This is a genomic window from Formosa undariae (assembly GCF_042427615.1).
In the GTDB taxonomy this organism is placed as follows: domain Bacteria; phylum Bacteroidota; class Bacteroidia; order Flavobacteriales; family Flavobacteriaceae; genus Formosa; species Formosa undariae.
Window position 1 is genome coordinate 980,417 of sequence record NZ_JBHMEZ010000003.1, and the last position, 57,671, is coordinate 1,038,087.

51 protein-coding genes (1 of these 51 cut by a window edge) are annotated in these 57,671 nt (G+C 34.0%); 23 read left to right on the plus strand and 28 right to left on the minus strand.

Annotation, left to right across the window (positions count from 1 at the left end; genetic code table 11):
- Window positions 1-296: the 5' portion of an alpha/beta hydrolase family protein gene (locus tag ACFFVB_RS07405; RefSeq protein WP_382382078.1), read on the minus strand. Its footprint begins 379 nt before the window's first position; only the first 296 of its 675 coding nucleotides appear in the window; its start codon is at window positions 294-296; its stop codon lies off the left edge, out of view.
- Between the two features lie 129 nt (window positions 297-425).
- Here ACFFVB_RS07405 and ACFFVB_RS07410 point away from each other — a divergent pair, with 129 nt between their 5' ends.
- Window positions 426-722: a GNAT family N-acetyltransferase gene (locus tag ACFFVB_RS07410; protein ID WP_382382079.1), complete on the plus strand. Its 297-nt coding sequence runs from the start codon at window positions 426-428 to the stop codon at window positions 720-722.
- 41 nt (window positions 723-763) lie between these two features.
- Here the strand turns inward: ACFFVB_RS07410 and mtaB are convergent, their stop codons facing one another.
- On the minus strand, window positions 764-2,095 hold the full coding sequence (gene mtaB, locus ACFFVB_RS07415; protein ID WP_382382080.1) for a tRNA (N(6)-L-threonylcarbamoyladenosine(37)-C(2))-methylthiotransferase MtaB: 1,332 nt from the start codon (window positions 2,093-2,095) through the stop codon (window positions 764-766).
- 215 nt (window positions 2,096-2,310) lie between these two features.
- Between mtaB and ACFFVB_RS07420 the strand changes: the two genes are divergently transcribed.
- Entirely contained in the window at window positions 2,311-3,942 is a 1,632-nt protein-coding gene (locus ACFFVB_RS07420; RefSeq protein WP_382382081.1) for an ABC transporter substrate-binding protein, read from the plus strand.
- Here the strand turns inward: ACFFVB_RS07420 and ACFFVB_RS07425 are convergent.
- Window positions 3,939-5,114 carry a GlmU family protein gene (locus tag ACFFVB_RS07425; protein WP_382382082.1) on the minus strand — a complete coding sequence of 392 codons (1,176 nt, stop codon included), beginning with the start codon at window positions 5,112-5,114 and terminating at the stop codon, window positions 3,939-3,941. The genes ACFFVB_RS07420 and ACFFVB_RS07425 overlap by 4 nt on opposite strands.
- A gap of 77 nt (window positions 5,115-5,191) precedes the next feature.
- Window positions 5,192-5,443: a type B 50S ribosomal protein L31 gene (locus tag ACFFVB_RS07430; RefSeq protein WP_057778427.1), complete on the minus strand. Its 252-nt coding sequence runs from the start codon at window positions 5,441-5,443 to the stop codon at window positions 5,192-5,194.
- A 161-nt stretch (window positions 5,444-5,604) separates the two neighbouring features.
- On the opposite strand from ACFFVB_RS07430, the gene ACFFVB_RS07435 reads away from it, so the two are divergent.
- The 10 genes from ACFFVB_RS07435 to ACFFVB_RS07480 all read left to right on the plus strand — a co-directional run bounded on the left by ACFFVB_RS07435 (window position 5,605) and on the right by ACFFVB_RS07480 (window position 15,693).
- Window positions 5,605-6,135 (plus strand): DUF4199 domain-containing protein, encoded by a 531-nt coding sequence (locus ACFFVB_RS07435; RefSeq protein ID WP_382382083.1) that lies wholly within the window; start codon window positions 5,605-5,607, stop codon window positions 6,133-6,135.
- 41 nt (window positions 6,136-6,176) lie between these two features.
- On the plus strand, window positions 6,177-7,136 hold the full coding sequence (locus ACFFVB_RS07440) for a glycosyltransferase family 2 protein (RefSeq protein WP_382382084.1): 960 nt from the start codon (window positions 6,177-6,179) through the stop codon (window positions 7,134-7,136).
- A gap of 72 nt (window positions 7,137-7,208) precedes the next feature.
- The gene (locus ACFFVB_RS07445) at window positions 7,209-8,936 is read left to right on the plus strand and encodes a phospho-sugar mutase (RefSeq protein ID WP_382382085.1); all 1,728 of its coding nucleotides are present in this window, start codon (window positions 7,209-7,211) and stop codon (window positions 8,934-8,936) included.
- Window positions 8,936-10,759 (plus strand): ABC transporter ATP-binding protein, encoded by a 1,824-nt coding sequence (locus ACFFVB_RS07450; protein WP_382382086.1) that lies wholly within the window; start codon window positions 8,936-8,938, stop codon window positions 10,757-10,759. The genes ACFFVB_RS07445 and ACFFVB_RS07450 overlap by 1 nt, the downstream gene beginning before the upstream one ends.
- 11 nt (window positions 10,760-10,770) lie before the next feature.
- Window positions 10,771-11,598: a sialate O-acetylesterase gene (locus tag ACFFVB_RS07455; protein WP_382382087.1), complete on the plus strand. Its 828-nt coding sequence runs from the start codon at window positions 10,771-10,773 to the stop codon at window positions 11,596-11,598.
- A 189-nt stretch (window positions 11,599-11,787) separates the two neighbouring features.
- Entirely contained in the window at window positions 11,788-12,330 is a 543-nt protein-coding gene (locus ACFFVB_RS07460; protein WP_382382088.1) for an RNA polymerase sigma factor, read from the plus strand.
- Between the two features lie 33 nt (window positions 12,331-12,363).
- Complete coding sequence (locus tag ACFFVB_RS07465) at window positions 12,364-12,861, plus strand: hypothetical protein (RefSeq protein WP_382382089.1); 498 nt, start codon at window positions 12,364-12,366, stop codon at window positions 12,859-12,861.
- A 10-nt stretch (window positions 12,862-12,871) separates the two neighbouring features.
- On the plus strand, window positions 12,872-13,306 hold the full coding sequence (locus ACFFVB_RS07470; RefSeq protein WP_382382090.1) for a sensor of ECF-type sigma factor: 435 nt from the start codon (window positions 12,872-12,874) through the stop codon (window positions 13,304-13,306).
- Window positions 13,307-13,555: 249 nt separating this feature from the next.
- Complete coding sequence (locus ACFFVB_RS07475; RefSeq protein WP_382382091.1) at window positions 13,556-14,323, plus strand: XRE family transcriptional regulator; 768 nt, start codon at window positions 13,556-13,558, stop codon at window positions 14,321-14,323.
- The gene (locus tag ACFFVB_RS07480) at window positions 14,323-15,693 is read left to right on the plus strand and encodes an exonuclease domain-containing protein (RefSeq protein ID WP_382382092.1); all 1,371 of its coding nucleotides are present in this window, start codon (window positions 14,323-14,325) and stop codon (window positions 15,691-15,693) included. The genes ACFFVB_RS07475 and ACFFVB_RS07480 overlap by 1 nt, the downstream gene beginning before the upstream one ends.
- A gap of 12 nt (window positions 15,694-15,705) precedes the next feature.
- Here the strand turns inward: ACFFVB_RS07480 and ACFFVB_RS07485 are convergent, their stop codons facing one another.
- The 4 genes from ACFFVB_RS07485 to ACFFVB_RS07500 form a co-directional block, all read right to left on the minus strand.
- A complete protein-coding gene (locus tag ACFFVB_RS07485; RefSeq protein ID WP_382382093.1) occupies window positions 15,706-16,683 on the minus strand; it encodes an SDR family oxidoreductase in 978 nt (325 codons plus the stop codon).
- A 16-nt stretch (window positions 16,684-16,699) separates the two neighbouring features.
- On the minus strand, window positions 16,700-17,992 hold the full coding sequence (locus ACFFVB_RS07490) for a nucleotide sugar dehydrogenase (RefSeq protein WP_382382094.1): 1,293 nt from the start codon (window positions 17,990-17,992) through the stop codon (window positions 16,700-16,702).
- A gap of 97 nt (window positions 17,993-18,089) precedes the next feature.
- The gene (locus ACFFVB_RS07495; protein ID WP_382382095.1) at window positions 18,090-20,579 is read right to left on the minus strand and encodes a polysaccharide biosynthesis tyrosine autokinase; all 2,490 of its coding nucleotides are present in this window, start codon (window positions 20,577-20,579) and stop codon (window positions 18,090-18,092) included.
- A 3-nt stretch (window positions 20,580-20,582) separates the two neighbouring features.
- Window positions 20,583-21,305, minus strand: coding sequence for a polysaccharide biosynthesis/export family protein (locus ACFFVB_RS07500; protein ID WP_382382096.1), 723 nt, complete (start codon window positions 21,303-21,305; stop codon window positions 20,583-20,585).
- 181 nt (window positions 21,306-21,486) lie between these two features.
- Between ACFFVB_RS07500 and ACFFVB_RS07505 the strand changes: the two genes are divergently transcribed.
- From ACFFVB_RS07505 to secA, 7 genes are all read left to right on the plus strand, one after another.
- On the plus strand, window positions 21,487-23,340 hold the full coding sequence (locus ACFFVB_RS07505) for an ABC-F family ATP-binding cassette domain-containing protein (protein ID WP_382382097.1): 1,854 nt from the start codon (window positions 21,487-21,489) through the stop codon (window positions 23,338-23,340).
- Window positions 23,341-23,367: 27 nt separating this feature from the next.
- Window positions 23,368-24,141, plus strand: a complete 774-nt coding sequence (locus ACFFVB_RS07510) for an O-methyltransferase (RefSeq protein ID WP_382382098.1) — start codon at window positions 23,368-23,370, stop codon at window positions 24,139-24,141.
- An 84-nt stretch (window positions 24,142-24,225) separates the two neighbouring features.
- Complete coding sequence (locus ACFFVB_RS07515) at window positions 24,226-24,909, plus strand: CatB-related O-acetyltransferase (RefSeq protein WP_382382099.1); 684 nt, start codon at window positions 24,226-24,228, stop codon at window positions 24,907-24,909.
- 86 nt (window positions 24,910-24,995) lie between these two features.
- Window positions 24,996-25,706, plus strand: coding sequence for an ABC transporter ATP-binding protein (locus ACFFVB_RS07520; protein WP_382382100.1), 711 nt, complete (start codon window positions 24,996-24,998; stop codon window positions 25,704-25,706).
- Between the two features lie 103 nt (window positions 25,707-25,809).
- Entirely contained in the window at window positions 25,810-26,382 is a 573-nt protein-coding gene (locus tag ACFFVB_RS07525; RefSeq protein ID WP_382382101.1) for a cob(I)yrinic acid a,c-diamide adenosyltransferase, read from the plus strand.
- Between the two features lie 151 nt (window positions 26,383-26,533).
- Window positions 26,534-26,755 carry a DUF2795 domain-containing protein gene (locus ACFFVB_RS07530; RefSeq protein ID WP_019387375.1) on the plus strand — a complete coding sequence of 74 codons (222 nt, stop codon included), beginning with the start codon at window positions 26,534-26,536 and terminating at the stop codon, window positions 26,753-26,755.
- 171 nt (window positions 26,756-26,926) lie between these two features.
- Window positions 26,927-30,280: a preprotein translocase subunit SecA gene (secA, locus tag ACFFVB_RS07535; protein ID WP_382382102.1), complete on the plus strand. Its 3,354-nt coding sequence runs from the start codon at window positions 26,927-26,929 to the stop codon at window positions 30,278-30,280.
- Window positions 30,281-30,473: 193 nt separating this feature from the next.
- On the opposite strand, the gene ACFFVB_RS07540 is transcribed toward secA, so the two are convergent.
- The 4 genes from ACFFVB_RS07540 to ACFFVB_RS07555 all read right to left on the minus strand — a co-directional run bounded on the left by ACFFVB_RS07540 (window position 30,474) and on the right by ACFFVB_RS07555 (window position 34,348).
- Window positions 30,474-31,529 (minus strand): hypothetical protein, encoded by a 1,056-nt coding sequence (locus tag ACFFVB_RS07540; RefSeq protein ID WP_382382103.1) that lies wholly within the window; start codon window positions 31,527-31,529, stop codon window positions 30,474-30,476.
- A 156-nt stretch (window positions 31,530-31,685) separates the two neighbouring features.
- Window positions 31,686-33,179 (minus strand): hypothetical protein, encoded by a 1,494-nt coding sequence (locus ACFFVB_RS07545; protein ID WP_382382104.1) that lies wholly within the window; start codon window positions 33,177-33,179, stop codon window positions 31,686-31,688.
- Between the two features lie 28 nt (window positions 33,180-33,207).
- Entirely contained in the window at window positions 33,208-33,807 is a 600-nt protein-coding gene (locus ACFFVB_RS07550; protein ID WP_382382105.1) for a hypothetical protein, read from the minus strand.
- Window positions 33,791-34,348 carry an RNA polymerase sigma factor gene (locus ACFFVB_RS07555; protein ID WP_382382106.1) on the minus strand — a complete coding sequence of 186 codons (558 nt, stop codon included), beginning with the start codon at window positions 34,346-34,348 and terminating at the stop codon, window positions 33,791-33,793. Before ACFFVB_RS07555 ends, ACFFVB_RS07550 begins: the two co-directional genes overlap by 17 nt.
- Window positions 34,349-34,520: 172 nt before the next feature.
- On the opposite strand from ACFFVB_RS07555, the gene ACFFVB_RS07560 reads away from it, so the two are divergent.
- The 4 genes from ACFFVB_RS07560 to ACFFVB_RS07575 all read left to right on the plus strand — a co-directional run bounded on the left by ACFFVB_RS07560 (window position 34,521) and on the right by ACFFVB_RS07575 (window position 38,131).
- Window positions 34,521-35,075 (plus strand): DUF2911 domain-containing protein, encoded by a 555-nt coding sequence (locus ACFFVB_RS07560; protein WP_382382107.1) that lies wholly within the window; start codon window positions 34,521-34,523, stop codon window positions 35,073-35,075.
- A gap of 95 nt (window positions 35,076-35,170) precedes the next feature.
- The gene (locus ACFFVB_RS07565) at window positions 35,171-35,884 is read left to right on the plus strand and encodes a glycosyltransferase family 2 protein (protein WP_382382108.1); all 714 of its coding nucleotides are present in this window, start codon (window positions 35,171-35,173) and stop codon (window positions 35,882-35,884) included.
- A complete protein-coding gene (locus tag ACFFVB_RS07570) occupies window positions 35,884-36,507 on the plus strand; it encodes a lipid-A-disaccharide synthase N-terminal domain-containing protein (RefSeq protein ID WP_382382109.1) in 624 nt (207 codons plus the stop codon). Before ACFFVB_RS07565 ends, ACFFVB_RS07570 begins: the two co-directional genes overlap by 1 nt.
- A complete protein-coding gene (locus ACFFVB_RS07575; RefSeq protein WP_382382110.1) occupies window positions 36,500-38,131 on the plus strand; it encodes an ArnT family glycosyltransferase in 1,632 nt (543 codons plus the stop codon). Before ACFFVB_RS07570 ends, ACFFVB_RS07575 begins: the two co-directional genes overlap by 8 nt.
- Here ACFFVB_RS07575 and ACFFVB_RS07580 read toward each other — a convergent pair.
- The 16 genes from ACFFVB_RS07580 to rimO all read right to left on the minus strand — a co-directional run bounded on the left by ACFFVB_RS07580 (window position 38,121) and on the right by rimO (window position 57,657).
- Window positions 38,121-38,696: a phosphatase PAP2 family protein gene (locus ACFFVB_RS07580; RefSeq protein ID WP_382382111.1), complete on the minus strand. Its 576-nt coding sequence runs from the start codon at window positions 38,694-38,696 to the stop codon at window positions 38,121-38,123. The two genes, ACFFVB_RS07575 and ACFFVB_RS07580, sit on opposite strands and share 11 nt — an antisense overlap.
- A 5-nt stretch (window positions 38,697-38,701) precedes the next feature.
- Window positions 38,702-38,929 carry a DUF8828 family protein gene (locus ACFFVB_RS07585; protein WP_382382112.1) on the minus strand — a complete coding sequence of 76 codons (228 nt, stop codon included), beginning with the start codon at window positions 38,927-38,929 and terminating at the stop codon, window positions 38,702-38,704.
- Window positions 38,930-38,933: 4 nt separating this feature from the next.
- A complete protein-coding gene (locus tag ACFFVB_RS07590; protein ID WP_382382235.1) occupies window positions 38,934-40,313 on the minus strand; it encodes an MATE family efflux transporter in 1,380 nt (459 codons plus the stop codon).
- Between the two features lie 65 nt (window positions 40,314-40,378).
- Window positions 40,379-41,317, minus strand: a complete 939-nt coding sequence (locus ACFFVB_RS07595) for an NAD(P)H-dependent flavin oxidoreductase (RefSeq protein WP_382382113.1) — start codon at window positions 41,315-41,317, stop codon at window positions 40,379-40,381.
- Window positions 41,317-42,936, minus strand: a complete 1,620-nt coding sequence (locus ACFFVB_RS07600; RefSeq protein WP_382382114.1) for a S8 family serine peptidase — start codon at window positions 42,934-42,936, stop codon at window positions 41,317-41,319. Before ACFFVB_RS07600 ends, ACFFVB_RS07595 begins: the two co-directional genes overlap by 1 nt.
- Window positions 42,937-42,951: 15 nt before the next feature.
- Complete coding sequence (gene mnmA / locus ACFFVB_RS07605) at window positions 42,952-44,139, minus strand: tRNA 2-thiouridine(34) synthase MnmA (RefSeq protein WP_382382115.1); 1,188 nt, start codon at window positions 44,137-44,139, stop codon at window positions 42,952-42,954.
- 89 nt (window positions 44,140-44,228) lie between these two features.
- Window positions 44,229-44,927, minus strand: coding sequence for a toxin-antitoxin system YwqK family antitoxin (locus ACFFVB_RS07610; RefSeq protein ID WP_382382116.1), 699 nt, complete (start codon window positions 44,925-44,927; stop codon window positions 44,229-44,231).
- A 70-nt stretch (window positions 44,928-44,997) separates the two neighbouring features.
- Complete coding sequence (yidC, locus tag ACFFVB_RS07615; RefSeq protein ID WP_382382117.1) at window positions 44,998-46,899, minus strand: membrane protein insertase YidC; 1,902 nt, start codon at window positions 46,897-46,899, stop codon at window positions 44,998-45,000.
- Window positions 46,900-47,010: 111 nt separating this feature from the next.
- Window positions 47,011-48,624 carry a CTP synthase gene (pyrG, locus tag ACFFVB_RS07620; protein WP_382382118.1) on the minus strand — a complete coding sequence of 538 codons (1,614 nt, stop codon included), beginning with the start codon at window positions 48,622-48,624 and terminating at the stop codon, window positions 47,011-47,013.
- A 336-nt stretch (window positions 48,625-48,960) separates the two neighbouring features.
- Entirely contained in the window at window positions 48,961-49,203 is a 243-nt protein-coding gene (locus ACFFVB_RS07625) for a DUF3820 family protein (protein ID WP_382382119.1), read from the minus strand.
- Window positions 49,204-49,243: 40 nt separating this feature from the next.
- Complete coding sequence (locus tag ACFFVB_RS07630) at window positions 49,244-49,651, minus strand: OsmC family protein (RefSeq protein ID WP_382382120.1); 408 nt, start codon at window positions 49,649-49,651, stop codon at window positions 49,244-49,246.
- A gap of 4 nt (window positions 49,652-49,655) precedes the next feature.
- Window positions 49,656-51,581 carry an amino acid ABC transporter substrate-binding protein gene (locus ACFFVB_RS07635; RefSeq protein WP_382382121.1) on the minus strand — a complete coding sequence of 642 codons (1,926 nt, stop codon included), beginning with the start codon at window positions 51,579-51,581 and terminating at the stop codon, window positions 49,656-49,658.
- Window positions 51,582-51,623: 42 nt separating this feature from the next.
- Complete coding sequence (gene guaA / locus ACFFVB_RS07640; protein WP_382382122.1) at window positions 51,624-53,159, minus strand: glutamine-hydrolyzing GMP synthase; 1,536 nt, start codon at window positions 53,157-53,159, stop codon at window positions 51,624-51,626.
- Between the two features lie 47 nt (window positions 53,160-53,206).
- The gene (locus tag ACFFVB_RS07645) at window positions 53,207-54,580 is read right to left on the minus strand and encodes a pyridoxal phosphate-dependent decarboxylase family protein (protein ID WP_382382123.1); all 1,374 of its coding nucleotides are present in this window, start codon (window positions 54,578-54,580) and stop codon (window positions 53,207-53,209) included.
- Between the two features lie 8 nt (window positions 54,581-54,588).
- Window positions 54,589-56,199: a bacillithiol biosynthesis cysteine-adding enzyme BshC gene (bshC, locus tag ACFFVB_RS07650; RefSeq protein WP_382382124.1), complete on the minus strand. Its 1,611-nt coding sequence runs from the start codon at window positions 56,197-56,199 to the stop codon at window positions 54,589-54,591.
- A gap of 153 nt (window positions 56,200-56,352) precedes the next feature.
- Window positions 56,353-57,657: a 30S ribosomal protein S12 methylthiotransferase RimO gene (rimO, locus tag ACFFVB_RS07655; protein WP_382382125.1), complete on the minus strand. Its 1,305-nt coding sequence runs from the start codon at window positions 57,655-57,657 to the stop codon at window positions 56,353-56,355.
- Window positions 57,658-57,671 lie beyond the last annotated feature (14 nt).

The following is a 57,671-nucleotide window of genomic DNA, read 5'->3' on the forward strand; positions in this document are numbered from 1 at the left end:
AATTCATACTTTGTTAACACACTCGAAATCACAATAATTTTACGTGTTTTTATATGTTTGCTCATTTCTTGTACTAGAATTCCGCCAAAAGACACGCCCACTAAAACAGGGTTTTCTTCCTTTATCTCTTTACATATACGTTTTGCATATGCCGACAAACTTTCTTTCGGTTCTGGAATAATCCATTCTAACAAATGTATTTTAAATCGATCTTCTGCCAATTCTATATATTCAAAAATTGAGGAATTTGCTGCCATTCCCGGCATAAAATACACATGTATTATATCTTGACTCATAAGGTATTAAACTAGTAAATACTATAATAGTATAATAAAATTCCGTAAATTTGCAACAGGTTTTTTATTAAATCCAAAAATAGTGAATTCTATTTTCCTTCCACTACTACGTTCGTTAAAAATATGATTATGATAGAAACAGCAGAAGTAACAGACAACGATTTTTTACGTCAGTTTGAATACAAAATTGACAACGATTTAGCAATCATAGAATACTCGCTCCAAGAACGAAAGATTTTTTTAACCAAATTTATTATCTCTGAAGAACATGACAATGAAGAATTTAGAGACAGATTTATAACCTTAGTATTAGAAAATATTCAGGAAAGAAATTTAAGCATGATGCCTACCTGTCCTACTATAGTCAAATTTATTAGAAAACACAGACAATATAGAAGTATGCTACCTATAGGAGTAAGAATTTAAATATTATAAAAAGAGCCACTTTAAAGTGGCTCTTTTTAATTTTATGCTGATGCATTCGCTTTGACAAATTCAAATCGAACTAAACCATCTTCGTCTATTTTCGTTAAAGTAATGTCCTGCAATGTATTTACTAATTCAGGATTCCAAGGTGCTTTAACTTTTACATAATTTTCTGTAAAACCATGAATGTAACCTGCTTTATTTTCCCCCTCGAATAATACCGTTCGTGAACTTCCCAATTGACTTTCGTAAAAAGCTCTACGTTTTTTAACCGATAAGCCACGAAGCATTTTACTTCGCTTACTACGTACGTTTTTAGGAACAATTCCTTTCATGTTCGCTGCTTCTGTATTATCACGTTCAGAATACGTAAATACGTGTAAGTAAGAAATGTTTAATTCATTTAAAAAATGAAAGGTTTCTAAAAACAATTCATCTGTCTCTCCTGGAAACCCAACAATAACATCTACTCCAATACAGGCATCTGGCATGACTGTTTTAATTTTATTTACGCGGTCTACATACAATTCTTTCATATAACGACGCTTCATTAATTTAAGAATCTCGTTACTTCCACTTTGTAATGGAATATGAAAATGAGGCACAAAGGTTCTGCTTTTCGAAACAAAATCTATAGTCTCATTTTTAAGCAAATTAGGTTCTATTGATGAAATACGAAGACGTTCAATACCTTCAACAGTATCCAACCCCTTTACTAATTCTAAAAAGGTATGTTCGTGTTTTTTATTACCAAACTCTCCTTTTCCGTAATCCCCGATATTTACTCCGGTTAACACAATTTCTTTTATATCTTTTTCTGAAATTTCTTTGGCATTCTTAAGCACATTCTCCAATTCATCACTTCTAGAAATCCCTCTAGCCAACGGAATTGTACAATACGTACACTTATAATCACAACCATCTTGAACCTTTAAAAAAGCCCGTGTTCTGTCTCCAATAGAATAACTTCCAACGTAAAAATCGGCCTCTTCAATTTCGCAAGAATGTACTTCTCCAAAATCGTTTTTAGACAAATCGTTTAAATAATCTGTGATTTTAAATTTTTCTGTCGCTCCAAGAACCAAATCTACGCCATCTACATCTGCTAATTCTTGTGGTTTCAATTGTGCATAACACCCAACGGCAGCAACAAATGCTTTCGGGTTTACTTTTTGCGCTTGCTTAACAATCGTTTTAAAACGCTTGTCTGCATTATCGGTAACAGAACAGGTATTAATCACATAGATATCCGCAGGATCCGAAAAGTCTACACGGTCAAATCCTTCATTTTCAAAATCTCTTGCAATAGTAGAGGTCTCAGAAAAATTTAGTTTACAGCCTAAAGTATAAAAAGCAACTTTTTGTCGAGTCATAATTTTGTTTCTAAAAAGAATGCAAATTTACAAAAAAACTACGGTGTTATGGCTAAATCCCTCTTAATACCAAATCACCCTATAAATAGCGCATTAAAAGAAATTTTTATAATCTCAGAAAAACTAAATAAATTTATACAGCCTGCTCCTTTTGTCTGATAATACACTTACTTTTGAAATTCTAACCATTTTAGTACAATCCTCGTTTATAGTTTATGGCGTCAGTTTTAAAAACATTCTCTACATATTTTAGAAACTTCTTACTTATATGCTTTGGTAGTTTATTACTAACAAACTGTGCTACAGATACAAAAAACACTAAAGATAATCTTGTGTTTAGATATAATGAACATAAGAATATCGGCTCACTAGATCCAGCATTTTCTAAAGACATTGCAGATATTTGGGCGACAAATCAATTATTCAACGGATTGGTACAAATGAACGACAGTATGCAGGTTGAACCTGAAATTGCTAAATCGTGGACTATTTCTGAAGATGGATTAACCTATACATTTACACTAAGAAATGATGTGTATTTTCACAAACATAGCATATTCGGAAGCGACTCTACACGTACTGTAACTGCTAGAGATTTTTCATACAGCCTAAACCGTTTACTAGATCCGCAAATAGGATCGCCAGGGCGATGGGTTTTAAACAAAGTAGAGGGCTTTAAAGCGATTAATGATAGTGTGCTTAAAATTCAGCTAAAACAACCTTTTCCTGCATTTTTAGGATTATTAACTATGAAATACTGTTCGGTCGTTCCTAAAGAAATTGTAGAGCATTATGGTCCAGAATTTAGATCTCACCCAATTGGTACAGGACCTTTTTATTTTAAACGTTGGGAAGAAAATGTAAAACTTGTGTTTAGAAAAAACACATCGTATTTTGAAACAGATGCAAAAGGACAGCGTCTACCCTATTTAGAAGCCGTGGCCATTACTTTTTTACCAGATAAACAAAGTGAGTTTTTACAATTCGCACAAGGTAATATAGATTTTGTTTCGGGATTAGACGCCTCTTATAAAGATGAAATTTTAACAGCTAGCGGCAGTTTAAGAGCACGTTACACGACTAAAGTTAATATGATTCGTGCCCCCTATTTAAATACCGAATATTTGTCTTTTTATATGGATTCTGAGCTAACTGAAATTCAGTCGGCATGGCTTCGGAAAAGTGTAAACTACGGATTCGATCGTAAAAAAATGATGACCTATTTACGAAATGGTATCGGAATTCCAGCACACGGCGGATTTATCCCAAAAGGATTAGCAGGCTATAATGCTACTATCGGATTTGATTACAATCCAGAAAAAGCCAAAGCATATCTAGAGAAATTTAAAACAGAAACAGGCATACAGCATCCAGAAATCACGATTACGACAACAAGTAATTACTTAAGTTTTTGTGAATACATTCAACGTGAAATCCAAAAAACGGGATTAATGGTACATATTAATGTGGTACCACCTTCGGCTTTAAAAGATGCAAAAGCGAATGGAAAATTAGATGTATTTAGAGCCAGTTGGGTAGCCGATTATCCTGATGCAGAAAATTACCTTTCTTTATTTTATAGTAAAAATTTCGCTCCCAATGGACCAAATTACTCCCACTTTAAGAATGAGTTATTTGATACTTTGTATGAGCAATCTTTTACAGAAACGAATACGACCAAACGAGAAAAGCTATACACTAAAATGGATTCTTTAGTCATGGAACATGCACCTGTTGTCCCACTATTCTATGATGAAGTTGTTCGTTTTACAAGAAAAAACGTTTACGGATTAGGTATAAATCCAACAAACTTATTAGAGCTAAAGCGCGTACAAAAGCACGACTAGTCTCTTCTATATTTTTTAGTTTCCTCAAACACGTATTCCATAATAGCTTTATCAATTTCAGAAAATTCTAGATCTCGTCTTTTCATTACCATTTCGGCAACTTCAAAAGCTTTTTTGGTTGTGTATGTTGTGAATCCACTACTTCCTCCCCAACTAAAACTAGGCACAAAATTACGCGGATATCCAGCTCCAAAAATATTAGCATTTACACCAACAACAGTTCCCGTATTAAACATAGTATTAATACCACACTTACTATGATCTCCCATCATTAACCCACAGAACTGAAGTCCTGTATTTGCAAAATTTTCTGTTTCGTAGCTCCACAATCTCACTTCGGCATAATTATTTTTTAGGTTGGAATTATTCGTATCTGCTCCTAAATTACACCATTCTCCTAATACAGAATTTCCTAAATACCCTTCGTGACCTTTATTAGAATTTGCAAATAATACTGAATTATTTACCTCTCCACCAACTTTACTAAAAGGTCCAATAGTTGTAGGTCCGTAAATTTTAGCACCCATTTTAACGGCTGCACCTTCGCATAACGCAAAAGGCCCACGGATTAAACTTCCTTCTAAAACCACAGCGTCTTTACCTATATAAATCGGTCCTTTAGATGCATTTAAAGTTACAAAATTAAGCTCTGCACCTTCTTCTATAAAAATATTTTCAGGAGCAATGGTATTCACATTAGAAGGTATAGGTTGCGAAGTGCGTCCTTCTGTCAGTAAATCGTAATCCTCTTGAATGGCTTGTCCATTTTTAGAAAATATATCCCAAGTATGTTCTACTTTTAAACAGTCTCCATCGTACTCGATAGCCTCATAAGACTCGAAATCGATATCCTCCTGAGTATCTGTCGTAAAAAATGCGATCACATCTTCACCTTCAAAAATAGCCTGATTAGGTTTTAAATAACTAATCAATTCTACCAATTTATAATTAGGAAGGTAGGATGCGTTAATCATGACATTCTCATCCATCTCAACCATCGGATATTTATCGGCAAGATAATCTTCGGTGATTGTCGTTGTGGTTCCTCCCAGATACATTTCCCATTTTTCGCGAATGGTTAAAATACCTATTCTAATATCGGCTACAGGCCTTGTATATGTAAACGGCAATAGACTATTGCGTGAAGGACCATCAAAGAGAATATAATTCATGATTCTGTTTTTTTGAAGTAAAAATAAAAAAGCCTTTCAGATTCTGAAAGGCTTTAGTAAAATATATTTGTGCTAAATTACTTTTTGAATTTAGCGTATTTGTTTTTGAATTTATCAATACGACCAGCCGTATCAATTAATTTAGATTTACCTGTGTAGAACGGGTGTGATGTTCTTGAAATCTCCATTTTAATTAAAGGATACTCAACACCATCTACTTCTAATGTTTCACTTGTATTAGCAGTCGATTTAGTTAAAAATACATCCTCATTCGACATATCTTTAAATGCTACTACTCTATAATTTCCTGGATGTATATCTTTTTTCATCACTAAATGTTTTAATCTTATTCAATTTTTGAGATTGCAAATTTATATAAAATTTATTATCTCGCAATCTTTTTTTGAATTATTTATATAAGTTTCTTTTTGTAACGTTTTACTATATTTGTTAACTAACTAGTTTAAACCAGTAATTCAACTTCAAATTTATGGAAAATTCTTTAAAATCTATGGCTGCCACTAACGGTATTTATTTAGCCATTTTATTATCTGCCATTACAATAATAGCATATGTTGTAGATCTAGAAATATTAACCAGTATGTGGGTTAGCGCGGGTATATTTATAATTATTATTGTTTTCGGAATTATTTCTACAGCCAAAGCTAAAAGTTTACAAAGCGGATTTATAAGTTTTAAAGAAGCATTTACAGCCTACTTCACTACGGTAGTGATAGGTGTTATTATTAGCACAATAGTAAGTATTATTATTTTTAATTTTATAGATCCAGATGCTGCTGATTTTTTAAAACAACAGATTATTGAAAAATCGACTGGAATGATGGAAAGCTTTGGAGCACCTCAAGAACAAATAGACCTTGCCATTGCAGAAATGCAAAAACAAAATCAGTTTGAAATAGGAAATCAATTAAAATCTTTAGCCTTTTCAATTATATTTTATTGCATCGTTGGATTAATAATTGCATTTGCAATGAAAAAAACTGACCCAGAAGCCGTTTAATTATAGTATTTTTGATGCTTTTAAACGTATAAAACGCATAGATGAATATATCAGTAGTCATACCACTACTTAACGAACACGAATCTTTACATGAATTATACGATTGGATTGCACGCGTTATGCAATCCAATCATTTTTCATATGAAGTCATTTTTATAGACGACGGAAGTACGGATGATTCTTGGAATATTATTTCGAAACTCTCCAATACGCACCCCGAAGTTAAAGGCATTCGCTTTTTACGGAATTACGGAAAATCGCAAGCCTTACATGCGGGATTCTCCAAGGCTATCGGCGAAGTGATTATTACCATGGATGCCGATTTACAGGACAATCCAGAAGAAATTCCCGACCTTTATAATATGATTATTAATGACCATTACGACATGGTATCGGGATGGAAAAAGAAACGTTACGACTCCATAATTTCAAAAAATCTTCCTTCAAAATTATTTAATTGGGCTGCTCGAAAAACATCGGGAGTTAAACTTCACGATTTTAATTGCGGACTAAAATCATATAAAAATGATGTTGTAAAGAATATTGACGTTAATGGAGAAATGCATCGTTATATTCCGCTTTTAGCTAAAAATGCTGGATTTTCTAATATTGGAGAAAAAATTGTGCAGCATCAAGCCAGAAAATATGGCGAAACAAAATTTGGAATAGAACGCTTTATTCATGGCTTTCTAGATTTAATAACTATTTGGTTTATATCTCATTTCGCAAAACGCCCGATGCATCTTTTTGGCGCATTAGGTGGCATAATGTTAGCTATCGGTTTCGGATTTTCTGTATATTTAGGAATTGATAAAATTTTTCTAAATCCGTATGGCAGACTTATTACCCAACGTCCACAATTTTTTATAGCCTTAACCACGATGATTCTTGGTACTCAATTTTTTGTTGCTGGATTTTTAGGCGAGCTTGTTTTAAGATCAAAACCAAACCGAATTAGATATAAAATTAAGAGTGAATTAAATTTAGAAGATAAAATATAACAATTTAACGCGCTTTTAATTATTAACATTTAACGAATTACTTATTTTTACTGACTATATATTTAAAAACTTATGATTTACATTGAACCAGAATTATTAGAACGCGTAAACACATGGTTAACTCCTGCCTTTGATGAAGATACTCAAGCTAACATTAAAGACTTAATTGCAAACAATCCTACAGATTTAAAAGAGAGTTTTTATAAAGACTTAGAGTTTGGAACTGGTGGTATGCGAGGTATAATGGGAGTTGGAACAAACCGAATTAATAAATATACGCTAGGAAAAAACACTCAAGGTTTAAGTAATTACCTACATACAAGTTTCCCTAACGAAACTGTAAAAGTAGCTATTGCTTACGATTGTAGACATAACAGTAAATCATTAGCAAAAGTAGTTGCCGATGTATTTTCAGCAAATAATATAGAAGTTTATCTTTTCGAAGATTTACGTCCTACACCAGAATTATCTTTCGCAGTAAGACATTTAAACTGCCATTGTGGTATCGTTTTAACGGCATCTCACAATCCGCCAGAATATAACGGATACAAAGTATACTGGCAAGATGGCGGACAATTAGTTCCTCCACACGACGATTTAATTGTGAAGTTAATTGATAGTTTAGACTATTCTGAAATTAAATTTGAAGAAAACGCAGATCTTATTCATTATATCGGAGAAGATGTAGACAATGCATTTATCGAAGCATCTATAGAAAATGGAAGTTATACAACTCCTGAAGCTAGAGAAGGATTAAACGTAGTCTTTACTCCGCTTCACGGAACGTCTGTAACATCTGTACCTCAAACATTGAAACGTGCAGGTTATAACCACGTTCATATTGTAAAAGAACAAGAAGTACCAGATGGAGATTTCCCAACCGTAAAATCTCCAAATCCAGAAGAACCTGAAGCTTTAAAAATGGCTTTAGATTTAGCTGATAAAACGGGATCTGATATCGTAATTGGAACAGACCCTGATTGTGACCGTTTAGGTGTCGCTGTTCGTGATTTAGATGGTAAAATGATTTTATTAAACGGAAATCAGACCATGTTATTAATGACAGATTTCTTACTTAAACAATGGAAAGCAAAAGGAAAACTTAAAGGCAACGAGTTTATCGCATCAACCATAGTATCGACTCCAATGATGCACCAATTAGCGAAAGCTTACGATGTAGATTATAAAATTGGTCTTACAGGATTTAAATGGATTGCAAAAATGATTCACGATTTCCCTGAGCAAACCTATGTTGGTGGTGGTGAAGAAAGTTTTGGTTATTTAGTTGGCGATTTTGTTCGCGATAAAGATGCTGTGACTTCTACCCTATTGGCTTGCGAAATTGCAGCACATGCAAAAGCAAATGGAAGCTCTATATATAAAGATTTATTAAATCTTTATGTAGAACACGATTTATATAAAGAACGTTTAATTTCTTTAACTAAAAAAGGTATTGAAGGGGCTCAAGAAATCACTCAAATGATGATTGATGCTCGCGAAAATCCAGTTTCAGAAATCAATGGTTCTAAAGTTGTAAGTGTAGAAGATTATCAAACATCTACAGTTAAATATTTAGCTACTGGAAAAGAAGAAACAATCGATATTCCAAAATCTAATGTTATTATTTACTACACAGAAGACGGTAGTAAAGTAGCCTTAAGACCAAGTGGAACAGAGCCTAAAATTAAATTTTATATTAGCGCAAACACCACACTAGACAGCACCGATAATTTTAAAGCGACAGAAGCAAAACTTGAAGCTAAAATTGATGCTATTATTAAAGATATGAAACTTAGTTAATGAGTTATTTTAAACAGATATTTAGATTCGCTAAACCTTATAAAGTTTATGCGATTCTAAATATCATTTGTAATATTTTTTACGCCCTTTTTGGCACTTTAGCCATGGTTTCGTTATTCCCAATGCTTAATGTATTGTTCGATAAAACGAAACAAATAAATACTAAACCCGTTTGGGAAGGCTTTGCTGGTATAAAAGATTATGCCGAGAACTATCTAAATTTCTTTGTTACACAAAAAGCAAACGAAGGTAGCGATCAGGTATTATTTTTTATGGTTGCTCTGGTTGTAAGCATGTTTTTACTAAAAAACTTCTTCAACTATTTAGCCATGTATTTTATCACCTATTTACGAAACGGTGTATTAAAAGACCTTAGAGATACACTCTACGATAAATATTTAAATTTACCTTTATCCTTCTTTTCTGAAAAGCGTAAAGGTGATAGTATCGCTAGAATTTCTAGTGATGTTCAAGAAATTCAAACCTCATTTCTATCTATTTTAGAACTCATAGTTAGAGAGCCTTTAATGATTATTTTTACCATCATAGCAATGTTTATGATTAGCGTAGAACTAACCTTTTTTGTCTTTGTTTTTATTCCTGTAAGTGGATTTCTTATCTCGCTAATCGGAAAATCTTTAAAGCGGAAGTCTGATAGTGTACAAAAAGAACAAGGAATATTTTTATCTGTTGTTGAAGAAACTCTAGGCGGATTAAAAGTGATAAAAGGGTTTACTTCTGAAGACGTTTTTAATAAGCGATTTAGAGATTCAACCTTAAGATATTACAACTTTTCTAACACTTTATTGAATCGTCAAAACCTAGCATCACCTACCAGTGAAGTTTTAGGAATTACAGTGATCTCTGTTTTACTTTGGTATGGCGGACGAATGGTTTTAAATGATAACAGTTTAGATGCAGGTCTATTTATCGTATACATTGGTCTTGCATATAATATATTAACTCCGGCAAAAGCGATTAGTAAAGCGAGTTACGGTGTTAAAAAAGGTAATGCAGCTGCAGAACGTGTTCTCGAAATTTTAAACACAGAATCACCTTTAGAAGACAAACCTAATGCTAAAGTAAAAACTGAATTTAATAACGACATTTCATTAAATAACATCTCCTTTAAATATGAAGACGATTTGGTTTTAAATCAATTTTCTTTAAAAGTACCTAAAGGAAAAAGTGTCGCGCTTGTTGGACAATCTGGAAGTGGAAAGAGTACGATTGCAAATCTAGTGACACGTTTTTACGATGTTAATGAAGGAAGCATTACTATTGACGGTGAAGACATTCGAGATTTAACAAAACACTCGCTTCGTAGCTTAATGGGCTTAGTTACTCAAGATTCAATCTTATTTAACGACACGATTAAAGAGAATATTCTTTTAGGGAAAGAAAATGCTACAGACCAAGAAATTATTGAAGCTCTAAAAATCGCAAATGCTTGGGAATTTGTAAAAGAATTACCACTTGGTATTGAAACTAATATTGGAGATTCAGGTAATAAATTATCTGGCGGACAAAAACAACGCTTAAGTATTGCACGTGCCGTTTTAAAGAATCCTCCAATTATGATTTTAGATGAGGCAACGTCTGCCCTAGATACAGAAAGCGAACGCTTGGTACAAGATGCCCTAGAGAATATGATGAAAAACAGAACTTCTATTGTTATTGCGCACCGTTTATCAACCATTCAAAGTGCAGATACTATCGTGGTTATGCAAAAAGGAAGAATTGTAGAACAAGGTACACACGACGAGCTTATTCAGAAAAATAATGTATACAAGAAACTTGTTAATATGCAGAGTTTCGAATAAAAAAGCTTGAAATGAAACTTTTATATAGCCTATTTATCATTACTTTCTTATTTCCATCTCTAAGCAACCAAAATAAAAATAGAACTAAAAATTTTCCAAAAGAAGAACTTCAAGTTAAGCATTTTCCTAAAAAAGAAAATGTTTGGGTATTTTTAATGGCCGGACAATCTAATATGGCTGGAAGAGGTTTTGTAGAACCCAAAGACACCATTCCGAATACCAGAGTTATAACAATAAATGTTAAGGACGACGTTATTTACGCCAAAGAACCTTTGCATTTTTACGAACCTACTATGGCAGGTTTAGATATAGGCAAGTCTTTCGGAGAGGAACTCATTAAACATATTCCAGATTCAATTACTGTTTTACTAATTCCAACAGCCGTTGGCGGAAGTAAAATTGAAAAATGGATTAATGATGAGAATTTTAGGAAAGTTAGATTATTTTCCAACTTTGAAGAAAAACTGAAGCTAGCAGAAAATTATGGTGAAGTTAAAGGCATATTATGGCATCAAGGAGAAAGCAACACAAGCAACAAAAATTCTATTAATGCATACGAAAACAACCTCTCTTTACTAATATCTAAATTCAGAAAAATAGCTAAAAATAATCAGTTACCGGTTATAATTGGAGAATTGGGCTCTTACTCAGAAAATAAAGACCAATGGAATGCGATAAATTCTAAAATAATAAGTGTTTCAAAAACGGACAGTTTAATAGGTCTTGTACGAACTCAAGATTTAACAGACAGAGGAGACAACGTACACTTCAACTCTAAAAGCATCCGATTATTAGGAAAAAGATATGCCAAAAAGTTTATGGAAGTATCACCTAATTAAAATCACAGCAAGCAAGCAACTAAATAGAATATCTTCAATTTGTTTTAAAAGACTTAACATTCAATTTATAAGCAGATTATAAAGAATTTTGACATGTATTAAGTTATATTTTAAAAAACTTATTCTATAAATCGACAACTTCAAATTAAACTTTTCATATCTTATACTGTCTAAGTAGAAAACCAATGAATGATTAGTGAGTCTCAATTATTAGAGCAACTAAAATCTGATGCCAGCAGAGATTCTGCTTTTAAAGAATTAATTCGCCTATATAAAGAGCGACTGTATTGGCATATCCGAAATATCGTTAAGTCACACGACGACACAGACGATGTTTTACAGAATACATTCATAAAAATATTTAGAAATATAAATTCGTTTAAAGGAGACAGTAAATTATATTCTTGGATGTACAGAATTGCAACTAACGAAGCTATTTCTTTCATTAATAAAAGAGCGAAATTATTACAAATCACAAGTGAAGAGACGCAGCAATTAGCATTAGATAATTTACAATCGGATGTATATTTTGAAGGCGATGACATTCAACTAAAATTACAACAAGCCATTGCTAAATTACCTCAAAAACAGCAATTGGTTTTTAATATGAGGTATTTTGAAGATATAAAATATAAAGATATGTCCGAGATTTTAGACACAAGTGAAGGTGCTTTAAAAGCATCCTATCACTTAGCTACAAAAAAAATAGAAGACTATTTAACTAAAAATTAAACCTTTATAATAAAACGCAGTCTAAAGACTAAGATGAAACTAAAAGACTTACATAACAATAACAATTCAGGATTTAAAATTCCCAAAGATTACTTTAGTAATCTTGAGGAATCCATTTTAAATGAGGCAAAATTAGACGCCAAGGTTCCTAGTCATGGTTTTGTAGTTCCTGACCATTATTTCGATAATTTAGAAGATACGATTTATAAAAAAGCAACATCCAAATCCACATCAAAAGTTAGAACGTTACATGTTCAACCTTGGGTTTATGTCGCAAGTATTGCAGCTTGTGTAATGCTTATGTTTACACTTACGTTTTCTGAGAAACAATCTAATTCTATAAGTTCTATTAACAATGAATCTCTTGAATCTTTTATTTTGGACGAAGATTTAAACACTTCAGAAATGGCAACATTAATTACAGATTCGGTTTTATTTGGAAGAGAAATTTTAAATAATGCCATAAGCGATGCCACAATAGACAATTATATTGAAAGAGAAATTGACCTTGAAGATCTTTTAGATAATTAAAATTTAATATATGAAAATACGATATATCCTTTTACTATTCACCTTGTTCACTGTAAATATATTTGCACAAACTAAGGATGAAAAAATAGAGACTTTAAAAATTGCTTACATCACAGAAAAGTTAAACCTTTCTAAAACTGAAGCTCAGAATTTTTGGCAAATTTACAATACGTTTGAAGAAAAAAACGATGCCATCCGTGATGAGATGAAAGAACGTAGAAAAAACACAGACTTAGAAGCCTTATCTGAAACTGAAGCAAAAAAACTGTTAGGCGACATGATGAAGTCTAATGATGAAAGACATCAGTTATTCAATAAATATATGGCTGATTTAAAAGCCGCCTTGCCTGCTAAAAAAATAATCATTCTTAAGAAAACAGAAGAGGAATTCAGGCGAAAAATATTAGAAGAATACAAAAAGAGACATCAAAACAATCAAAAATAACACTTTAAAAAGAGCCAAATGGCTCTTTTTTTATGCAATAAATTCATCCTACTATATTCTAATTACAACTATAAATCACTACTATTAAACAAATTAACAACAATAGCAAACAAAGACATTAGATTTAACTGCTAGAAAAAGATTAGCCCCTTTTAAATAATTCTTTATTATAAAATATTTTGCTACATTTACAATCAATAATTACTATTATACAAATCAATCGTTTCCTGTACGTAATTTCAATTGTTTATGATTGCTTCAAATATCCGCCACTTAAGAACTTTAAAAAAACTGTCGCAAGAATCTCTTGCCAACGCCCTTGGAATAACACGTTCTAGAATTGGCTCTTACGAGGAAGGCCGCTCAGAACCGGCTATAGATATGCTTATTGTGTTCTCGGAATTCTTTAAACTCCCTTTAGACGTTTTACTACGAACAGATTTAACGAAAACAAAAGATGGTTCTTTCTTAAAAGTAGGAGAAAACCGTATTCTATTCCCAATGGTTGTAGATTTAAATGACGACGATTTAATTGAAGTTGTCCCTATAAAGGCTTCTGCTGGTTATTTAGACGGTTACGACGATCCTGAATATATAGATCAGCTACAAAAAATTAAATTACCGTTTTTACCGACAGGAAAACACAGAGCATTTCCTATTAAGGGAGATTCCATGTTGCCGTTAAAAGCAGGTTCCTTTGTTGTCGGTAAGTTTATTGAAGATGTTAGAGATATACAAAATGGGCGCACTTATGTGGTATTAACAAGCACTCAAGGGATGGTTTACAAGCGCGTTTACAATCAGATTGAAGAAAACAAAGGACTACTACTAGTCTCCGATAATAAAACCTACGATCCCTATTTTATTTCTATCCATGATGTTTTAGAATTATGGGAATTTACGTGTTGCATAAACACACAAGAATACGACGAACACGAACTACAAATAAGTAGTATAATCAGAATGTTTACGGAGCTTGGAATAGAGTTAAAAGCTTTAGAAAAAATGATACAATAATGATGTACACCATAATAGATATTGAAACGACAGGAAGTAGTAATAAAATTACAGAAATTGCTATTTTAAAACATGATGGGACTCAAATTATTGAAGAATTCACCTCTTTAGTAAATCCAGAAGCACACATACCTCCATATATTACAACGCTAACTGGAATAGATAACAGAATGGTTGCAGATGCTCCTACATTCTCTGAAATCGCTCAAGACATATTAGATATTACTGAAGACACTATTTTTGTGGCTCACAATGTAAATTTTGATTACAACATCATTCGCAATTCTTTTAAGGACATAAATATTGATTTTAAACGCAAGAAACTATGTACAATTCGACTATCGAGAAAATTACTTCCTGGACACCAATCTTATAGTCTAGGAAAATTATGTACATCTCTAAATATTGATGTTTTTGACAGACACCGTGCTAAAGGAGATGCTGAGGCTACTGTTATTTTGTTTGAATTATTATTAGCTCATGAACAAGCTGAAACCGTTTTTAGCAACTTTTTAAAACCATCGTCTAAAGAAGCTACGCTGCCTCCAAACTTACCTAATTCTGTATTTAATGCCATTCCGAATAAAACGGGAATTTATTATTTCAAAAATAAAAAAGGAGCCATTATTTATGTCGGAAAAGCGAAAGATTTAAAGAAACGCGTATTAAGTCATTTCTATAATAAATCTGATAAAGAAATGAATTTATGTCGCGAAACAGCAGACATTACTTTCGATTTATCAGGAAGTGAATTAATTGCTTTACTTATGGAAGACGCTGCAATTAAAACCCATTACCCAGAATTTAACCAGGCGGCTAAACGTAACCCAAAAGCGTTTGCAATATTTAGCTACGAAGATAGAGACGGCATAAAACATTTGGCCTATAACACCTTGAAATCGGCACCAAATCCGCTTCAAATATATTATTCAATTACAGATTGCAGACAACAACTTGAGCACTATTGCAAAACTTTTAATTTATGTCCGAAATACTGTCATTTACAAGAAGGCAACTCAGAATGTTCTCATTACCTCATCAACAACTGTAAAGGCATCTGTAAACAACAAGAAGTGGTAGAAGATTACAATCTAAGAGTATCTGAAGCTATAGAAACCATTAAGAACAGTCGTCAGGAAATCGTTTTAAAACAAACAGGTAGACATCAAGAAGAGTCTGCTTTTATTTTAATTAAAGATGGATTTTATAAAGGTTACGGATTTATAGATCGTACAGAACAAATCATGAATACAGATGACCTTGAGCCTTTTTTAATTCCGCAACACGATACCATGCACACTCAAAAAATTCTACAAAGTGTTATTTTGAGCACAAATATTGAAGTTAAAACAGATTCTATTGCAGTGTAATTAGTTCATGAATTATCTAAACCAATCCCAAGTAATCTTTAAGCCTTGGGCAACCGTATATTTTGGTTTATAACCGAGTAAGCGCTGTGCTTTAGAAATATCGGCTAAAGAATCACGAACATCACCTTGTCTAGACGGACCATAAAGTGGTTCTAAATCGGAATCTGCAGCTGTTTTAATATCTTCCCACAATTGATTTATACTAATGCGCTCTCCACAAGCGACATTAAACACTTCGTTCGCCGCTTCTTTAGAGGCAAAGAATGCACGTACATTGGCTTGAATTACATTATCTATAAAAGTGAAATCGCGCGTTTGTCCACCATCACCATTAATATTTGCCGGAATATTATCTTTTACAGCCTGCATAAACAATGGTATAACCGCCGCGTAAGCCCCGTTTGGACTTTGTCTAGGACCAAACACATTAAAGTACCGAAACCCGATAACATCTGTTCCATACGTCTTTCCAAAAACATCGACATACAATTCGTTTACGTATTTAGTAACCGCATATGGAGATAAAGGATTCCCGATAATCTCTTCTACTTTTGGCAAATTCTGACTATCACCGTACGTAGAGCTAGACGCCGCATACACCATACGTTTTACTGTATCACTATCTTTTACCGCCACTAACATATTTAAAAACCCATTAATATTGGCATTATTTGTTGCTATAGGATCTTCTATAGAACGCGGCACAGAACCCAGAGCAGCTTGATGACTCACGTAGTCCATACCTGCAACAGCCAATTTACAAGTCTCTAAATCTGTAATATCTCCTTCAATAAGTTCGAAGGCAGAATGTGAAATAAACGCTTCTAGATTTTCTCGATATCCATTAGAAAAATTATCAAGTACGCGCACTTTCTTAATTCCGTATTTAAGTAAATATTCTACTAAATTCGAACCAATAAAACCAGCGCCACCAGTTATCAGAATACTGATATTTGATAAATCTTCTGAATGGTATTTTGTATTGTACATAATTTTAAATTTGATACTATAATCTACCGTCTACAGACTCTTTAGGCAATAATGATTTAACATCGAAAAGCACACCCGATTCAGATTTTAATGCTGTGATATCTAACTCCAAAAATTCGTTATGAGATACAGCTAAAATAACGGCATCGTAATTATTTTTAAGAACAGAAGCATCGGATAATAAATCAAAATTATACTCATATTTCACCTCTTCTGCTGAAGCCCAAGGATCAAACACATCAATATTTACATCGTACGTTTTAAGTTCATTAATAATATCTATAACGCGAGAATTTCTAATATCTGGACAATTTTCCTTAAAAGTAATCCCTAAAACTAAGACATTAGAGCCTTTAATTTTAGCGCCTTTTTTAATCATTAACTTGATGGTTTCAGTCGCCACATAAGCTCCCATACTATCGTTCATTTTACGACCAGCTAATATTATTTCCGGATTATATCCACATTCTATTGCTTTTTGTGCCAAATAAAAGGGATCGACTCCAATACAATGGCCACCGACTAAACCAGGAGAAAAATTAATAAAATTCCATTTTGTCCCTGCCGCTTCAAGAACAGCTTTAGTATCTATATCTAATAGTCTGAAAATTTTAGACAATTCATTAACAAAAGCAATATTGATATCTCGTTGCGAATTTTCGATAACTTTTGCGGCCTCAGCAACCTTAATTGAAGGCGCCATATGTGTACCAGCAGTAATTATAGTTTTATATAGATTATCTACACGTTTTGCAATCTCAGGCGTAGAACCCGACGTCACTTTTAAAATTTTAGTAACCGTATGTTTTTTATCTCCCGGATTTATACGTTCTGGAGAATATCCTGCATAAAAATGTGTATTAAACTTTAATCCCGATATTTTTTCCAAAATAGGCACACAAATATCTTCTGTAACCCCTGGATATACGGTAGATTCATAAATAACGATATCGCCCTCCTTTAAAACCTTCCCTACAGTTTCACTCGCTTTAACTAAAGGCGTAAACACCGGTTTATTTAAGCTATCGGTAGGTGTAGGAACTGTTACGATAAAAATATTAGAGGTAGACAAGTCTTCCGGATTGCAAGATACCCATAAACCAGACTCAGCAGCTTGGTCTGTAGTTAAAACAGCTTGTAATTCGGGTGTTTCAACCTCTAAAGTTCTGTCTCTTCCAGATTGCAATTCGGAAATTCGATTTTGGTTAATATCGAATCCCACAACAAAATACTTCTTAGCAAATTCTACTGCTAATGGTAATCCGACATATCCTAAACCAATAATGGTAATCTTATCTTTTTTCTGCATAGTTATATGTAGTTCGCTACTTCTTTTTTATCATACTTTGATTTAAAAGTAAACTCCATTTTAATTTCAATAAAGAAAGTAAAATTTAATTGACTAACTAAATTCGTTCTATAAAACGTTTAAATCGTCCTAAAACACCTTTCTTCTTATCACTTTCATGGTATGCATTTCCGTAAACCCCATAACCATAACCGTATCCGTACCCATAACCGTAGCCATAGCCGTAATTATGGTTGGTTTTATGTTTATAAAAGTTAAGTACAAAACTTATATTTTTCACTTCTCCCATGCGGTACTTCGCATTTATTAAAGATAACATACCTTTCTTAGTGTAATCTAAACGCACCATAAATATAGTCGCATCGGCAAATTGTGTTAATTGCAAAGCATCTGTAACTAAACCTAATGGTGGTGTATCTAAAATAATCATGTCATATTCCTGACGAAGTTGAGTAATTAAATCAGTCAACACATCACTCATAAGTAATTCAGATGGGTTTGGAGGTACAGGACCCGAAGGAATCACATCTAAATTAGCGACATTGGTATGACTCGTTACTTCTTCTAAGGAATGTTCTCCAATTAGATAATTTACAATTCCTAAATCGTTTGTAATCTCAAAATCATCAAATATTTTTGGCTTACGTAAATCTAATCCAAGTAATATTGTTTTCTTCCCCGACAAGGCATAAACAGTAGCCATGTTTATGGATGTAAATGTTTTTCCTTCCCCACTTACAGAAGACGTTACCATGATTGTTTTTCCTAATTTCTGATCCCCTTCTTGCTTTTTAAAGATAAACTGCAAACTAGATCTAATCGATCTAAACGATTCGGCGACTGCAGATTTAGGTTTTTCATAAACAACAAGATTATTATGGTATTTATATTTTCCTATTAATCCTAAAATTGGAATTCGTGATAAGCGCTCTACTTCATCCGAACCGTGAATTGTATTATCCAGTAAGTAAATAATAAAGATCATTAGCATTGGTAAAAAGAAACCAACCATAAGCGCCATCATATAATTCAGCGATTTGTTTGGCCCTATAAGTCCGCCACCAATATCTTTAGCTTCATCAATTGAAGTTATATCGGATATGTTTGCAGCCTTAACAATTGCAGCTTCACCACGTTTAGCCAAATAAACATTATAAGACTCTTGACTTATATCTAACTTACGTTGAATTTTTAAATACTGCTGCTGATCTTCAGGTAAATTACTAAGCTTCGATTCCAAGTTAGCGGCCTGTCGTTGTATACTATTCAACTGCAGTTTTATAGTACTTTTTGTAGCATCTATCGTTTCAAGTAATACGCGTTTTTCTGCATTTATACGACGGTCCAGATCCTTAAACAAATCAGAACTTTCTTTCATTGTATACTCTAGACTTTGACGTTCAATAGCCAAAGCAGTTATTTTTCCGACACTTTGCTGAATATTTGGTTCTTCAATCCCTACAGACGAAGGTGCTGCAATATTAATATAGTCAGTTTTAGTTCGTAAATAATCGTCTAATGCGTTTAAGTAATTAAGTTTAGTTAACTCATTTTCTTTAGCCATTTCATATTCCCGCAAACGAGCCGATACTTCGGTCATTTCAGCGTCAACATCAAACACCTTATTTTGTTTTCTAAACGTATTCATCTCGTCAGAAACATCTTTAAGGCTAGTATTTACTGTCGCTAAACTACTGTCTATAAATTTAATTGTATTAGTCGCGTAAAGGTTCTTACGCTCTAATTCTGTTCTACTTAAAATTTCTGAAGTTGCATTTAAATACGCTACAATTTTCGCTTTATTATGCCCAGATAATGAAAGTTTTAAAACCGAAGGAGAATCTTTAGAAAACGGAGACGTATCTACCGCATTTTTATAACTATTTACAACCTGATCGAAATTTAAAAACTTAATAAAATACTCCGAATTAGTCTCAATAGTTTGTTCCTGCTTTGTAAACAATGTAAAATTTACAAATGGTAAAATCACAGGTTTGCCTATAGTAAATGTTTTATTAAAAACGCCTTTAGGCAAAGCGACACCCCCAGTATGTTTATCTCCATAAAACTGAATGGTTCCACCATCATTTTCAAATTCGGTAAAAATTTCAAATTCGGTTTCATTAATAAAACGAACCCCTAACGGCTGATTTAAAAGTTGTCCTTTTTCCTTATCTATTTCGATAAAAAAAGGAGCGTCCGTATAAATATCTTCCTTTCTATATTTCCCCTCTTTTAGATAATCGATATAAAATTGAAGCGAATCTACAACCTTCTCATTGTGCGTTCTTGTTTGCAAAGAAGTAATTACTTTACCTACTTTTCCTGAAACACCTCCCCAGTTAAATGAAATACTGGTATTTGCTGTAAAAAATGGATTTTGATCATTTTCAACAGTGATTAAAGAATCTAATTTATAAATATTCTGTTTTCTTACATTGATTAGGTATGCTATTATTAAAGCCGTCCCAATACACAACAAAACCAATTTCCATAGGTTAAGAACTTTAAATAAATAGCCTCTAAAATCGAAGGTCATCCCCCCAGATTCCATTTGGTCCTGATCGTCATACTCGTATTGTGTCATCTGTTATAATCGATCTATTAGTAATAAAGTTGTAGTTCCTAATGTTAAAAGCGTAGCAATGGTCGCTAATGTCTGCATACCTGTTTCTCCTGTACCCCAAGATTTTTGCTTAAGCGGTTTAACATATACAATATCGTTAGGTTGTATGTAGTAGTAAGGCGAATTCATAACATCTTCTTTAGTAATATCTAAATGATGTATTTTCTGACCTTGCGGATACTGTCTAATTATCATGATGTCTTTTCTATCCCCAGTAATTGGAATTTCTCCTGCGTTTGCTATAGCTTCAAAAATATTTACACGATCCTGAAACAACGTATTTGTACCTGGACTTCCTACTTCTCCACTAACGGTATATCTTAAACCTGTAAGTTTTACTGTGACAAAAATATTAGCAGTCTCTTTAAATTGTTCTTCTAGTAATTTTTTTTCTAAAATGTTTTCTATTTCTTCAGTAGTATATCCTAAAACATTTATGCGTCCCAAAGCTGGAACCCGAATTTCCCCATGTAAATCCACGGTAAAACCATCAAAATAAGCCCGTTCATCACTATTTGAACTTAACAAATCCTCTCCCATGGGATTAAAAATCTGAACAGCGTCTTGATCAAGCGCCTTTACTCTAATATTTAAGATATCGTAAATCTGTACACGATATGGCGACTGCGATGCTACCACTTTAGAAATCGAGTCTGCAGCAGTTTCTTGCGGTTGTAGGTATACCATTTCTTTATGAGGAACACATCCTACTATTAGAAAACATAATACAATGCAAAAAAAAAGAAAATTTTTAGTCATGAATGAAGGTAGGTGATTTACTGACAAATATAAGTTTTCGGTAGGAATATCAAAACTAATCGTTTACTTTTTGGATATTTGCACAACAATTATTAAACAAAAGAAGCACTTGAATTATTTAACAGTAGAAAACATAGCCAAATCTTACGGAGAACTTACGTTGTTCGAAAACCTATCCTTTAGTATTCATAAAGACCAGAAGGTTGCATTTGTTGCTAAGAATGGAACAGGGAAAACATCTATTTTGAACATTCTCGCAGGGCTCGATCAGGCTGATACTGGACAAATAATTTTTAGAAAAGATATTACCGTATCTTTTTTACCTCAGGAACCTGTATTAGATCCCAATTTGACCATAGAAGAAACTATTTTCGATGGTGATCACGATATTTTAAAAGTGATTAGAAATTATGAAGCGGCATTACACAATACAGAAGATGCAGATGCCTATCAAAAAGCATTTGAGCAGATGGATCGCTATAATGCTTGGGATTTTGAAACCCAATACAAACAAATCTTATCAAAATTAAAGCTAGATAACTTTTCGCAAAAAGTAAGCACCTTATCAGGTGGACAAAAAAAGCGTTTAGCATTAGCCAATTCTTTAATTAATAAACCCGATTTATTAATTCTAGATGAGCCAACCAACCACTTAGATCTAGAAATGATCGAATGGTTAGAATTATTTTTTGCTAAAGAAAACATGACCTTATTTATGGTTACTCACGACCGTTTTTTTCTAGAACGTGTGTGTAATGAAATCATAGAATTAGATCAAGGAGAGCTTTTCAATTATAAAGGAAACTACTCGTATTACTTAGAAAAAAAGGAAGCACGTGTTGCACAAGAAGCTGTAGAAGTTGGAAAAGCAAAACAAGTGTTCAAAAAAGAATTAGATTGGATGCGTCGCCAACCAAAAGCACGTACAACTAAATCGAAATCTAGAATAAACGATTTTCAAGATATAAAAGAACGCGCTCACAAACGTCGTAAAGATCATACAGTAGAGTTAGAACTTAACATGGAGCGTTTAGGAAATAAGATCGTAGAATTGCACAATGTTAAGAAAGCATTTGGTGATAAGACTATTTTAGACGGACTTACATACAACTTTCAACGTGGTGAACGTATTGGAATTATTGGTAAAAACGGAACAGGAAAATCTACGTTTTTAAATATCCTTACAGAAACAACGCAACCGGATAGCGGAACAATTACCTTAGGAGAAACCGTAAAGTTTGGATATTATACCCAATCTGGTATTGAAGTTAAACCCGATCAAAAAGTTATTGACGTCGTTCGCGATTTTGGAGATTATATTCCGCTTAAAAAAGGAAAGCAAATTAGCGCGCAACAACTTTTAGAACGCTTTTTATTCGACCGTAAAAAACAATACGACTTTGTAGCAAAGTTAAGTGGTGGTGAACGTAAACGATTATACTTATGTACCGTTTTAATTCAGAATCCTAACTTTTTAATCTTAGATGAGCCTACTAACGATCTTGATATCGTAACCTTAAACGTTCTTGAAGATTTCCTTTTAGATTTCCCAGGTTGTTTATTGGTTGTAACGCACGACCGTTACTTTATGGACAAAATTGTAGATCACTTATTCGTGTTTAGAGGTGAAGGTGTGGTTGAAGATTTCCCTGGAAACTATAGCGACTTTAGATCTTACGAAGATAGCCCTGAGATTGCTCCTGCAGAAGACAAAAAAGAAAAAAAGAACTGGAAACAAGAATCTAGCGCAAAGTTATCTTATAACGAGCAGAAGGAATATAACAATATAGAAAGCAAATTAAAATCTATGGCTTTCGACAAAACGGAATTAGAAGCCAAGTTTTTAAATCCTGACCTTTCTCAAGATAAAATTAACGAACTCTCAGAAAAATTAGAAAAACTAATTCAAGAGATGGACGAAAAAGAGGCACGTTGGTTTGAACTAGCTGCTAAACTAGAATAATAAGTTTTAATCACGATTTTTGAGATAGTGCTTTATCAAATTCAACAGTATTTAAAATATTTAAAACGCTCTACAAATCAGCATGGGGTGCACTCCCCTTTTGTTTATAATTTAGTCACAGCATGTTTCTATGATAAAAAAAAGCATCAAGATTATTCCAGAATTTCAGATTATAAAAGAGCGTTATTACAAAATAAAAACACCATTGAAATTACCGATTTAGGCACGGGTTCTGTATATACTAAAAGTAACATTCGACATATAAATAGTATTGCAAAAAATTCTGGTGCATCCTTAAAGCACGCCAAGTTATTATTCCGGTTGAATCAGTATTTTCAATTTAATAATAGTTTGGAATTGGGGACTTCCTTAGGAGTTTCAACACATGCTATTGCTTTAGGAAACACGAAAGGTAAAATCACTTCAATTGAAGGCTGTCCTAAAATAGCAGAATTTTCAAGCCAAAATTTAAAAGATAAAAATATTACTAATGCTGAAATCTTAGTCGGAGATTTCAGCACGGTAATTCCTAAATTAAATCAAGATACTATCGACTTTGTATTGTTCGATGGCAATCATAATAAAGAATCAACTTTAGAGTATTTTGAATTGCTACTACCCAAAATTCACAATAACACCGTTTTTATTTTCGACGATATTTATTGGTCTAAAGGCATGACTGAAGCTTGGGAAATCATCAAAAAACATTCAAAAGTAAAAGTTACAATAGATACGTTTCAATATGGATTTGTGTTTTTCAGACAAGAACAAGTCAAAGAACATTTTACTATTAGATTATAAAATCACTTTTTTTATCTTTGCCGAAAATTTATTAAGTAACATTCAATTTTTCTACAATAATTCATTTTAAATACCCGCTATTTTATGTCTATTTTTTTCGACAATCCGTTTAAAGGTAAAATGATAAAGGATCACACTACAAATCCGAATATCATTGCTGGAAAATACTCGCATTATTCAGGCTATTACAATCAAAATTCTTTCGATGAATATGCTCGTTTCTTATCGCAAGATGAAATTGGTGTGGATAAACTTATCATTGGTTCTTTTTGTTCAATAGGCAGCGGTGTTAATTTTATTATGGCAGGGAATCAAGGCCATAGACACGACTGGATATCTAGTTTTCCATTTCATTATATGTCGGATAACGATCTATTTAAAAAGAGTGTAGATGGTTATAAAACAAAAGGAGATACTGTAATTGGTAACGATGTTTGGATAGGAAGTGAAGCTATGATTATGCACGGTGTAAAAATAGGAGATGGTGCCGTAATTGGAAGCCGCTCTCTGGTAACTAAAAATGTAGAACCTTATTCTATTGTTAAAGGCAATCCTGCTGTAGAGATTCAGAAACGTTTTTCAGATAGCCAGATAAAAAAATTAATGGAAATGAAATGGTGGAATTGGGACGAAGAAATATTAGCAGAAGCTATCCCAATATTATGTTCACAAAACATTGATTTACTGTATAAATTTTACAAATTAAATATATTACCAACAGTAAAAAAACCAGCATTAAACTTTAATCCAAAAATAATTTTCAAATAATATTTTGTAACATTTTCTATCATTTAGCGTCTTACTTCTAAGTATAATTCCTATACCTTGCAATAACCAAAACCAATTTTAGTTTTATGGATAACGTCATAGAAATCACCAATATTATTCGCGATTTTAAACTCGGACAAGAAACCGTTCATGTTTTAAAAGGCATCGATTTAACCATAAAACGTGGGGATTATATTGCTATAATGGGACCTTCTGGTTCAGGGAAATCAACTTTAATGAATCTGCTTGGATGTTTAGATACGCCTACCGCCGGAACCTATATTTTAAATGGGAAGGATGCTAGTAAAATGACAGACGACGAATTAGCCGATATTAGAAACACCGAGATCGGTTTCGTGTTCCAAACCTTTAACTTACTTCCAAGAACAACAGCACTAGACAACGTGGCTTTACCAATGGTATATGCCGGTTATTCTAAAGCCGAACGTACCAAGCGTGCCCAAGAAGTCTTAACCGAGGTTGGTTTAGCAGACAGAATGGACCATAAACCCAATCAGCTTTCTGGAGGACAAAGACAACGTGTTGCCGTTGGTCGTGCTTTGGTTAACAATCCATCTATTATTTTGGCCGATGAGCCTACAGGAAACTTAGATTCGAAAACCTCTGTAGAGATTATGGGACTTTTTAATACCATCCACAAACAAGGGAACACTGTTATTTTGGTGACTCACGAAGAAGAAATTGCAGAACATGCACATAGAATTATCCGTTTACGAGATGGACTGATTGAAAGTGATACTAGAAACGAAAAAATTGTAGTTCCTGTTCAACTCTAACCAATAAACAAATCTTAATTCATTTTTAAAGCCTAATTTTTCCATGTAACTTTGAAATACGCCACATTTCGGCGCAATCTTAATTTAAGAAGCATTCAAAGACATGAAAATATATACTAAAACGGGAGATAAAGGTACCACTGCCCTATTTGGAGGGACGCGTGTGCCCAAACATAACATCCGAATTGAAAGCTACGGTACTGTAGACGAACTTAACTCGTACATCGGTCTAATTAGAGACCAAGACATTAACCCGGCTTACAAGGATATTTTAATAAATATTCAAGACAAACTATTCACCGTTGGAGCGATGTTAGCGACGCCTCCGGAAAAAGCCATTCTAAAAAACGGGAAAGAACGTTTAAACATTCCGAAAATTGATGATGCGCATATTACACTTCTAGAAACGGAAATGGATACTATGAACACAGAATTACCGCCAATGACGCATTTTGTATTGCCTGGCGGACATCAAACTGTGTCATTTTGTCACATTGCGCGTTGCGTTTGTCGTAGAGCAGAACGCTTAGCCTCAGAGCTAAACGAAATTGAACCCTTAAATCCGCAAACTCTGACGTACCTAAACCGTCTTTCTGACTACATTTTTGTGTTGGCACGAAAGTTGTCCCATGACTTACAAGCAGATGAAGTAAAGTGGATTCCTGAAAAGCATTAAATGCAACGATTTCAAGAAAATTATAACCCGCTTTAAGTCAATTTGTTTACCGAAAACAAAGCGTTCTTTAATTTAATGATGAAATAATTCATTTTTTTCTTGACTATTTAAACTAAAAAATTATTTTTGCAAAAAATAAAACGAATAACAGATGTATTGGACATTAGAATTAGCATCATATTTAAGTGATGCGCCTTGGCCAGCTACTAAAGATGAGCTGATTGACTACGCGATTAGAACAGGAGCTCCTCTAGAAGTTGTAGAAAATTTACAATCCATTGAAGATGAAGGAGATTCGTACGACTCTATCGAAGAGATCTGGTCAGATTACCCGACAGATGAAGATTATCTCTGGAACGAGGATGAATATTAATATTACATAAAGAAAAGTTAAAAAGTCTCGTATCGAGGCTTTTTTTTGTGCTATTCTGTATTATGCATAACAACAAAACGTATATTTGAGTGCTTTATTTTTTTAGCATTTAAAGTACTTAACTGTATCTATTAAGTCGGTAGACTTAATGCAAACTAAACACACATACACATGAATTTTTTAAATTCTGTACTTAAGGTATTTGTTGGAGACAAATCCAAGCAAGATGTAAAAGCCATCATGCCTTTAGTAAATAAAATTAAAACTTTTGAAAAGGCTCTTGAAGCTTTATCTCACGACGAACTTAGAGCAAAAACAGCTTACTTTAAAGCTAAAATTGCCGAAGGTCGTAAACCTTTCGAAGATCAAATCACTGCCCTTTTAGAAGAAGCAAATAATACTGAAGACATCGACAGACGTGAAGACATTTATCAAGAAATTGATAAATTAAAAGACGACTCTTACGCTGCGACAGAAGACGTATTAAACGACATTCTTCCTGAAGCTTTTGGTGTTGTAAAAGAAACTGCTAAACGTTTCAAAGATAATACGAGTATTCCAGTTACCGCAAATGCTTTCGATAGAGAGATTTCGGGAACTAAAGGTTATGTAGAATTACAAGACGATAAAGCCGTTTGGGCAAACTCTTGGGATGCTGCTGGAAAAGCCATTACTTGGGATATGGTACATTACGATGTACAACTTATTGGTGGTATTGCTATGCACCAAGGTAAAATTGCAGAGATGCATACTGGAGAAGGTAAAACGTTAGTAGCAACCTTACCAATGTACTTAAATGCGTTAGCAGGAAAAGGAGTTCACCTGGTTACTGTAAACGACTACTTAGCAAAACGTGATAGTGCTTGGATGGCACCAATTTTCGAATTCCATGGTTTAAGTATCGATTGTATCGATTACCACCAACCAAATTCTGAAGCACGTAAAAAAGCATATAATGCCGATATTACTTACGGAACAAATAACGAATTTGGTTTCGATTATTTACGTGATAATATGGCACATTCTCCAAACGATTTGGTACAACGTCCACACCACTATGCCATTGTCGATGAAGTCGATTCTGTATTAGTAGATGATGCTCGTACACCATTAATTATTTCTGGTCCGATTCCTCAAGGAGACCGTCACGAATTCACAGAGTTAAAGCCTAAAGTTGAAGATATCGTATCTGTGCAACGTAAATATTTAACTGGTGTTTTTGCTGAAGCTAAAAAATTAATTAACGAAGGAGACACTAAAGAAGGTGGTTTTCAATTGTTACGTGTATTCCGTGGGATGCCTAAAAACAAAGCCTTAATTAAATTTTTAAGTGAAGACGGCGTTAGACAATTACTTCAGAAAACTGAAAATCACTATATGCAGGATAACAACCGCGAGATGCCTAAGGTAGACGAAGAGTTGTACTATGTTATAGATGAAAAAAATAATCAGATTGAATTATCAGACAAAGGTGTTGAATACCTTTCTGGTTCAGACAATCCTGACTTTTTCGTAATGCCAGAAATTGGTATTGAGATGGCTAAAATTGAAGCAAAAGGTTTACCTGCTGAAGAAGAAGCGAATCAAAAAGAAGATTTATTTAGAGACTTCGGAATTAAATCTGAACGTATACATACCTTAAATCAATTACTTAAAGCCTACGCCCTATTTGAGAAAGACAATCAATATGTGGTGATGGAAAACAAAGTAATGATTGTAGACGAGCAAACAGGTCGTATTATGGATGGTCGTCGTTATAGCGATGGATTACACCAAGCGATTGAAGCTAAAGAAAATGTAAAAATTGAAGCTGCTACACAAACATTTGCAACAGTTACACTTCAAAACTTCTTTAGAATGTACCGCAAACTTTCTGGTATGACGGGTACAGCGATTACTGAAGCAGGGGAATTATGGGAAATCTATAAATTAGATGTTGTCGAAATTCCAACAAACCGACCAATCGCAAGACACGATAAAGAAGATTTAGTTTATAAAACTAAGCGTGAAAAATACAATGCAGTAATCGAAGAGGTTACTAAATTATCTAAAGCTGGGCGTCCTATATTAATTGGAACAACCAATGTAGAGATTAGTGAACTTTTAGGAAAAATGCTTAGCATCCGTAAAGTACCTCACAATGTATTAAACGCGAAATTACATAAAAGAGAAGCAGATATTGTTGCCGAAGCTGGTCAGCCAGGACAAGTAACTATTGCTACAAACATGGCAGGTCGTGGTACCGACATTAAGTTAATCGATGCGGTTAAAAAAGTTGGTGGTTTAGCAATTGTAGGTACAGAACGTCACGATTCACGTCGTGTAGACCGTCAGTTACGTGGTCGTGCAGGTCGTCAAGGAGATCCAGGAAGTTCTCAATTCTATGTCTCATTAGAAGATAACTTAATGCGATTATTCGGATCTGAGCGTATTGCAAAAATGATGGATAAAATGGGATTAGAAGAAGGTGAAGTCATTCAGCATTCTATGATTTCAAAATCTATCGAGCGTGCTCAGAAAAAAGTTGAAGAAAATAACTTCGGTGTTCGTAAACGTTTATTAGAGTACGATGATGTTATGAATGCGCAACGTGAGGTTGTTTACAAACGTCGTCACCATGCATTATTTGGAGAACGTCTTCGTGTAGATTTAGCAAACATGATTTTCGATACTGCCGAAAATATTGCTGAAGTAAACAAAGATGCTAACGATTATAAAAATTTCGGATTTGAATTAATTCGTTATTTCTCGATGGCTAATCCTGTAAGCGAGCAAGAATTCAACAAACTAACTGTTCAAGACATTGCAGCTAAAGTATACGCCGCAGCTTTCGACCACTATAAAGCTAAGATGGGTAAAAATGCAGAGCTTGCATTCCCTATTATTAAGAATGTTTACGAAACACAAGGCGAGAAATTTAAACGTATTGTTGTGCCGTTTACAGATGGTGTAAAAACATTACAAGTTGTTACAGATTTACAACAAGCTTACGAAACTGAAGGAAAGCAATTAATTACAGATTTCGAAAAGAACATTACTTTAGCCATTATCGACGATGCATGGAAATCGCATTTACGTAAAATGGATGAGTTAAAACAATCTGTTCAATTAGCGGTTCACGAACAAAAAGATCCGTTATTAATATACAAGTTCGAAGCTTTCGAATTGTTTAAAGTGATGATTACTCAAGTAAATAAAGATGTGATTTCATTCTTATTTAAAGGAGAATTGCCTAGCGAAGATCAGAATGCAATTAGCGAAGCGAAACAAGTTGCACCTAGAAAGCAACAGGTAGAAACGACTAAGGAAGAAATTCCTAATCTAGACGAACGTGCTTCTCAAAGCAGAGCTGCTGGTCAGACACAACGTCCAGAAGTTGTAGAAACTATTGTTCGCGATAGTCCAAAAATTGGTAGAAACGATAAAGTAACAATTAAGAATGTAATGAACGGCGAAAGTAAAACCGTAAAATACAAACAAGCCGAACCACTTTTAGCTAAAGGGGATTGGGTAATTACAGAATAGTATATTCTACTATATATTTAAACAACAAAAAATCTGTCTATTTTATAATAGACAGATTTTTTATTTTGGGGTGGTTTGGTAAGTAGTTTAGACACTTAAGTAAGTGAACAAATCACGGATAGGAATTCAACAAGCAGTTTTCGTAAGTAAATTAAAACAATTGATTTTATACGATATTGACATTTTGTTTTTATTAATTTGCTCCTGCAGTAAAAATATATCTAGGAGTCATTTTCTTAATACCTAAATACCACCTCTGTCTTTTATATGTTGCGCTATATAATTGCTCATATCCATTAGTCCTTATTAATCTTTCAAAGTTCAAATGAACATCATTAAGTTCATTTAATTGTTTATAAACTCTTTCAAAATAGTAAAGCTTATTCCCTTGATAAATAGCAAGTTCCGTTTTAAGTTCAGTCAGATTATTTTTTTCTTTTGAACCCACATTGCAATACCAAATTTCAAAAGTAATCTCATGTATTTTTCCATATCCGGGAAATTCATTATTATATCCTAAGGCTTCCCACTTTTCAGAATGGTTTTTCACCAAATCCCAACCTTCAGGAACTTTAATTTCAGTCTGCTTTTCTGTTTCAAGCTCAATTGCTCTTTCTGTTTCAATCCATAATGGTTTTTTTTTAATTAACGCAAAATACCATCGTCTACGGTTTTTATTGTCAAGAGCTGTATAGAGTGATTCATAGCCCTTTGTATTTGTTAATGTTTCTGTATAAACATCTTCTCCAATAATATTTTGTGGATTTCTTGGATTATAATTTAATGGATATTTGTCTGAAAATTTTTGAACTTTTTTTCTTTCTTTTGATCCAATTTCACAATACCAAACTTCAAATTCCCTTTCATAAAGTCTTCCATATCCCGGAAACTTATCATTTTCTCCAAATCCCAATTGAGTCCATCGCTTTGTTTTTCGGTAAACAACTTCCCATTTACCTATATCTTTTGTTGCTTTTGTTGCTTTTGTTGCTTTTGGAATAATAGAAGTATTAACTTTAAATCCAGCTGTATTTTCGATATAACCAATCTTTTTATTTAAATCTAACAAGTTTTTTATTTCACTTAATTCATATCGCTTCAAATTTGACGCAGTTTTGGGAGACTTATTATTGACTCTCATAAAACATGATGAGCAAACCCTTTGTAGAGATTTTAAAATTCCTTTCCCAAAAATAGGTTGATTCCAGAAATATAGCGGCTTTTCGCAGAGGATACAGTTTTTACTCATTTAGTTGTCTTTTTTATATTAAGCTAGGGCTTGGATATGCATAAATGTTAACTTCTTTCACTAAAACAAATATAGCCGATAATCCATTATTATTCAGGATATCGGCACACAAAGTCCTATGTTAATAAGACGTATTTTAACTATATAAAATCGTATTTACTCCATTGACACCTTACTAAATTTCGCATTAACGATAATCGATTTATTACTACTTAAATTCCCTGTAGAAAATGTAGACACATTTTCACTGCTCGTCTTTTTAGGATGTTTAAATCGGGATTGCTTGCCGTTGTACTGCAAACTATATTCTGTTTTGGGTAAACTAATTAGGGCATTGCTGTTTTCTAAAACAATATTTAGATTCTGAAATGTCTCAGCTATTTTAGATATTTTAAGATCGCCAAAACTTCCATTAATTATAGTGTTTCCAGAAAGTTGCCCCAACTGAATATGCGATGAATTTGAATTTAACACCAACTGATTTACAGTTTCAATTTTAGCGTTTTCAACATATTTTAAAACCAAGTGTCCTTGATTCCAATTAGCAATAGACACCGGCGCATAAGACACCGCGATGGAAGTGTTACTCCCATCGATAGTGTTTGCTGTTAATTTGGTATGCGACATTTCTGCCTTTAAATTTTCTATAAGCGATACAAATTGTAATTCGCCATATTTTACATTCACTTTTAAATTTGCCTTTTTAGGCATGTGAATAATAATTGTTTTTCTAATATTAGGATTGCTATCCGGCATGCTTCTGCCCTTCTCTGCTCTATGTCTCGCTTCTTCTGCCCGCATTCGGCTGGCATCGGCATCTTCTTGACCTTCCAGTTGCTTTTCAAACGATTTACCAAACGATTCTCCCCAAGCTTCCATTTGGTTCTCAAAATCCTTTCCGAAGCCATTTTCAAATTGTTTTCCCCAGGCTTCCATTTGCTTGCCATAAGATTCGCCAAACTTCTCTCCCCAGGCTTCCATCTTCTTCTCATATTCGCCAAAACCAGATGTGCTAAACTTTTTCGCCCAAGCTTTCATTTTGTCTTGATACTCTTTTCCGTATTCTTTATGATAGGTTTTACTCCACTTATCTAAATACTTTTCGCCTTCCGCTTTATAGGCTTCATAATCAAAATGTACTTGGCTCATACCTTCTGGTAATTCAGGTAGTTCTGGCATTACTGGTGGCTCCGGCATATTGGGCATTTGTGGCATATTCGAGAAATGCTTCATATCGGGTATTGGTGGCATCGGTGGCATATCGGCCAATTCGAATTCTAAATGCTGTAATGCTGAAATTGAATTCACATCGAAATCGTAACCTACATCCCAACCATTTTGCATCCCTTTAGACGAAATATTCACGAAATTGCTAGAACCACTTACGTCGACATTCCAGTCCTTTAATGCGTTTTGTAAATCGGACTGACTTAAATGATCGCTTTCTACAAAAGCTTCAACTTCAATAACATCTTTATTCCATGTATCGATTTTTACAATGGTATAATTCGATTCTAAATTAATGGTCACATCTTTATTCACTTTTAAAGATTGCGATGCTTTAGATAGCTTTTGCTGCGCTTGTGTTTGATTAGACACAAATAATAACAGCACTAAACTTGCTATCGATTTTATAATTAACTGTTTCATTTTTTGATTGATTTTTTAGATTGATTGTTTAGATTGATTGTTCTATTGCCTCTTCGGCAAAAGCATCAGTACTGAATTCTTTTAATTGATCGCGTAAACGGTATAATAAGTTTAAACGCAATTTTAAATTATCGATTAAGGCATTTACGGTTAACGCGCTCGGGCCTGATTCTGTTAATTCTACAGATAGTTTTTTGTACTCGTTTGTCAACTCTTCTAAACGCTGAATATAACCATCGATTAATTCTTTATTCGCTGGCGTTAATTCTACTTTAGATAACTCGGTATGAATACTCGCTAAATAATAATCTTCAACTTTCTTTAAATCAGGAGACAAATCGCCCAAAGTTTTCGTTTTTGCAACTGGTGCAACCTCCGTTTCTACAACTTGCTGTTGGGGTTCTACCATTTTATCTGACTTAAAAAACGTATATCCTCCAAAACTTAGCGCAAATAATATCACTAAACTCGCGGCAATGGACATCCAATTAAATTCAGACTTAGGCGGATCTTGAGGTAAACTAGCATTCAACTTTTCTAAAAAGCGTGCTTCATGTCCTTCAGATAACATTTCATCTTTCTGATGTTCTTTATCGGCTTCAAATAAGTCTCTAATATCTTGCGCCATAGTCTTTCGATTTTAAAAGTTCTTGTAATTTTTGTTTCCCTCGCGATAATTGTGTGCGTGAGGCCACTTCAGAAATATTTAAAATTTCGGAAATCTCCTGGTGGTCATAGCCTTCAATTAAAAATAGCATCACCACATATTTATACTTTTCCGGTAGCGTTTCAATAACTAATTTAACGTCATCTAAAGTCACATTATCATCTACCGCCCAACTATCATGAGGATCTGTATCGACCACTTTCAGGTGCACCTCTTCTAAAACATCCAACTCTTGTTTTTTAGATTTAAGTGAATCGATACAGGTATTCACAACAATACGTTTTAACCAAGCACCAAAAGTGACATCACCTTTAAACTGATGTAGTTTACTAAAGGCCTTTATAAATGCATCTTGCACCAGATCTTCGGCTTCAGCTGTATTCGAAATAAACCGTTTGGCAACACTATACATACCTTGGCAGTACTGGTTGTATAACTGCAATTGCGCCTTTCGGTTATGCCGCTTACATTCCTCTATAATATCAATAGAAAATGAATTCACTTGTGGTTTTATTGGTTAGTGTACATCTTAAAGACGACTATTATTTTGAAGTGTTGCAAAAAAAGTAATATAATTTTTTCTAAGGCTTGTTAAAATTAGATTAATTAAACTCAAGCGCTTTTAAGTTGATTATCTTTTAAAGTATCTTTACCTCCTAAATACAAATTGTTTTATGAATAGATTTTTAAAATGGGTAATGATTCTTCTATTGTTTGTTGCCATAGGAGTTTTTCTATATGCATATTTTGAAAAAGACGCATTCAATAAAGTACTAAGTCCGAAGGATACTGTAGAATATAAATTAAACGATTTAGAGTTAGAGGTTTTTTACAACAGACCCTCTAAACGCGACCGTTTAATTTTTGGCGGATTAGTACCTTATAATGAAGTTTGGAGAACAGGTGCCAACGAAGCGACTACGTTTAAAACAAATAAACCTTTAAAAATAGGAGATAGTACGTTGCCTCCTGGAAAATATACACTTTGGTCTATTCCTAACGATTCTACTTGGCATGTTATGTTTAATACAAAGCAATATAAATGGGGCGTAGACGAAACCATGCAAGCCATGAGAGATCCCGCTTTTGATGTTGTAGATTTACAAGTTCCTGTAGAAAAATTAAACAATTCTGTTGAAGAGTTTACGATTTCTTTCGATAATTCTACCGATAATTTAGCTCTAACAATGGCCTGGGACGATGTAAAAGTTGCAGTGCCGCTTAAGTAAGTTACATACGCTATTACCATTTATCGTACATTTGTAAATGTTAAAATTTTCTATTGTAGAAAAAAGAATACATTTGCACTTTCAAGTTATTATCTATGAGTTACCAATTCACCATTATAGTTCCTGTTTATAATGAAGAAGACAATTTATTACGCGTCGAACAAGAACTTTTAGCCTATGCAAAAACGGCATCTAAAAGCACTAAAATACTACTTGTAAACGATGGTTCTAAAGACAAAAGTCAGGAATTCATGGAGGCTATCTGTCAACGAAATTCTATATTCGAATTTATCAGTTTTAAAGAAAACCGTGGACTAAGTGCAGCTATAAAAGCAGGTTTCGACTATGCAGATACACCACTAGTTGGGTATATCGATTCTGATTTACAAACAGCACCTTCAGATTTTAATATTTTACTTCAACATATTGGCGAGTACGATTTGGTTACGGGCGTACGCTCTAACCGAAAGGATTCGTTTGTAAAAAACATGTCCTCGAAAATTGCAAATGGAGTGCGTAGAAGTTTTACTCACGATGGTATGGATGACACGGGTTGTCCTTTAAAAGTGATTAAAACAGATTATGCAAAACGTATTCCTATGTTTAAAGGTTTGCACCGTTTTTTACCTGCGATGATTTTATTACAGCATGGAAAAATAATTCAAGTCCCAGTTCAGCATTTTCCACGAATTGCCGGAGAAGCTAAATTTGGTTTATGGAATAGATTAATTGGTCCATTAGTAGATTGCTTTGCTTATAAATGGATGAAAAAGAAGTATATTAACTACGAAATTGAGACCCGTAGTTAATGAGTAATTGGATTATATACAGCATAGGATTTCTTGCACAAATCTTATTTTCTTCAAGATTAGTCGTACAATGGATTACATCGGAGAAGAAACGTAAAGTAATTACACCTACCCTATTTTGGTCGTTAAGTTTAATAGCATCTTTCTTACTCTTTGTTTACGGGTATTTAAGACAAGATTTTGCTATTATGCTTGGACAAAGTTTAACGTATTATATCTACATTAGAAATCTTCAGCTACAAAATCAATGGCAAAAATTTCCAAAAGCGATACAATGGTTTTTACTTATTGTACCTATCCTTATCGTGTTTTATTATTTCAATAATAACAAAATTGATATGACGTTATTATTCAAGAACGAAGACATTCCCTTTTGGCTATTGATTTTAGGAATTGTATCGCAAGTGGTATTTACATTTCGTTTTATCTATCAATGGATTTATTCTGAAAAAAAGAAAGAATCCACTTTACCTTTCGGTTTTTGGGCTTTAAGTTTAGCCGGGTCCTTACTTATTTTAGTTTATGCTGTATTACGTAAAGACCCTGTGCTGTTTACTGGTCATATTTTAGGTGCTGTAATTTATAGTAGAAACTTAGTTTTAATAAAGAAATATAATGATTAAGATCATCGAAAAACATCCTGTTGCTTTCATTTGTTTACTAGTTGGGCTAATGCTTCTTCCTAATTTACATGTTATGCAAGTCACCATTATGGAAGCGAGGAACTTTATTACTGCTCGTGAAATGATAACTGATAATCATTGGATTTTAACAACAATGAACGGTGAAGCACGCTACGAAAAACCGCCTTTACCAACATGGTTCTCTGCAATATCGGCTTCAATATTTGGTTTAAATGTTTATGCGCTAAGATTACCCACTGTTTTTCTTATTATGGTAATTGGTGTTTTTGTATACCGTTTATCTTTTTCCATTTTAAAGAATACACTACACAGTTTAGTTAATGCTTGTATTGCATTTACATCGTTTTATGTGGTAGGAATTACTGTTGAAGCGCCTTGGGATATTTACGCTCACGGTTTTATGCTTATTGCTATTTATAATCTATTTCAGCTCTTTCAAAAGGAAAAAAACTATTGGAAACACACTATTATAGCAGGAATCTGCTTGGGACTTTCATTTTTAAGCAAAGGGCCAGTGTCTTTATACGTGTTATTCCTACCGTTTTTATTAGCGTATATATTCACCTATAAATTCAAAAATTTCCGTCCTAAAACCTTCTCTATTTTTAGTATTTTAATATTAATGATTGCTATTGGTGGTTGGTGGTTTATTTACGTACGTTTAATAGATCCTGAAACATTTACGCACATAACAACTAAAGAAACGAGCAATTGGGGAAGTTATAATATCCGTCCATTTTATTACTACTGGAGCTTCTTTGTACAAAGTGGAATATGGACCATTCCCGCTTTTATCGGATTATTATATCCGTATTTAAAATCGAGAGTTCACAACCTAAAAGCGTATAAATTTAGCTTTTATTGGACCATTTTTGCAGTGATTCTATTATCGATTATCCCTGAAAAAAAGTCAAGATACTTGATGCCTGTTTTAATTCCGTTAGCCATTAACACTGGTTTTTATATTGATTATTTATTTCAGCATTTTAAAACCTTACAAGATAAAAAGGAAACCATTCCTGTGTATTTTAACTTCGGACTTATAGCGTGCATAGGTATCGCTTTTCCCGTTGTGGCTTATTTAGGATTGAAAGATCAACTCTCTGGATTTTGGGTTCAGTATATATTAGCTTCGGTAGTACTCTTCACTATAGGTATTTTTATTGTCATTAACTTGAAGAAGAAAGCAATCAAAAATGTATTCTTTCTAACTGTATTATTTTTCGCATCTATATTTGTTGTCGCTTTACCACTTTATAAAGCAACAATTCCTTCAACCTATTACGATATTACAGCTTTAGAATCTGATACTAAAGCACAAGATTTGAATGTTTATGGCATGAATTATGTGTCGCCAGAAATGCTTTTTCTATATGGCCATGTGCTTCCTAGTATTAAAGATGAAGCGCATGAACTTCAATTCCCAAATGAAACCCGTTTTGGATTACTTTCAAATGAATTAAGCACCTCTGAAAAGAAAATGATAGAAGCGCTTTACACGATGCAATTTGTAAGATCTTACGACCTTAATTCTGTCGATGAATCGTCTAGAAAACACAATTCGAGACTCGTAAACGACTATTATATTTTAACTAAAAAGTAGGTAACCCCTGGCGTTTCATAGCGTAGAGATACAGCTTGAAAAACCCCAAACCAGTAAGGGCTCCAAAAGCCATTCCGCAAACAATATCTAGCGGATAATGCACACCAACATAAATGCGACTGTAGGCCACAACGGCACTCCAAAACAGCAACATGAATATGGCATTCTTGTAAAATGGTTTTAATATTAATCCTATAAATACCGCTACAGCCATAGTGCTCGCTGCATGCGCAGAGAAAAATCCATAACGCCCGCAACGTTCGGCTATAAACCGCATAAATTCCATAACGCCTTCTTGTCGGCATGGCCTAGGACGTTGGAAACCGTGTTTAAACAGGTTTGAAATCTGATCTGTAAATGCAATCATTAAGGCCGATAAAACAACGAGGATTAATACCGTTTTTATTCCTAATTTTTTATATACTAAAAATAGTAGAAAGGCATATAATGGAATAAACGTAAACTTATTAGTAATCACTAACCAGAACGTATCCCAGCCTGTAGAACCTAAGGTATTTAAAAACAGAAATAATTCTCTATCGGCGTTTATGAGTTGATCGAGCATAGAAATTATTCTTCGTAACGTGAAACTTCTCTATCGTAAAATGCGCTAGCTTTTTCGATTAGTCCTTCGGTTTCCATTTCAATTTCACGTTGGTCTTCTTGATCGAAATCTTCGAACCACTCCACATCATCATCTTCTAAATTGATTATAAAACGAGGAAATTCTGTATGAATCACGAAAATTGCATTTGGAAAATCGGTGTTATCACCTAAAATAAATTTTGGAAGTGCCATATATCTATTGTTCTTTTTGTAAAATTAATTGTTTTGTAAGATAATTAAATCTTATATAAAGTAAAATTGCTGCCGTAGTTAATCCTGCGATAAGTCCCATCCAAATACCGAAACTTCCATATTGGTCTTCTTTTCCGAAATAAAAACTGACAGGAAAACCAATAATCCAATAAGAGATAAAAGTTATAATCGTAGGTACTTTTACATCTTGAAGTCCACGTAAGGCACCTAAAACAACAACTTGTATACTATCGCTAATCTGAAATACCGCTGCTGCAAGTAATAGGTTTGAAGCAATATATACCACTTCAGAATTATCTGCAAAGTTTTTTACATCGTCTAAATCGACGTACATTTTAGGTAATTCCCAACGTAATACTAAAAACATTAAAGCAAAACACACTGCGAAGAGTGTTCCCATTAAAAATAGGGAAAATGATATACGTCTTAATTCATGAAAATTCCGCAGTCCTTTTTGATTCCCGACACGCACCATACTCGCCACACTTAATCCTGTCGCCACCATAAACGTCATAGACGATAAGTTTAAAGCAATCTGATTGGCTGCTTGCGGATTTTTACCCAACAAACCACTTAACCATACTGCCGATGTAAATATCGCGACTTCAAAAAGCATTTGCATAGCACTTGGCGCTCCTAGATTAAAGATACGCTTCATCATTAACTTTTCTAAAACAAAGATTTTAATGTTAGTAACGTACGCTCTAGTCTTCTTGTTCTCTTTTAAAACCCACCATATAAAAGCAACCATTATAAAACGTGATGCTAAAGTACCATAGGCAGCCCCCACAATACCATAGGCCGGTACACCGAACTTACCAAAAATGAACATATAATTTAAAAGCACATTCACTAAGTTACCAATAATAGTGGCATACATAGCATATTTTGTCAGCGACATACCATCGCTAAACTGTTTAAATCCTTGAAAAATAATTAATGGAATTAAAGAAAATGCAACCAAATCCAAATACGGAATAGCCAGCTCTACAACCTCTATGGGTTGCTTCATTAAGAACATTAATGGTTTAGCAAAATAGACAATCAGAAAAAGTATAACACCGAGTATGGTACACAAAAGCAGACCGTGTTTAAACGCTGATTTTCCAGATTTGAAATCATCTGCAGAATCTGCTTCCGCGACTATAGGCGTAATGGCTGTAGAAAAACCAATCCCAACAGACATGGCTATAAACATAAAACTATTACCCAAGGAAACCGCAGCAAGTTCTGCTGTCCCCAATTGGCCAACCATAATATTGTCTACAAAACTTACAAAAGTATGCCCAAGCATACCTAGCATAACTGGAGCTGCCAGTTGCCAATTGTATTTAAATTCTTTTGTATATTGAGATAGAAACACTTTAATTTTTTTGTCGTGCAAAGGTAATTTTAAAAACAGCTTAAGACGAAACTTTTACAAATATTTTACAAGGAAGATAAATTCAATTTCGACAACTCGAATTCGGCTATAATCTCAGAAACGATTTCAGACACTGGTTTTATATCATGAATTAATCCTGCAACCTGTCCGATTTCTAATTCTCCTTCTTCTAAATCGCCTTCGAACATCCCTTTTTTAGCACGTCCGCGACCTAAGAATAATTTTAATTCGTCTGCTGTAGTACCTTTTTGATAAAGAGCTTGAAGATCATTAAAAAACTTATTTTTAATTAAACGTGCCGGAGCCAATTCTTTTAACGTTAAATGTGTATCGCCATCGTTGGTATTAACCACAGTTTCTTTAAAATTTGGGTGGGCCGAAGATTCTTGGCTAGTCACAAATCGACTTCCTATCTGTACGCCATCTGCACCTAAAACCATAGCCGCTAACATACCCTTTCCTGTAGCGATTCCTCCTGCCGCGATTAAAGGCACATCTAAGTGTTCCTTAACCATTGGTATTAAAGTAAAGGTCGTTGTTTCTTCTCGTCCATTATGTCCACCGGCTTCAAAACCTTCTGCAACCACAGCATCTACACCGGCGGCTTGAGCTTTTAAAGCAAATTTCACACTACTTACCACATGTACCACTATAATGCCTCGTTCTTGCAACCAAGACGTCCACGTTTTTGGATTTCCAGCTGAAGTAAATACAATTTTCACCTCTTCTTCGACAATAACCGTCATGATTTCTTCAATGTTTGGATACAACATCGGCACATTAACTCCAAACGGCTTATCTGTAGCTTTTTTACATTTCTGAATGTGTTCACGTAAAACCTCTGGATACATGGAGCCTGCACCTAATAATCCTAAAATTCCAGAATTACTCGCTGCCGAAGCCAATTTCCAACCACTATTCCAGACCATTCCTGCCTGAATAATAGGATATTGAATATTAAATAAAGACGTTATCTTATTCATTATTTTAGGAACTTAAATGATTTTGAGCTGCTTTTGGTTGATACCTTCAGAATATAAACACCATGAGATAAACTTGAGACATCAATGGTTTTAGAATTTCCCTGAATCATTTGTTGTGAGACTTGCTGTCCCAACTGATTGTAAATGGCATATTCTAATGTTTCTATAGTTGAAGGAAATACCATGTTTAATTCTGTTGAAACGGGATTCGGATAAAAACTAATCGCGTCAATCATGTTATCGTTTAACGACAGCCCTAAATCTCTTGCTAAATCTAAATCTGGAATACCGTACCCGATTAAATCATCGGGATTATTAAACTGGGATCCAGATTGCCTAACCAAATCTATAACTTGAATGGCAGAAACATCGGGAATTGCTTGCCATAAAGACGCTATTCCTCCACACATAATTGGAGAACTGAAAGATGTCCCATTATATTGAACGATCGTATCATCTTCATTTACTAGAAAAGGTGTACCTCCTCTAGCAACGACATCTGGTTTCTGATAGTCCACTTGTGCTTCTCCGCCCTGTGAACTAAATGACACATATTCGCCCATGGCATTTACCGCACCAATACTTAATATATCTGGAGAATCTGCAGGAGACGTAACCGTTCGCCAAGTGGTCGCACCGGAATTTCCTGCACTAACCACGACTAGAATACCTTTTTCTACAGCTATTGAAGCGCCTTTTGAAATGAAGGCGACTTTCCCATTCATATCGTCCGTCGTGTAGTTATATTTTTCATTATCAAACACATTATAACCTAAAGAGCTATTTACCATATCTACACCCAAACTATCTGCACGTTCTATAGCTTCTACCCAATAACTTTCTTCGGCAGGTGTTTCGCTAGAAGGGTCTTCGGTATTAAATATATAATAGGAAGCGTCTGGAGCTGTTCCTACATATTCATCTTCTATAAAAGCAGCCATAGAGCTCAGTACCAATGTACCGTGTGAACTCGCCGTATTTGCGTAGACATCATCTGTTCTATCTACAAAATCGTAACCACCTAATAAATTACCTTGATCTCTTAATCGCTGAAATGCCTGCATGGTGTTTACATTAGGAAATCCGGAATCTAACACCGCTATAGTAATTCCTTTACCTGTAAAACCTGAAGCATGTAGCGCATCTACATTAATCATTTCTACTTGATTTTGAGAATCTCCATAGGTAAATTCAACGCTTATATCTTCAATGTCAGATTGCGAATCAATTTGACGCGTTCGCGATGTAGCGGAATCTAAACTATTATCGGCGTAGTCAATATAATCGACAAACGATAATGCTAATAAATCTTTTATATTATCGGCAGAAACAGCTCTAACATAAACAGTATTGAACCATTTAGATTTGGCCAATACTGTAATTCCTGTCTGCATTTTTAATTCTGAAATATAGGCTTCGTTAACAGGCACATCTCTAGAATCTATCTGGATACGATGTCGCTGTTTTCTATCAATAGCCTTTTGAGTCAGTATAGAAGTTGGATTCGCTAAAGCTTCCGATACATTTGGTTTATCTGTTAAATAGACCCACGCATCTTCTTGCGCATAAATTTGAATCGTATTAACCAGTAATACCAAAAAGACAATGGTTCTTAACATCTTTTTTTCTACAATTTACGAAATAACTCCGGAACCTAGCAAATCATCTTCATGATACCAAGCTACAAATTGTCCTTCTGTAATTGCAGATTGTGGCGCTTCGAATTCCACATATAATCCATTATCGACTTTATATAATGTTGCCTTTTGTAATGGTTGTCTGTATCTAATTCTAGCCATAACGTCCAAAGACTCTCCAACCTGTAATTTTAAATCTTCACGAATCCAATGTTCTTCATCGTTTGTTACAAATAAAGCTGATTTAAATAAACCAGGATGCGAGTGACCTTGTCCTGTATAAATAACATTTTCTTTAACATCGGTATCTATAACAAATAGAGGTTCTACAGTCCCACCAACGCCTAAACCTTTACGTTGTCCTTTGGTAAAATAATGAGCCCCTTGGTGCTTTCCAACAATTTTTCCATTGGAAACATTATATACTTTTTTAGTTGTTAAATACTCAAGTTCATCTAATTTAGTAGCAAATTCTGTTTGGGATGCCATGTACATATCCTGATCTCTATCCACTTCAACAATAACACCTTCTTTTGGTTTTAATTGTTGCTGTAAAAATTCAGGCAAACGTACTTTTCCTATAAAACAAAGACCTTGAGAATCTTTTTTATCTGCTGTTACTAAATCTAATTCTGCAGCTATTTTACGAACTTCAGGTTTTGTTAATTCACCAATTGGGAATAATGCCTTAGATAATTGATCTTGTGATAACTGACATAAAAAATAAGATTGATCTTTATTTCCGTCTAAACCGGCTAATAATTGATACGTCTCATTTTCTCCTTCATTAATAATTCCTTTTCTACAATAATGACCAGTAGCCACATAATCTGCACCTAAGTCCAAGGCAATTTTCATGAATACATCGAACTTAATTTCGCGATTACAAAGCACGTCTGGATTTGGAGTACGACCATTTTCGTATTCCTTAAACATATAATCGACAATGCGTTCTTTATATTGCTCGCTTAAATCGACAGTTTGAAAAGGAATACCTAATTTCTCGGCAACCAACATCGCATCGTTACTATCGTCTAACCACGGACATTCATCAGAAATTGTAACAGAATCGTCGTGCCAATTTTTCATAAAAAGCCCGATGACTTCGTAACCTTGTTGTTGCAACACATATGCCGCAACACTAGAATCTACACCACCTGAAAGTCCAACAATTACTCGTTTCATTTTTAAAATTTTAAATATGCCAAAGCATGTATTAGGGAAAGAAAATTTACTGAATACAAAAAGACTGTATCTCGTAAATAGTTAATAAACTATTGTTTAGCTGGGTTCTTACTGTAATTTGTAAAATCCTTAGTATCTACTAATTCTCCGTCTTTGTAAAAGTTCCAAATTCCGTCTTTTTTATCATTTTTAAAAGCACCTTCTGCCGTTAAATTTCCTTCTAAGTCGTAGTACTTAGACATACCTTGCAACTTATCATTTACATAAGAGAATTCCTTTAGAACGATCTCTTTTTCTGAGTACCAAACCGATGTTCCGTCTATCTTACCATTTTTAAACATGGTACGTTCGGTAAGTTTACCATTATCATAATACACCAAACGTTCACCATCCAATTTCCCTTGATTGTTATAATGTTCTGTCATCATAACTTTATCGGAGTTCTTATGAAAGTAAGTCCAATCTCCGATATACAACTTCCCTTTCATTTGACCTTTACTAATCACTTTTTGATTAGAGGTTAAAAACTGTACTTCGGCAATATCGTTAGTTGTATTAAATTTTTTAATGGCTGATAAAACAGGTTTGTTTCCAACATTCTTATAAAAGTTAAACGTTCCTACTTCCTTTCCATGAGCAAACTGACCTTCGTAACGTAAGACTTTAGAGTTGTCGAAATTCTTCTTCCAAACACCATCACGTTCGCCATTGGCATCTAACTGATTAATGTTTTGTGCTATTGCTGTTCCCACAACACATAACATTAAAAGGGTTAATAAATTTTTCATATCAATAAAACGAATAACTATTAGTGTAAATACAAGTAACAAAAAAGCTGCCAATTAAGGCAGCTTTGAATTATTTTTTGCGGTTTTGTATTTGTTTCTGCTGTTCTGCCTGCTCCATCATATCTTTCATTTTCTTCTGAAAGCGATTCTCCTTTTTAGGCTTCTTCTTATTCTCTTGAATTTTTGCGTGAATTTTATCTTCATCAATAATGAAGTTTTTAATCACTAACATAATTCCAATTGTAATTAAGTTAGACACAAAGTAATACAAACTCAATCCAGATGCGTAGTTATTAAAGAATACTAACATCATAATTGGAGAGAAGTAAATCATGTATTTCATCATTTTCCCCATATCAGGCATACCTTCTTGCGTTGGTTGAGATGCCACTTGTTGTCCTGTTGTCATTCTCATGTAAAAGAAAATGGCTATAGACGCTAATATTGGGAATAAACTAATATGATCACCATAAAAAGGTATCTTAAAAGGTAATTCTGCAATCGTATCGTAAGAAGACAAATCGTCTGCCCAAAGGAAACTTTTATGTCTTAAATCGAATGCCGACGGGAAGAACTGAAATAAAGCATAGAATACAGGAAGTTGTAATAAACCGGGTAAACATCCGGCCATTGGGCTCGCTCCTGCTTTACTATATAAGGCCATTGTAGCTTGTTGCTTTTTCATGGCATTATCCTTAAACTTCTCGTTGATATCGTTAATCTCTGGTTTAAGAATTTTCATCTTAGCTTGAGATAAATACGATTTGTATGTTACCGGAGACATTACAATTCTAACTAAAATAGTCATTACTATAATAGCAAACCCGAAAGGCATCATCCCACTTAAGAATCCGAATAAAGGAACAAATACGAATCTGTTAATCCATCCAAAGATTCCCCATCCAAAAGGAATACTATCGTCTAAACTATAATCGTATTGTTTAAGTACTGTGTTATCTGTTGGTCCGAAATAGAATTTTAACGGTGCATTAAGTTCTCCGCCTTGTAATTCTAATGGTATTTTAGAGGTGTAAATTTTTGTGAATTGAGCTTCATCATCACCACTTTCTACTAAATTTTGAGAAACTAAATCTACCGTTTTAAAAGGCTTTTCTGTAACTAAAATTGAACTAAAGAAATGCTGTCTATAAGATAACCAAGTGACTTCTTCTTCTATATCGTCGTCGTCGCCAGTAGGACTTAACTTATCTATTTTACCACCATCGTGTTGATACGTTAAACGTGTGTAACGGTTTTCGTATTCCACACTTTTATCACCACGAATCATTTTTTGTTTCCAATCTAAATCGACTGCTTGAGAGCTGTCAATAATATCGCTTAAACCTTGAGAACGGATTGTGAAATCCATCATGTAGTTATCTGGTTTTAGCTCGTAACGGTATTCTAAAAATTTAGAATCTGATACTTTAAGTTTCATAGAAACTATAATACTAGCGCCATTTTCAGTGATAGTAGGTTCAAAATATAAATCTTGAGTATTTAAACTACGACTGTCTGTTGTTCCAAAATTAATATTGAAACCAATGTTTTTATCTTTAATAAGAAAAACAGGAAGAGAATCGTAATTATCGAATTTTTTAAGTCTAACCTCTGATAAGAATCCTCCTTTATTACTAAATTTTAAATCGAATAATTCTGTTTCTACTTGCGTTTCGTTATTTGATGCCGAAGGTAAAGTTGAAGAGTATGCAAAAGCACCTAATTTATTTTTAAGTCCTTCTAATTTTAAAGAATCTGTTGCCGATGTCACTGAGAAATCTTCCGAAGATGTTTCTATAGTTTCATTCTCAATTTCAACTTTCTTCTCTGCTTCAACCTGTTCTTGTTTTGCTTGTTCCTGAGCTTCTACTTCCTCTGGAGTTGGCTGATTTTGCCAAAGCATAAACATTAAAATTCCAAAGATTAGGATAAATCCTATGACCGAATTCAGGTCTAATTTCTTTTCTTCCATGTAATTACATTCTAAGTATAAATGGAAATACTTCGTTTAAGCGAAATATTTCGTAATGTGAGTATAGTACTCAAAAAGGTGACCACTTTTTAAGTTTTGACAATGTGGCACTTATTTTTTCTTGTTTTCTAACGCTGCTTTTACAAACGCTACAAATAAAGGATGTGGATTTTTCACCGTGCTCTTATATTCTGGATGGTATTGTACACCAACAAACCAAGGGTGAGCAGGGACTTCTACAATTTCTACTAGGTTTGTTTTAGGGTTTACACCTGTTGCAACCATTCCAGCTGCTTCAATCTGACTTCTAAAATCACTGTTAAATTCGTAACGGTGTCTGTGACGTTCTTCAATAATTTCTGAACCGTATACTTTTTTAGCAATGCTATCTTCTTTTAAAGAACACTCCCAAGAGCCTAAACGCATAGTACCTCCCATATCGGTAATATTCTTTTGTTCTTCCATAATACTAATTACCGGATTTGAAGTATTTGGATCCATTTCGGTAGAATTAGCATCTGAAATTCCTAGTACGTTTCTAGAATATTCGATAACTGCCATTTGCATTCCTAAACAAATTCCTAAAAACGGAATATTGTTTTCTCTCACATATCTTACTGCATCAATTTTCCCTTCGGTACCACGTTCTCCAAAACCTGGAGCAACTAAGACACCATTTAAATGTGCTAATTTTAACTTAGCATTATCGGCATTTATATATTCTGAGTGGATTGGTTCCACATTTACCTTAACTTCATTTTCTGCTCCAGCATGAATAAAAGATTCTAAAATCGATTTGTATGAATCCTGTAGTTCTACATACTTCCCAATTAAACCAATTGTAACTTCGGTTTTAGGGTTTTTATGACGATCTAAAAACTCATTCCATTTTGTTAAATCTGGAACACTACTGTTTAAATTTAATTTTTTAAGAACCACTTTATCCAAGCCTTCTTCTAACATTAAATTAGGCACATCGTAAATAGTAGATGCATCGATAGACTGTATTACAGCTTCCTCACGCACATTACAAAATAGAGCTAATTTTTTACGTAAATCTTTTGGTAAATGATGCTCTGTTCTACACACCAAAATATCGGCTTGTACACCACTTTCCATTAATGTTTTTACACTGTGCTGTGTTGGCTTAGTTTTTAATTCGCCTGCAGCAGATAAATAAGGAACTAATGTTAAATGAATAACAAGTCCGTTATTATCACCTAAATCCCAACGCAATTGTCTCACAGCTTCAACATAAGGTAAAGATTCAATATCACCTACAGTACCACCTATTTCGGTAATAACAATATCGTAATCTCCAGAATTACCTAAAATCTGAATACGTTCTTTAATTTCGTCTGTAATATGAGGAATTACCTGAACGGTCTTCCCTAAAAATTCACCACGACGTTCTTTTTCAATAACACTTTGGTAAATCTTCCCTGTAGTTACATTATTTGCCTGACTTGTAGGTGTGTTTAAAAAACGCTCGTAATGACCTAGATCTAAATCTGTTTCTGCACCATCGTCGGTAACATAACATTCCCCATGTTCGTACGGGTTTAATGTTCCCGGGTCGACATTTATATAAGGGTCTAATTTTTGAATGGTTGTTCTATAACCTTGAGATTGTAATAATTTAGCTAAAGATGCTGCAATTATTCCTTTTCCTAATGAAGATGTAACACCGCCGGTTACGAAAATATACTTTGTTGTAGTTGTCATGATGCGCTTTTAAACGCGAGCAAATTTACAAAGAACAATTGAGATTTAAGTACGCTTATGTATTTAAATTCTCATTAAAACACTAACAATCCAATTAGCCCTTATTAATCGGCTCATAGTGGAGCAACTTACTCGGTCTAAGCGAATTATTTATTTTAATCTAATTACAATTATTTTAAAAATGAAAGTTGTGAACATTACACCTTAGAATAAGATGTAATTCTATACAAGAATAAAAATACAATTCAATATAGACGCCATGTATATAAACAAAACAGATTGTTTAGTTTAATTAACAGCGATAGAATACTCACCTTCTTAATTGAAACAAGGGAATTAGCGTGTTTTAGGATTCGGGTATTTTTGCTTAATATTTCGAATTAAGTCTTCTAAGCCGTTCAATTTTAGTTCGTAAACCATACGTAATTGATCGCCTAATTTTCCCTTCGGAAAGCCTTTATTATTATACCAAACCACATAAAACTCGGGTAAATCAATAAGAAATCGATCTTTATATTTTCCAAATGGCATTTTGGTATACGCCAACTCAATTAAAACATCTCCATTAAGTTGTTCCATAATACCACTGTCTAATTTATATGTATGAGAAAAATAGTCGTTAAATAGACTTCCAATTAAAAGTAATCACTTTGTCTATATCTGGATGAAGACTGTAATGCACAGGGCACGTATTTGCAGTATGTTCTAAAATTTTACGCGTCTTTTCATCTGATTGAAAAGGAAAACTAAAAACCACTTCAATTTTTGAAATCCGTCTCGGATCTGTAGACATCGTTTTAGTAACCTGAGCAGTAGTGCCTTTCATGTCTACATCTAAACTATTGGCTTTAATTCCCATCATGGTCATCATACAGCTCGCTAATCCTGTAGCTACAGTATCGGTAGGAGAAAATGCTTCACCTTTACCATTATTATCTAACGGCGCATCTGTAACAAAGGTATTCCCAGATTGGATATGTAAATTTTCGGTGCGTAAACCACCAAGATAAGTTACTTTAGAAGTCATATTTCTACTCTTTTACTTCAACAATTTTTAAGTCGTCGTATTGCAATAAATACACTGTGTCGTTATAATAACCACCAAACGGAGTCTTTTTATAAGCGAATTTATTTTCAACATATTCAGTTAAAGGTGCATCGCCTGTCGAGGTGTATAAATCTGTAGATGTTAATAATCTTAGCACAACATCCATCGTAAGATCAAAACCACGTACAGCAATCTTGTCTGGCGTTAAACCATATTGTTTTGTATAGCTCTTTACGAAACCATTATGAATATCATCATCAAATGATTTTGAAATAGATGCGAAATGAAAACGTAAATTAGATAAATGCTGATTTGAAATTTCACTACCCTCAAATGCACTATTCATCTCTGTAGTCGTTAATATTATCTGAACCTCTTCCGTATTTAATGAATTTAAAACACTTGTTACATTCGATGCAAAACCATCGGTACTTGTTTCTAAAAACACTACGTTTTTCCCAGGTTTTAAATATTTAGAAATATCACCTACCAAAATATAATGGGCATCTTTTCCTTTTTTATCTTTTCTTGATCTCACGGTTGAAGCTCCAACAAAAGCAGATTTTAAAGATGCACTTTTAGCTTCACTTTCCGAATCGAAAACTAAAATGGTATTTGTTGATTTATCGCGTGCCTTAAAATAATCTAAAACTTTATTTTTCAACAAACCTTCAGCAGGTCGAGACTGAAATGTATTTCCTGTGACCTTAACTGTTTTAGTAATTGGAGAAACTACAGGAATATTAAACTGACTCAATCTTTCTGCAGTGTACTCTACACTAGCTTGACTAAGCGGACCAATAACAGCGTCTAATTCTTCGAAATTATGTTTACGAATTAAGTCACCAATTGTACTGGTTTTATTTTCTGTATCGTAAACATCAACTTTCACAGAAATTCCTAAAGATTTTAATGAATCTAAAGCAATCAATACACCCGATTGAAATTCTAATGCGAAATTTAAATAACCATCTTTTCGAATCTGGTCCATAGTTGCTTCTGCAGAACCTAATGACACTTCATTTAGTTTAAAAGGCATTAAAACCGCAATATGTTTGGTACCGCGATTAAAATCTCTTTTAGATAAATCTGAAGCGACTATAGTATGATCAGAAATCATCCCTGCAACATCATTATCTATTTTTTTAGGCACTCTTAATACCATTCCAACTTTTAAACCTACACCCACTAATTCTGGGTTTAAAGCTTCAAGTTCTTCTTTTTCTAATCCTAACTTAACTTTAAGTCGGTAAAAACCTTCTTTGGGTTGTACTTCGTAATAATCGTATTTTTCTTCGACCACCTTTTTACGAGTATCGGGAATATTAGGCACTCTAATGGTGTCTCCTACATTTAAAAATTCAGCTAATTCCGGATTTAAAGCTTCTAAATCTTCAACTGTAATTCCAAATTTATACGCCACACGCCATTTTCCTTCTTTAGGTAAAACGACATACGGTTTTGTTATATCAACAACGGTTGCGACTTCTTCTAAAACTTGCTTTTCTGTAAAAACAGGAATTCTAATTTTAGTCCCCTTCTTTAATGGTTCTGAATACAAAAAGACATTCGCCTTCTTAATATCATCCTCAGTAACTTTGTATTCTTTAGCAATGCTATAAAGCGTTTGCTTACGTTTTACACGATGTTGATCGTAGCTTGTAATTTCCCTAACCGTATTCAGTTCTGCCTGAACCTCTGTCTTAGGAATAATTAAAACCATATTGTCTCTAAGTCCATTTTTAGCATCGGGATTTAACGTAATAATATCGTTAACCGTCACCATATATACTTTGGCAATATCTTCTATTTTTTCATTTTGTTTTACTTTATGTGTTTTATAATTCTGAGCAAATGCTTGAGCTCCCATTATAAAAAGTAATACAAAAACGACTAAAAACTTTTTCATTCAATATGGTTTAATTCAAAAATAAATTAATTTATGAGACTATTATTCCCACTCTATTGTTGCTGGTGGCTTAGAACTAATATCGTACACTACTCTATTAACGCCTTTTACTTTATTTATTATATCGTTAGATGTTTTTTGCAAAAATTCGTAAGGTAAGTTAACCCAATCTGCAGTCATACCATCTGTACTTTCTACGGCTCTAAGCGCTACACATTTTTCGTACGTACGCTCGTCTCCCATTACACCAACACTATTTACTGGTAATAACATCGCTCCGGCTTGCCATACTTTATCGTATAATCCCCATTCTTTTAATCCGTTAATAAAGATTGCATCTACTTCTTGTAAGATACGCACTTTTTCTGCCGTAATATCACCAAGAATACGAATACCAAGTCCTGGACCTGGGAATGGATGACGACCTAATAATTCTGGATCTATACCTAAAGTTGCTCCAACACGTCTAACTTCATCTTTAAAGATAGCACGTAGAGGCTCTACAATTTTAAGTTTCATAAAGTCCGGTAATCCACCTACATTATGATGACTTTTTATCGTTGCCGATGGTCCTCCTGTAGCAGAAACACTCTCGATAACATCTGGATAAATGGTTCCTTGCGCCAACCATTTTACATCGGTTAATTTATGAGCTTCATCATCGAAAACTTCAATAAATGAATTCCCAATTGCTTTACGTTTTTTCTCTGGATCTTCTAAACCAACTAATGCTTTAAGGAAACGCTCTGAAGCATCTACACCTTTTACATTAAGTCCCATCCCTTCGTATTGCTTTAAAACACTTTCGAACTCATTTTTACGTAGCAATCCATTGTTTACAAAAATACAATATAGGTTTTCACCAATCGCTTTGTTTAATAGAACAGCAGCAACAGTAGAATCTACACCTCCTGATAATCCTAAAACAACTTTATCGTTTCCAACTTTTTCTTGAATGGCAGCAACGGTTTCTTCAACAAAAGAATCTGGTGTCCAGTCTTGCTTAAGACCTGAAATTTTTACTAAAAAGTTTTCTAATAATTGCTTCCCATCTGTAGAATGATATACTTCTGGGTGAAATTGAATGGCATAAGTATCTTCTCCTTCGATTTTGTACGCTGCATTAGCAACATCTGTAGTACTGGCAATTAAAACGCCATTTGTAGGTAGTGTTTTAATGGTGTCACTATGACTCATCCAAACCTGACTACCCTTAGAAATGTTTTCAAAAAACACTTCATTTTCTTTTATGAAAGATAAATTAGCACGACCATATTCTCGTGTACTAGATGGTGCAACTTCTCCACCCGAAAAATGAGCTAAATATTGTGCACCATAACATACAGCCAACATGGGCTTTTTAGCGCGAATATTTTCTAATTCTGGATGTAAAGCGTTATCTCCTCTAACAGAGTTGGGACTCCCTGATAAAATAACAGCTTTATAGCTATCTATATCGGTTGGAATCTTGTTAAATGGTTTTATTTCGGAGTAAATGTTGAGTTCTCGAACTCTACGGGCAATAAGCTGAGTATATTGCGATCCGAAGTCTAATATTAATACCTTGTCGTGTTGCATGCGCAAAAATAATATTTAAATTTTATTTGAAAAGTTTGTGACAAACTTTATTCCATTGTTTTTAATATATCTACAATATCTTGTTCTGTTGTATCCGGATTTATGAAGCAAAAACGAGATACCGTTTCGTAAGTAGTTCCAGATTTCCATTTTGTAGGCGTAACAAGCGCAAATCCTTTTTCATGATTTTCGTAGGTCCAATGGGTATAATCTTGTGGTTCCCAACCTTTTCTTCTATATAACACGCAAGACAAACTTGGCTCCCTAACTAATTCTAAATTGGGATGTTCCGTAATTAATCGCCCTGCTATTTGTGCCAATTCTAATCCGCGCTCTACAGCCACTTTATAACGATCTGTTCCGTGCATTGCTAAAGAAAACCATAAAGGCAACCCTCTTACACGTCGCGTTAGTTGTATTTGATAGTCGGTAGGATTAAATCCATGTGCACCTTCATCTTTAAAAATATCTAAATAAGATCCTTGTTGCGAATGTGCATTTTTAGCTAATTCAGGATCTCTATATAAAACGGCTCCACAATCGTAAGGCGAAAACATCCATTTATGAGGATCGATTGTAATACTATCTGCGTTTTCTATACCGTTAAATAAATGTCTAACAGAATCGGCTGCCAAAGCACCTCCTCCATAAGCGGCATCGACATGCAACCATAAATTTTCAGTATTACAAATGGCCGAAATCCCTTCCAAATCGTCTATTATCCCAGCATTTGTTGTTCCTCCTGTTGCAACGACAGCGAATAAACGCTCACGCTCGTCCGGCGTTAAACTATTAATAGTATCCTTTAATGCTGCACCTTCTAAACGGTCTTCAGTATCTACTAATAACACGTCTATATCGGCTACTTTTGCCATTGCCTTAATAGACGAGTGTGCGCCAATAGACGTAATAATTAATCCTTTTTCTCTTTTATGAGCTGCATTAATACTCCTCCAGTTTTCTCTAGCTGTAACTATGGCCGATAGATTTGCTGCTGTTCCTCCACTAGTAAACACACCAAAGGCACCTTCTGGCATTCCTGTTAAAGATACAATCCATTTCATCGCTTCATTTTCACAGAAAATTCCACCTGCACCTTCCATCCAGTAGGCTCCATGAATACTTGAAGCCGATGTTACTAGGTCAAACATAACCGCGGCACGTGTAGGTGCTGCAGGCACAAAAGCAAGGTTTCGTGGATGATCTACAGGTACATTAGCTGTGGACAAATGTTTTTTCCACAAATTAAAAGCGACTTCTCCACCAATGCCTTCTTCGGTAACTGTTTCTCCAACTAAAGCCTTTAATTCTTCTGATTTTAATGGTTTTCCAATCTTTCTTTCGGTAGTAGAAATTCTTTCAATGGCATATTTCATGACATCTAGTGTCATTTCAACCAAATCCATATCTACTTTATGCATGCTATTTTTCACAAATTCAGTATTAAAAATTCTTGATTTAATGGTTGCAAATCTAACACTAACTTAGGGATTAATTGGTCTCCAAACTCAAGATATAGTTCAGAGAAGTTAACAGCACGCTCTTGCAAACTTTGATTCGGAAATAATTGATTTTGCAAATCGGTCATACGAGATACTTGATCTGCCAATTTCTTTTTTTGAGCTTTTAATAGCCGTTTTTCTAAATGCTCTAAACCTTTGATTTGCTTATGTTCTTGAGCTTTCACTGCGCCAACAAAAGAGGCATCGGTTTGTTCTGCTAAGGCGTACATTTCACTAAATTGCTCTTGTAAATGTTTCTTTTGCTTAGAAAAGTCGATATCTATATTCGAGATACGTCTCACCTTTTTGTTAATAAATGTATCTCGCTTATAAAACAAATCACGATTTGAAATGTTTAGTTTTTCTAATTTCTTAGTTTGTTGCTGCGTTTTAATAAGTACAGAATTTCTTAACAACAACATCGGAAATGGGACTTTTACGGCTTCAAAATAATCTTTTAACTGAAGCCAATATGCCAATTCTCCACCTCCACCGATATAACACAAGTTTGGTAAAACCACTTCCTGAAATAAAGGACGCATAATTACATTTGGCGAAAAACGTTCTGGAAATTCATGAATTTCTTTTAGAATTTCTGCTTTAGTAAAGGTGATATTGGTATCAATAACCTTATAGATATCATCTTCAAAAATGATACGTTCACGACTATCTTTTGATAAATAAAACAGATTAATCTCTCTAGGATTTACCTGAATATTATAATGAGTATTCGGAATATTTGCTAATAATGTATTTGTTTTAGAGACTTCTTGAGACGAAGTTTGCAACAAAATATCCTGTTCTATATACGGAATAAAGGCACGTTTCAACTCGCGATCATTACCATCTAGAATAACTAAACCTAAATCTGAAAACAAAGTGTCAGCCAAAAATCGTGTGGCATCGGCAAGGTTATCGTGATTTAAATACGCTTCTGAAAACAATGTTCTTAACTCGTCTGCCGCTTTACCAACTCCTAGTTCTTTTGTATATAATTCGAAAACATCTTCTAATCCCTCTGTAGAAAATTCACCTACAGCACCACCATCTGCACGGTTCCATTGAATTTTTTTTCCTTTAAAGTTGAAGTAATTTATTTCGTCGAAATCATGATCTTCTGTAGCCATCCAATAAATAGGCACAAAATGTTGATTTGGGTATGCAACCTTCAATTCTTTAGTTAGATTTATGGTTGATACAATTTTATATAAAAAATATAAAGGGCCGGTGAATAAATTTAACTGATGCCCAGTTGTAACAGTAAATGTATTCGCCTCTTTTAAAAGTGAAATATTTAATTGCGTAGCTTCCGAAGCTTTTAAATCGGAATATTGTTGTTCCAATACCGATGCTAAAACTTGTCTATGAGATGCTGACAACCCTTTAAAATCCGATTTTTCTTTTATCTGAGCTTCGAAATTTTCAAGCTTCGGAAACCGATTATAAAACGGCTTTAACTCAGGCTTTTCTTCTAAATAATCACAAATTAGTGATGAAAAATATTGGGTATCTCTAAACGGAATACAGTCAGTTGGCATAAAACTTTCAATTTATTGTAAATATACAGTTATTAGAATTTTCAATTCTAAAAAATTAGTTAAGATTATTGTATCGCTAACAATAGATCTTTAAACGAAATAAGGTGCTTTAACTTACATTAAAACACCTTATTTACTAATATATTTTTAAGTCTATTTAGCGACTTCCGCATACAAATCGAAATCTGCAGCTTCTGTAATCACAACTTGAGCAAATTCACCCGTTTTTAAATAGGTCTCAGTCGCATCAATTAAAACTTCGTTATCCACATCTGGAGAATCAAATTCGGTACGTCCAACAAAATAATTACCTTCTTTACGATCGATAACCACTTTAAATTCTTGTCCGATTTTCGCTTGATTTAACTCCCAAGAAATTTGCGATTGAATTTCCATGATCTCATTTGCACGTTCTTGCTTCACCTCTTCAGGAACATCATCTTCTAATAAATAGGCATGCGTGTTTTCTTCATGAGAATAAGTAAAACAGCCTAAACGTTCGAAACGCATATCTTGAACCCATTGTTTTAAGGTCTGATAATCTTCTTCAGTTTCACCAGGATACCCCACAATAAGTGTAGTACGAATGGTCATGTTAGGCACCGCTTTTCTGAAGTCTTTTAATAATTTAGTCGTTTTTTCTTGAGTTGTACCACGACGCATACTTTTAAGAATACGATCTGATATATGCTGTAATGGAATATCTATATAATTACAGATCTTCGGTTCACGATTCATGATATCTAACACATCCATTGGGAATCCCGTTGGGAATGCATAATGTAAACGAATCCACTCTACACCATCAACTTTCACTAAAGCTTCAAGCAATTCGGCAAGGTTACGTTTTTTATAAATATCTAATCCGTAGTATGTTAAATCTTGAGCGATCAGAATTAATTCTTTCACACCTTTAGCCACTAATTTTTCAGCTTCAATAACGATTTCTTCAATTGGGGTAGACTTGTGTTTACCTCTCATAATCGGAATCGCACAGAAACTACATGGTCTATCGCAACCTTCAGCAATTTTTAAATACGCATAATTCTTAGGCGTCGTCGTTAAACGTTCACCAATTAATTCATGCTTATAGTCTGCTCCTAATGCTTTCAATAAGGCAGGTAATTCTGTCGTTCCAAAGTATTCATCTACATTCGGAATTTCCTTCTGTAAATCTGGCTTATAACGTTCAGACAAACATCCTGTAACAAACACTTTATCTACTTCACCATCTTCTTTTTTCTGCATGAATTCTAAAATGGTATTCACACTTTCTTCCTTTGCATTATTAATAAAACCGCATGTATTAATTACAACGATATTACCTTCCTCTTCATGTACAACATCTTTTCCACTAGCTTTAAGCTGTCCCATTAACACTTCGCTGTCGTAAACATTCTTACTACAACCAAGAGTTACTACGTTGATTTTATTCTTTTTAAGTGATTTAGTTCTCATATCAAAATTTCAGT

Excerpts from the sequence above, each read along its gene's own strand:
- ACFFVB_RS07410 (WP_382382079.1), top strand. The coding sequence starts at position 426 with ATGATAGAAACAGCAGAAGTAACAGACAACGATTTTTTACGTCAGTTT.
- mtaB (WP_382382080.1), bottom strand. The coding sequence starts at position 2,095 with ATGACTCGACAAAAAGTTGCTTTTTATACTTTAGGCTGTAAACTAAAT.
- ACFFVB_RS07420 (WP_382382081.1), top strand. The coding sequence starts at position 2,311 with ATGGCGTCAGTTTTAAAAACATTCTCTACATATTTTAGAAACTTCTTA.
- ACFFVB_RS07425 (WP_382382082.1), bottom strand. The coding sequence starts at position 5,114 with ATGAATTATATTCTCTTTGATGGTCCTTCACGCAATAGTCTATTGCCG.
- ACFFVB_RS07430 (WP_057778427.1), bottom strand. The coding sequence starts at position 5,443 with ATGAAAAAAGATATACATCCAGGAAATTATAGAGTAGTAGCATTTAAA.
- ACFFVB_RS07435 (WP_382382083.1), top strand. The coding sequence starts at position 5,605 with ATGGAAAATTCTTTAAAATCTATGGCTGCCACTAACGGTATTTATTTA.
- ACFFVB_RS07440 (WP_382382084.1), top strand. The coding sequence starts at position 6,177 with ATGAATATATCAGTAGTCATACCACTACTTAACGAACACGAATCTTTA.
- ACFFVB_RS07445 (WP_382382085.1), top strand. The coding sequence starts at position 7,209 with ATGATTTACATTGAACCAGAATTATTAGAACGCGTAAACACATGGTTA.
- ACFFVB_RS07450 (WP_382382086.1), top strand. The coding sequence starts at position 8,936 with ATGAGTTATTTTAAACAGATATTTAGATTCGCTAAACCTTATAAAGTT.
- ACFFVB_RS07455 (WP_382382087.1), top strand. The coding sequence starts at position 10,771 with ATGAAACTTTTATATAGCCTATTTATCATTACTTTCTTATTTCCATCT.
- ACFFVB_RS07460 (WP_382382088.1), top strand. The coding sequence starts at position 11,788 with ATGATTAGTGAGTCTCAATTATTAGAGCAACTAAAATCTGATGCCAGC.
- ACFFVB_RS07465 (WP_382382089.1), top strand. The coding sequence starts at position 12,364 with ATGAAACTAAAAGACTTACATAACAATAACAATTCAGGATTTAAAATT.
- ACFFVB_RS07470 (WP_382382090.1), top strand. The coding sequence starts at position 12,872 with ATGAAAATACGATATATCCTTTTACTATTCACCTTGTTCACTGTAAAT.
- ACFFVB_RS07475 (WP_382382091.1), top strand. The coding sequence starts at position 13,556 with ATGATTGCTTCAAATATCCGCCACTTAAGAACTTTAAAAAAACTGTCG.
- ACFFVB_RS07480 (WP_382382092.1), top strand. The coding sequence starts at position 14,323 with ATGATGTACACCATAATAGATATTGAAACGACAGGAAGTAGTAATAAA.
- ACFFVB_RS07485 (WP_382382093.1), bottom strand. The coding sequence starts at position 16,683 with ATGTACAATACAAAATACCATTCAGAAGATTTATCAAATATCAGTATT.
- ACFFVB_RS07490 (WP_382382094.1), bottom strand. The coding sequence starts at position 17,992 with ATGCAGAAAAAAGATAAGATTACCATTATTGGTTTAGGATATGTCGGA.
- ACFFVB_RS07495 (WP_382382095.1), bottom strand. The coding sequence starts at position 20,579 with ATGACACAATACGAGTATGACGATCAGGACCAAATGGAATCTGGGGGG.
- ACFFVB_RS07500 (WP_382382096.1), bottom strand. The coding sequence starts at position 21,305 with ATGGTATACCTACAACCGCAAGAAACTGCTGCAGACTCGATTTCTAAA.
- ACFFVB_RS07515 (WP_382382099.1), top strand. The coding sequence starts at position 24,226 with ATGTCTATTTTTTTCGACAATCCGTTTAAAGGTAAAATGATAAAGGAT.
- ACFFVB_RS07520 (WP_382382100.1), top strand. The coding sequence starts at position 24,996 with ATGGATAACGTCATAGAAATCACCAATATTATTCGCGATTTTAAACTC.
- ACFFVB_RS07525 (WP_382382101.1), top strand. The coding sequence starts at position 25,810 with ATGAAAATATATACTAAAACGGGAGATAAAGGTACCACTGCCCTATTT.
- ACFFVB_RS07530 (WP_019387375.1), top strand. The coding sequence starts at position 26,534 with ATGTATTGGACATTAGAATTAGCATCATATTTAAGTGATGCGCCTTGG.
- secA (WP_382382102.1), top strand. The coding sequence starts at position 26,927 with ATGAATTTTTTAAATTCTGTACTTAAGGTATTTGTTGGAGACAAATCC.
- ACFFVB_RS07540 (WP_382382103.1), bottom strand. The coding sequence starts at position 31,529 with ATGAGTAAAAACTGTATCCTCTGCGAAAAGCCGCTATATTTCTGGAAT.
- ACFFVB_RS07545 (WP_382382104.1), bottom strand. The coding sequence starts at position 33,179 with ATGAAACAGTTAATTATAAAATCGATAGCAAGTTTAGTGCTGTTATTA.
- ACFFVB_RS07550 (WP_382382105.1), bottom strand. The coding sequence starts at position 33,807 with ATGGCGCAAGATATTAGAGACTTATTTGAAGCCGATAAAGAACATCAG.
- ACFFVB_RS07560 (WP_382382107.1), top strand. The coding sequence starts at position 34,521 with ATGAATAGATTTTTAAAATGGGTAATGATTCTTCTATTGTTTGTTGCC.
- ACFFVB_RS07565 (WP_382382108.1), top strand. The coding sequence starts at position 35,171 with ATGAGTTACCAATTCACCATTATAGTTCCTGTTTATAATGAAGAAGAC.
- ACFFVB_RS07570 (WP_382382109.1), top strand. The coding sequence starts at position 35,884 with ATGAGTAATTGGATTATATACAGCATAGGATTTCTTGCACAAATCTTA.
- ACFFVB_RS07575 (WP_382382110.1), top strand. The coding sequence starts at position 36,500 with ATGATTAAGATCATCGAAAAACATCCTGTTGCTTTCATTTGTTTACTA.
- ACFFVB_RS07580 (WP_382382111.1), bottom strand. The coding sequence starts at position 38,696 with ATGCTCGATCAACTCATAAACGCCGATAGAGAATTATTTCTGTTTTTA.
- ACFFVB_RS07585 (WP_382382112.1), bottom strand. The coding sequence starts at position 38,929 with ATGGCACTTCCAAAATTTATTTTAGGTGATAACACCGATTTTCCAAAT.
- ACFFVB_RS07595 (WP_382382113.1), bottom strand. The coding sequence starts at position 41,317 with ATGAATAAGATAACGTCTTTATTTAATATTCAATATCCTATTATTCAG.
- ACFFVB_RS07600 (WP_382382114.1), bottom strand. The coding sequence starts at position 42,936 with ATGTTAAGAACCATTGTCTTTTTGGTATTACTGGTTAATACGATTCAA.
- mnmA (WP_382382115.1), bottom strand. The coding sequence starts at position 44,139 with ATGAAACGAGTAATTGTTGGACTTTCAGGTGGTGTAGATTCTAGTGTT.
- ACFFVB_RS07610 (WP_382382116.1), bottom strand. The coding sequence starts at position 44,927 with ATGAAAAATTTATTAACCCTTTTAATGTTATGTGTTGTGGGAACAGCA.
- yidC (WP_382382117.1), bottom strand. The coding sequence starts at position 46,899 with ATGGAAGAAAAGAAATTAGACCTGAATTCGGTCATAGGATTTATCCTA.
- pyrG (WP_382382118.1), bottom strand. The coding sequence starts at position 48,624 with ATGACAACTACAACAAAGTATATTTTCGTAACCGGCGGTGTTACATCT.
- ACFFVB_RS07625 (WP_382382119.1), bottom strand. The coding sequence starts at position 49,203 with ATGGAACAACTTAATGGAGATGTTTTAATTGAGTTGGCGTATACCAAA.
- ACFFVB_RS07630 (WP_382382120.1), bottom strand. The coding sequence starts at position 49,651 with ATGACTTCTAAAGTAACTTATCTTGGTGGTTTACGCACCGAAAATTTA.
- ACFFVB_RS07635 (WP_382382121.1), bottom strand. The coding sequence starts at position 51,581 with ATGAAAAAGTTTTTAGTCGTTTTTGTATTACTTTTTATAATGGGAGCT.
- guaA (WP_382382122.1), bottom strand. The coding sequence starts at position 53,159 with ATGCAACACGACAAGGTATTAATATTAGACTTCGGATCGCAATATACT.
- ACFFVB_RS07645 (WP_382382123.1), bottom strand. The coding sequence starts at position 54,580 with ATGCATAAAGTAGATATGGATTTGGTTGAAATGACACTAGATGTCATG.
- bshC (WP_382382124.1), bottom strand. The coding sequence starts at position 56,199 with ATGCCAACTGACTGTATTCCGTTTAGAGATACCCAATATTTTTCATCA.
- rimO (WP_382382125.1), bottom strand. The coding sequence starts at position 57,657 with ATGAGAACTAAATCACTTAAAAAGAATAAAATCAACGTAGTAACTCTT.